Consider the following 54,201-nt stretch of genomic DNA (forward strand, 5'->3'; position numbering starts at 1 on the left):
ACCGCATGCCCCACTGAGCACTCACCGGCAGGGTAGCCCCACCCCTGGGAGGGTGTGGAAACGTCTTCCAGGTGTCGGATCCCCCGCTAGATTGGGGACTCCCCCACGACCGACCAACACCCGCAGCCGGCGACGCGCCCAGAGCCCGGGTCAGAGGCGGGCGAGCACCACGCTCGCCCCGGGGCCGGAGAGCTCGGCGGGGGCGGGCGCGCGGCCGTGGAGCAGGAGGAGCACCGCCTCCGCGCTCGTGCGGACCTCGGGGCCCGAGCCGTGGGACCACCCGGCGTCCTCGGCGACGAGGCGTACGCCCGCCACCCGGCGCCGCGCGCTGCCGCCGACCACGGCGGTCAGCGGCCACGGCGTGCGGAGGGCGAAGTCGGCCACCGGGGCCAGGGCCTCCGGCGGCACCGCGTGGGGCAGGCCGAGCGGGCGGCGCACGTCGAGGCCGTGCACGACGGCGTCGGCCAGGGCGGCGACCACCGGCATCCCCGCCGGGCGGGCGTCGTCGGCGAGGTTGCGCTCGAGCCGGTCCAGGATCGCCTTGTGCCCGCGACCGGACCACTCGACCGCCGACCGCTCGATCATCCGGTTGATCGAGAAGCCGTGGCGGGCCAGCGCGGCCGCGGCGGCGCCGGGGCCGAGGACGGGCGCCCATGCCAGGTGGGCGGCGACGTCGACCACCCGCCAGCCGGCGCAGAGGGACGGCACCTGCCACCGGGCGTCGTCCAGCGCGCGCAGCGTGTCGATCAACGCGCCTCGCTCGGTCCGGAGGAGGTCGAGAAGTGCGGAGTCGGTGGTCATGGCGCTCTCCTGCCGCGGCAGCGACGTCCGAGCCCCCGGCCCGGTCAGTCGAGTGGACGGTTCTCGTAGGGGGTCGACAGCACGATCGTGGTGCGGGTCGACACGCTCGCGGCCGCGCGGATCCGGGCCAGCAGCTCCTCGAGCGCGTACGGCGTGGCGACGCGGATCTTGAGGATGTAGGACTCCTCGCCGGCCACCGACCAGCACGACTCGATCTCCGAGATGCCCATCAGCCGCTCGGGGTAGTCGTCGGGCTGGGAGGGGTCGATCGGGGTGATCGAGATGAACGCCGTGAGCGGGCGGCCGAGCTGCTCGTGGTCGATCGTCGCGCCGTAGCCCTTGATCAGCCCGCGCTGCTCGAGCCGCTTGACGCGCTGGTGCACCGCGGAGGTCGACAGGTCGGTCGCCTTGCCGAGGTCGGTGAACGACATCCGGCCGTCGGTCGCCAGCAGCGCGAGGATCTGGCGGTCCTTGGCGTCGACCTCGGAGGAGCTCACGCTCGCCACCCTAGTCCGATCCCGACAGCGCCTGCACGAGGCGCACGGCCGACGAGCCGAGGCCCCAGCGGGCGTCGAGGGCGACCACCGCGTCATGGTCGGCGGGCGTACGCGGGCGGGTCAGGTCGGGCGAGCCGAGGTCGAGGTCGCGACGCACGGCGACCACGCGCGGCGCCACCGCCAGGTAGTCGGCGGCGGCCTTGATCTTGCCCCGCGGACCGGGTCCCATGTCGGAGTCGGGGTCGCCCGCCGCCGCGATGATCGCCTCGACCGTGCCGAACCTGCCGAGCAGCGTCGCAGCCGTCTTGTCGCCGACCCCGGCGACGCCGGGGAGGCCGTCGGAGGCGTCGCCTCGCAACGTGGCGAGGTCGGCGTACTGCCGGGCGTCGACGCCGTACTTGGCGCGCACCCAGGCGTTGTCGACCCGCTCGTGCTTGCTGACGCCGCGCGCGACGTAGAGCACCCGCACCTCGGCCTCGTCGTCGACGAGCTGGAACAGGTCACGGTCGCCGGTGACGATGTCGACCGGCATCCCCGCGCCGGTGGCCAGGGTGCCGATGACGTCGTCGGCCTCCATCTCGGCGTGTCCCACCACGGGGATGCCGTAGGCCGCGAGCACCTCGCGGATGACCGGCACCTGCGCCTCGAGCGGGTCGGGCACCTCCTCGACGTCGGGCCGCGGGCCAGGCACCTCGCGCACCACCCGGTGCGCCTTGTAGGACGGGAGCAGGTCGACGCGCCACTGCGGGCGCCAGTCGTCGTCCCAGCAGCAGGCCAGGTGCGTCGGGTCGTACTCCCCCACCAGCCGGCTGATGAAGTCCATCAGCCCACGCACCGCGTTGACCGGCGTCCCGTCGGGCGCCTTGACCGAGTCGGGCACGCCGAAGAACGCCCGGAAGTAGAGCGAGGCGGTGTCGAGCAGCAGGAGGCGGTCGCCGGTGGCCATGGCCGGAAGCCTTCCACATCCGGGCGTCGGCGACCGGCCGCACCGGTCGCCGACTCGCGGGGTCGTCAGTCGGCCAGGACGCTGTAGGCGATCACACCGCGCTTGAGCAGGCGGGCCGTCGCGCGGGCCGTCTCGCGCAGCTCACGCTCGCCCGCCGCGTCGGCCACCTGGCCGCAGAGGTCGAGGAGCTGCTTCATCCAGCGGACGAAGTCGCCGGCCGACAGCCCGGTCACCATCAGCACGTCGTCGAGGTCGTCGCCCTCGGCCCAGCGCCACGCCGCCCACGCGAACCCGAGGTCGGGCTCGCGGAGGAAGTCGAGCCGGTGGTCGCGCTCCAGCGCGTCGAGCTGGCCCCAGACGCGCACGAGCTCGGCCAGCACCGGCCGCACCTGCCCGCCGGGCATCTTCGGCGAGGAGGCGTCGTCGGCGCGGCGCGCCTCGAAGACCAGCGCCGAGAGCACCGCCGCCAGCTCCGACGGTGCGAGGTCGTCGAAGAGCCCGGCCCGGATCGCCTCGGCGGCGACGAGGTCCATGTCGGTGTAGAGGCGCCGCAGGTGCGAGCCCTTCTCGGTGACCGTGTCGCCCTCGAGGTAGTCGAGCGCCGTCAGCACGTCGCACACCCGGTCGAAGGTGCGCGCGACGGTGTTGGTGCGGTTGTCGACGCGGCGCTTGAGCGTCTCGGTGTCACGCTCGAGCTTGTACCAGCGCTCGGCCCAGCGGGCGTGGTCCTCGCGCTCGGGGCACTGGTGGCACGGGTGGGCCTTCAGCTCCGCGCGCAGCCGGCCGATCTCCCGGTCGGTGGGGGTGTCGCTGAACGAGTCGCGCTGACGGGTGCGGCGCGCGCCGGGGGCGTCGAGGCCGTGGGCCTTGGCGCGCAGCGCGGTGGCGAGGTCGCGCCGCATGGCGGGGTTGCGGCCGTTGAACGACTTGGGGATCCGCAGGCGCCCGATCGCCTCGACCGGGGTCGGGAAGTCCATCGGCGCGAGTCGCCGGGCCTGTCGGTCGGCGGTGACGACGTAGGGGCGGGGCTCGTCGCCGGAGTGGCCCGGGTCGATCACCACGGCGAGCCCGCTGAACTTGCCCGCCGGCACGTGGATCACGTCGCCGGGCCGCAGCTTGCCGAGGGACTTCATCGCCTCCTCGCGCCGGTCGAGGCGGCGCTCGCGCGCGGCGCCCTTCTCGAGGTCGGAGATGCGGCGGCGCAGGCCGGCGTACTCCATGAAGTCGCCGAGGTGGCACGTCGCCGCCTCGCGGTAGCCGTCGAGGGCCTCCTCCGCCTTGTGCACCTGCCGGGCCAGACCGACGACGGCCTTGTCGGCCTGGAACTGGGCGAACGACTGCTCGAGCAGCTCACGTGAGCGCGCGCGGCCGAACTGGTGCACCAGGTTGACGGCCATGTTGTAGGACGGGCGGAACGAGGAGCGCAGCGGGTAGGTGCGGGTGGAGGCGAGCCCGGCGACCTCGCCCGGGTTCATCCCGGGCTGGTAGAGCACGACGCCGTGTCCCTCGATGTCGAGCCCGCGACGACCGGCCCGCCCGGTCAGCTGGGTGTACTCCCCCGGGGTCAGCTCGGCGTGGGTCTCGCCGTTCCACTTCGAGAGCTTCTCGATCACGACCGTGCGCGCGGGCATGTTGATGCCGAGCGCCAGCGTCTCGGTGGCGAAGACGACCTTGACCAGGCCGTCCTGGAACAGCTCCTCGACGACCTGCTTGAACGCCGGCAGCAGCCCGGCGTGGTGGGCGGCGACGCCGCGGGTGAGGCCGTCGAGGAACTCGTGGTAGCCCAGGACGTGGAGGTCCTCCTCGGGCAGGGTGCGCGAGGCCTCCTCGACCCGCGCGAAGATCTCGTCGCGCTCGGCCGCCGTCGTGAGCCGGATGTTGGCCTGCACGAGCTGGGTGACGGCGGCGTCGCAGCCGGCCCGGCTGAAGATGAAGACGATCGCCGGGAGCAGGCCCTCGCGGTCGAGGCGCTCGACGACGTCGACGCGGCTCGGGATCCACACCCGGCGGCCGTTGCCGACGGCACGGGGGTTCTTCGACGAGCCGGGCCTGCCCTTGCGGGGCGAGCGCCGGTCGCGCATCAACCGGGAGCTGGCCCAGTCGTCGCGTGCGATGCGGGTGAGCTCGTCGTTGACCGGGGCCCCCTCCTTGACGAACCCGGCGCTCGCGTCGACGTCGGAGGAGGCGAACAGGTCGAGCAGGCGGCGCCCCACCATGACGTGCTGGAACAGCGGCACCGGCCGCTTCTCCTCCACGATGGTGGTGGTCTCGCCGCGCACGGTCTCCAGCCACTCGCCGAACTCCTCGGCGTTGGACACCGTCGCCGACAGCGACACCAGCGTCACCGACTCGGGCAGGTGGATGATCACCTCCTCCCACACCGCGCCGCGCATCCGGTCGGCGAGGTAGTGGACCTCGTCCATCACGACGAAGCCGAGGTTGAGCAGCGTGCGCGAGCCGGCGTAGAGCATGTTGCGCAGCACCTCGGTGGTCATCACGACCACGGGTGCCTCGCCGTTGACGACGTTGTCGCCGGTCAGCAGGCCGACGTTGGCGGCGCCGTAGCGCTTGACCAGGTCGTGGTACTTCTGGTTGGACAGCGCCTTGATGGGCGTGGTGTAGAACGCCTTGCGCCCGGTCTGCAGGGCGAGGTGGATGGCGAACTCGCCGACGATCGTCTTGCCCGAGCCGGTCGGGGCCGCGACGAGCACTCCGCGCCCGTCCTCGATCTCGCGGCAGGCACGCACCTGGAAGTCGTCGAGCTCGAAGCCGTAGAGGCCGGCGAAGTCCTTGAGCATCGGGTAGGGCTTGTCGCGACGGAACGCGGCGTAGCGCTCCGCCGGGGTGGACTGGTCGTCGTGCTCGCTCATGCGATCACCTCCAGGGCGCCGGGGACGCAGTCGATGGTCAGGGGCAGTGGGCCGAAGCGCTCGCCGTCGGCGTACGACACGATGCCGGGCGCCGCGACCGTCACCGAGCGCACCCGGCGGTGGACGTACTCGGCGACGCCGTGGACCTTGCCGGTGAACAGCCGCGGGTAGGAGCGCACCAGCTTGGTCTTGCTCATCCGGGTGATCACGACGACGTCGAGCAGCCCGTCGTCGAGCAGCGCGCCCTCGGTGATGCGCATCCCGCCCCCGAACGACGGACCGTTGCCCACCGCGACGAGCATCGCCTCGTGCTCGACGGTGTCGTCGTCGAGCTGCAGCACGTAGGGAATCGGCCGGAACGTGCGTAGCTCGGCGAGGGTGGCGAGGTTGTAGCGCATCTGCCCGCGCGGCCACGTCATCGCGTTGGCGCGCTCGTTGACGATCGCGTCGAACCCGGCGGCGAGCACCGTGACGAACCAGCGGTCGCCGCTGCGGGCGAGGTCGATGGTGCGTCGCCGCGAGGCGATCACCCGATCGGCGGCCGCTGCCGGGTCGGTGCGCGGGAGGCCGAGGTAGCGCGCGACGTCGTTGCCGGTGCCGCTCGGGATCAGGCCGAGGGGTACGCCGGTGCCGGCCACGGCCTGCAGGCCGAGGTGGACCAGCCCGTCACCGCCGCACAGCACGAGCGCCTCGACACCGTCGGCGACGCAGGCGCTGGCCAGGTCGGCCGCCTCGTCAGCGTCGCGGCCCTGGAGGTTGCGCACCACGAACCCGGCCTCGCGGAGCCGGGCCAGCGCGACGTCGCGGTGCCGGGCTCCGCGGCCGCCGCCGGCCGTCGGGTTGGTCAGCAGGGCGATCTCGCGCCCTCGCACCTGGTGCTCGGGAGCCGCGGGGTGGAGCATGGCGCGACCCTATCCCCCGGCACCGACTCGGGCGGGCGGGTACGTCGCCGGTGCGCGCCGCGAGCGGTCAGCCGAGCCGCAGCAGGGCGGCGTAGCGCTCCGGGCGGGCCCCCACCGCGCGGGCCAGACGCCCGAGGGCCTCCAGGACCAGCTCGGGGCCGAAGCCGGTGCCCGGGACGGCCAGGGCCAGCCGCGACCCGCGCTCACCGACCATCACCTGGCCGTGCCGCCAGGCCTGATGCACCCGCAGCCGCGTCGGGTCGTCGACCACCGGGGCGGGGTAGGCCTCGTCGACCGCCAGCAGGTCGCACACGATCTCCTGCGCCGGGTCGTCGGCGGCCGTCAACCGGCCCTCCACCAGGTGCCCGGTGCGCAGCCCGGCGTCGGCGCGCCAGACCACGTCACTGGTGCCCAGCCACTCCGGCAGGTCGAACGGGTCGATGTCGGTGAGGGCGGCGTGCTGCATGGCACCACCCTGTCAGAGCGCCCTCAGAGGGGTGACAGCTCGTCCGGCGCGAGGCCCGCGTTGGGCGCGCGCCGCTCGCGTCGCCGGTCGTTGAACCGGGCGATCGCCTCGGAGGCGAAGAACAGCAGCACCATCGGCACCGCCATCAGCGTCATGGTGAAGGGGTCGGCCGAGGGCGTCGCGACGGCGGCGAAGATGAAGGTGCCGATGACGATCCACGGTCGGTAGGCCTTGAGGGCGGAGCCCTTGACGACGCCCGCGAAGTTGAGCAGCACCACGAACACGGGGATGTTGAACGCCAGCCCGAACACGAACAGGGTGCGGGTGAAGAACTGCAGGTAGTCGTTGAAGTCGATGAGGTTGGTGACGCCCTCGGGGTTGAAGCCGATGAGCACCTCGAGCGCCACGGGCAGCGTCACGTAGCCCAGGACGATGCCGGCGAGGAAGAGGGGCCCGGCGACCGCCACGAAGATGCGGCTCATCCGCCGCTCCTGCTCGTAGAGCCCGGGAAGGACGAACGCCCAGATCTGGTAGAGCCAGTAGGGCGCGGTCACGATGGCGGCGGCGAACCCGCACAGGGTCAGCCAGAGCAGCAGGCCGGCTCCGGCGCCGCTGGTGGTCGCGGTGGTGGTGCCCTCGGGGAGCTTGGCCTGCGCGTCCTCGTAGGGGCCGTAGACGAGGTCGATCAGGAAGTGCCGGAACACCAGCGCCACGGCCAGTGCCAGCACGAAGACGAGCAGGCACCGCAGCAGCCGGGCCCGGAACTCGCGGAAGTGGTCGGCGAGCGCCATCCGGCCGTCGGGGCCCACGGCGTCCTTCGGCGGCCCCTTGAACAGGCCGACGAGACCGGCGATCCTCACGCTCCTCGGGACTCCTGGACTCAGGCGGTGGTGTCGTCGCGCCGCTCGCGGAGCACCTCACCCGACGCGTCACCCCGGGGCGCACGGTCGAGGGTCTGGTCGTGGGACTGGCCGTGGGTCTGGTCGCGGGCGGCGTCGGCGGCCTTGGCGCGCGCCTCGATCTCGCGCTGCTCGGGCGTCTTGTCGGTGTCGTCGTCGCGCAGGCCCTTGGTCTCCGTCTTGAAGATGCGGAGCGCCTGGCCGGAGCTGCGGGCGAGGTCGGGCAGCTTGGCGGCACCGAACACGAGCACCACGATCGCCAGGATCACGAGCCACTCGAGACCCTGCGGCATGCCGATCATCGGGTTGAACATGGTCTCACTCCGTCATTCGTGCGGTTGTGTGGATGTCGCTCGGGCGATCAGTCGGAGTCTACGCCGTCGTGCTCGTAGAGGCGGAGCGCCGCCCGGGCGGCCGCCGTGAACGCCTCGGCCCAGGCCGTCGGCGCGAGCAGGGTGGCGTGGGGCGCCAGCCGCAGCAGCAGCGACTTGGCCCACTCCTCGCTGGCGACCTCCAGGTCGACGTCGAGCGTGCCGTCCGGCCCGGGACGGCGCCCCGTCACCGGGTAGTACTCGGCCACCCACCGCGCGGGGGGCGCCAGGCGCAGCGTCACGGTGGTGGTCTCGGCGTCGGTGAACCAGCCGCCGGTGAGGTCGCGGGCGCGCGCCCCGGGGTCGGCGACGGGGCTGTCGAGCTCGGTGGCGGCCACGATGCGGTCGACCCGGAACGCCCGGTCGCCGCCGGCCGTGTGGCACCAGGCGTCGAGGTAGAGCAGGTCCTCGACACGGGCGAGGCCGCGCGGGTCGACGACCCGCTGGGACTCCTGGTCGCGCGACGGCACGTGGTAGGTGATCTCGACCTGGTGGCCGTGGGAGATGGCCGACTCCAGGACCGGCACCACGGCGCTGCGCTCGAGCGGGGTGGGGGCGACGTGGAGGCGCAGGAGGCCCTCGTCGTCCTGGCCCGCCGCCTCCTCCAGCTTGGCGAGGGTGCGCTCGATGAGCTCGCGGGCCTCGGCCGGGGCGGTGTCGACCATGGTGCGGAGCGCGACGACGAGCGAGGTGGCCTCGGCGGGCGAGAAGCGCACCGGACGGGCGAGGTAGTCGGCGTTGTCGACGCGGATGACCCGGTCGCCCTCGAGCGCGTCGAGGTCCACCTCGATCAGGTCGCCGGGCAGCCCCGGGGAGAGCCCGGTCATGAACAGCAGCCGCAGATCACGCTCGATCTGCTCGGCGTCGGTGCCGAAGTGCGCCGCGGCGTCCTCGAGGCGCACCTCGCCGCGGGCGAGCAGGTAGGGCACCAGCGCGAGCAGGCGCGCGACCTGGTCGGGCGCGGTGTCTCCGGCCTGCGCGGTCATCGGTCCTCCCCCGCTCCGGCCACGGCGCGCAGCCGGGCGACGACCTCGTCGCGCAGCGACTGCGGCGCCTCGGCGACCGCGTCGGCGCCGCAGGTGAGCACCTCGTCGGACAGCTCGGGCACCGTGCCCTCGACCACCACGGCGTCCCAGCCGGAACGGTCCGCGAGCGGGGTGACCGACTCCGCGCGCCGGCGCAGCCCGACACCCGTGCCCTGGCGCACCCGGATCTCCGCGCGGACCGACGGCACCGACGGCGAGAGCCGCCGCGCGACCTCACGGACGTCGGTGCCCGCGGGGACGTCGTACGCCCCGGACCGGCCGCTGGCCCGGACCGGGCCGACGATGCGCGAGAGCCGGAAGACGCGCTCGGCGCCGCGGTCGACGTCGAAGCCGACGACGTACCAGCGGCCCGACGACCGCACCAGGCCCCACGGCTGGACGCGGCGGGTGGTCGGCTCGGTCTCGTCGGCGCGCTGGTAGGGGAAGCTGACCTGTCGGCGCTTGCCGGTCGCGTCCCACAGCGGCTCGAACGCCGGCTCGTCGGCGGTGATGGCGGGAGCGACGACCTCGAGGCGCGAGGGGTCGATCTCGACGCCCTGTCCCTTCAGCTTGGCCAGGGCGCGGCCGGTCGCCTTGGCCAGCGTCGCCTGCTGCCAGACCTGCGCGGCGAGGCCCAGCACGGCGGCCTCGTCGGACTCGAAGCGGATCTCGGGGAGCGACGTCTGCTCGGTGGGGATGCGGTAGCCGATCTCGTCGTCGAAGAACGCGTCCGCGCTGCCGACCTCGATGACCGCGCCGATCTGGCGCAGCGCGTCCTTGTCGCGCTCGAAGGCCCGTTCGAACGCCTCGTCGCCGGCCGGCCCGCGGGGGTGCTCGGGATAGCACGCCTCGCGGATCGCGTCCTTGCCGATGAAGCGCTTGGCTCCGAGCAGCAGGATGTGCAGGTTCATCAGCCGCTCTGCTCGTGGCGTCGCCATGCCTGCCCCGCTCCTCCCGCCGGCCCCTCGGATCAGGAGGCGGCCAGGATGTCGACGACGAAGAACAGGGTGTCGGTGCCCTTGATGCCGGCCTGGTCGTTGCCCTTGCCACCGTAGCCCTTGGCCGGCGGGATCTCGATGATCACCCGCGAGCCGACGGTGCGCCCGACCAGTCGCTCGTCCCAGCCCGGGATGACCTGCCCGACGCCGATGGGGAACTCGGCCGGCTCGCCGCTGTAGGACTCGTCGAAGGGCGCGTCGGCCCCGTAGACCTGGCCGAGGTAGTCGACGGTCAGGGTCTGCCCCGCCTTCACCTTGGCGCCGTCGCCCTTGACGAGCGTGGTGGCGATCAGCTCGCCGCTGGGCTCGTGAGCCGTCGTGAAGTCGAGGCCGGTGATCACGCCGTCCTTCTCGACCAGGCTCGGCGCCCAGCCCGCGGGCTTCTTCTTCTCGCCCTGGGGGCCGTCGAGGGGCGGCACGGTCTCGGCCGTGCCGAGGATGTCGACGACCGCCAGCACGGCGTCGCGGTTGCCGATGCCGATGTCGGGGCGGCCGCCCTCGCCGAACGCCTTCTCGGCCGAGGTCAGCAGCACCACGCGGTCGCCCACCTGGTTGCCGATGATGGCCTCCCGCAGGAACGGCAGCACGTCGTCGGCCATCTCCACCGACTTGGTCCCGCCGCCCTTGGTCCAGGTGCTCTGCGCCTCCTCCTCGGTGAAGCCGTTGCCGATCCACCAGTTGGCCTGCACGGTGTCGCCGTCGGCGACCTCGTCGCCGTCTCCCTCGACGAGGACCTCGGTCTCGTCCTTCGAGCCGTCGAGGCGCCCGTCGAAGGTCACCTTGGGCTCCTCGCCCTGCTTGCCCTCGATGGTCACCGAGCTGAGCGGCGCGCCACCCTCGTCGGTGTCGCTGGACTCCGAGCCGCACGCGGCCAGTCCGAGCATGCTGAGGGCGAGGACACCGCTGAGGGCAGCGGAACGTACACGAGACACGGATTCACCTGTTCGATCGGTCGGCGTTGCCCGGTCACCCTATCCAGCGATCCCCACCCGGCATTCCCCGACACCGCCACGCGCGGCGTCGAGGATCCTCACATGCCGTCGATCAGCCGCTGGACGCGCTCGTCGTAGGCCTTGAACGGGTCCTTGCAGAGCACGGTGCGCTGGGCCTGGTCGTTGAGCTTGAGGTGCACCCAGTCGACGGTGAAGTCGCGGCGGCGCTCCTGCGCGCGGCGGATGAACTCGCCGCGCAGCCGGGCGCGGGTGTTCTGCGGCGGCACGCTCTTGGCCTCGAAGATCTTGAGGTCGCTGCTGACCCGGGCGACGGCCCCGCGCTTCTCCAGCAGGTAGTAGAGGCCCCGGCCTCGGTGGATGTCGTGGTAGGCGAGGTCGAGCTGCGCGATCCGGGCGTCGCCCAGCGACAGCCCGTGCTTGGCGCGGTAGCGCTCGATCAGCTTGAGCTTGATGACCCAGTCGATCTCCCGGTCCACCAGGCCCAGGTCGTCGGACTCGACGGCCTTGAGGCCGCGCTCCCACAGGTCGAGCGCCCGCTCGATCGTGGGGGTGGAGATCTGACGGCGGTCGACGAAGTCGCGGGCCTTGGACAGGTATTCGGCCTGGATCTCCAGCGCGCTCGCCTCGCGGCCGTTGGCGAGGCGGACCTTGCGGCGCCCGGTGGTGTCGTGGCTGATCTCGCGGATGGCGCGGATGGGGTTCTCCATGCTGAGGTCGCGCATCACCACCCCCTCCTCGATCATCCGGAGCACGAGGTCGCAGGAGGCGACCTTGAGCAGGGTGGTCGTCTCGCTCATGTTGGAGTCGCCGACGATCACGTGCAGGCGGCGGAACCTCTCGGCGTCGGCGTGCGGCTCGTCGCGGGTGTTGATGATCGGGCGGCTGCGCGTCGTGGCGCTGCTGACGCCCTCCCAGATGTGCTCCGCGCGCTGGCTCACGCTGTAGGACGCGCCGCGCGGGGTCATCACGACCTTGCCGGCGCCGACCACGATCTGGCGCGTCACCAGGAACGGGATCAGGATGTCGGCCAGTCGGCTGAACTCGCCGGCGCGGCCGACCAGGTAGTTCTCGTGGCAGCCGTAGGAGTTGCCGGCGGAGTCGGTGTTGTTCTTGAACAGGTAGATGTCGCCCGCGATGCCCTCCTCGTGGAGGCGCTGCTCGGCGTCGAGGAGCAGGCCCTCGAGGATCCGCTCCCCCGCCTTGTCGTGCGTGACGAGGTCGACGATGTCGTCGCACTCGGGAGTGGCGTACTCCGGGTGGCTGCCGACGTCGAGGTAGAGGCGGGCGCCGTTGCGCAGGAAGACGTTGGACGAGCGTCCCCAGCTCACGACCTTGCGGAAGAGGTAGCGGGCCACCTCGTCGGGGCTCAGCCGGCGCTGCCCCTTGAACGTGCACGTGACGCCGTACTCGTTCTCGATGCCGAAGATGCGCCGGTCCATGTCCACACCCTAGGACCGGGTGCCACGCGCGGTGGTCCGCCACGCACCGAAATCCCGGTGGGCGGTCCACGGTCTTGCCCCGACGTCTACCTTCTCGGGCATGGACGACACCCTCCTCGCCCCTGCCCACCCCCCGCGCACCAGCGCGCTCGACTCGTGGCCGGCCCACCTGGTGACCGCGGCGCTCACCGGTGTCGCGACCGCGCGCCTGCCGATGCAGCGCTGGTCACGACCGGCGCGCTGGGCGATGCACGGCGGGATGGGGGCGCTGGCCGGAGCGAGCGCCGCGCTGGTGGCCCACGACCCCGGCCGCGTCACCGTCCCGGCCTCCGGCCGGGACGGTGACGCCCGCGGGCTGGGCACGGGCACCGCGGCGGCCGTCGGCCTGGCCACGGGCCTCGTCGTCGGCGGGGTGAGCCGGGCGACCGAGTCGGTCGACGGCTGGGCCGAGGGCTGGCTGCGCCGGCGCGGCGTACGCCGCCCGCGCCTGTGGATGGGCGTCGCGGCGGCCGGTGCCTCGCTGGCGATCAGCGCGCTCGACCGCCGGGTCGCGGCGCAGCGTGAGACGAGCCGGGAGGCTCAGATCTCGCCCGGCTCGGTGGGCGGCGGAGGGGTGCCCGGGGCCGGCGGCTGACCGGGGGCCGGAGACGGCGGCGGGGTCGTCGGAGGCGCGACCGGAGGAGCGACGGGAGGCGCCACGGGCGGCTCGGCCGTGACCGGGTCCTCCAGGGGCGCGATGGCTCCCGAGACCTGGTCGGTCGGGTCGGCCGGGTCGTCCTCGCCGGACTGGCGGGGACCGGCCCCGGCGACGGCGTCCTCGGGGGCGGCCTCGTCGGCCTGCTCCGCTCCGCGTCCGCCGAGGATCTCGGTGATGCGGGAGGCTCGCACGCGCAGGAACTTGCGCGGCTGGGTGCGGGTGCGGTCGAGCGCGGCGACCTCGAGGGCGTCGGCGGGGATCACCCGGTCCTCGGTGTCGCTGTGCCCCAACGCCGCCACCGCCACGCGGAGGACGTCCTCGAGCGAGGCGCCGGCGACGTAGTGCTCGGCCAGGTGGCTCGCCACGACGTCGGCGGCACCACCCATCACGGCGTAGCCGTGCTCGTCGGCCACCTGGCCGTCGTAGGTGAGCCGGTAGAGCTGGTCGTCCTCGGGCGCGTCGCCGATCTCGGCGACGAAGATCTCGACCTCGTACGGCTTCTCGCCGCCGGAGGAGAAGATCGTGCCGAGCGTCTGGGCGTAGGCGTTGGCCAGCCCGCGGCCGGTGACGTCGCGGCGGTCGTAGGCGTAGCCACGCATGTCGGCGAGGCGTACGCCGGCGATGCGCAGGTTCTCGAACTCGTTGTAGCGCCCGACCGCGGCGAAGGCGATCCGGTCGTAGATCTCGCTGACCTTGTGCAGCGCCTGCGACGGGTTCTCCGAGACGAACAGCACGCCGTCGGCGTACTGGACCGCGATGACCGAGCGCCCGCGGGCGATGCCCTTGCGGGCGAAGTCGGCCCGGTCCTTCATCAGCTGCTCGGGCGAGACGTAGAACGGCATGCTCATGGGATGGGTGACTCCTGCGTCAGGTGAGGGGCGCGGCGGGGCCGTCGGGCCGCAGCATGCGGGCGGCGATCATCCGGTCGGCGATGACGGCGACCTCCGCGTCGGTCAGCCGGTGGCCGCCGTCGGGGGTGATCACGTGGACGACCGGGAAGATGCGCCGGGTCAGGTCGGGCCCTCCGGTCGCCGAGTCGTCGTCGGCGGCGTCGTAGAGCGCCTGGACCACGGCCGTGACCGCTCCCTCGGCGTCGAGGTCCTCGCGGTAGAGCTTCTTGAGCGACCCGCGCGCGAACAGCGAGCCCGAGCCCACGGAGTGGAAGGCCGTCTCCTCGTAGCGCCCGCCGGTCACGTCGTAGCTGAAGATCCGGCCGTGGCCGGCGGCGACGTCGTAGCCGGCGAAGAGCGGCACGACGGCCAGGCCCTGCATCGCCAGGCCGAGGTTGGCGCGGATCAGCGCGGCGAGACGGTTGGACTTGCCGTCCATCGACAGCGTGGTGCCCTCGATCTTCTCGTAGTGCTCCAGCTCGGTCTGGAACAGCCGCACCATCTCCACCGCCAGGCCCGCCGTGCCGGCGATGCCGACCACGGAGAACTCGTCGGCCGGGAAGACCTTCTCGATGTCGCGCTGGGCGATGATGTTGCCCATCGTGGCCCGGCGGTCGCCGGCCATCACGACGCCGCCGTCGAACGTGGCAGCGACGATGGTGGTGCCGTGCGGGGCGAGGTCACCGGCCTCGCCGGCGGGCACGGCACGCCGCGACGGCAGCAGGTCGGGGGCCTGCGCCCCGAGGAAGTCGGCGAAGCTGGACGTGCCGGGGGTCATGAACGCCGTGGGCAGGCGGCTCTCGCTCACTGTCCGCCCTTCTGGATGAACGACTTCACGAAGTCCTCGGCGTTGGTCTCGAGGACCTCGTCGATCTCGTCGAGGATCGCGTCGACGTCCTCGTCGATCATCTCCTTGCGCTCGGCGACGTCGGTCTCGGCGACCTCCTCGGTCGCCGTCTCCTCCTGCGAGGACTTGCGCGGCTGCTTCTGCTCCTGGGCCATGACTCGACCCTATCCACTCCCACCGACGCCACAAGGAGGTTCCACGTCGACGGGCCGGCGCGTCGGCCGGCGACTCGGCTGGCGACTTGGCTGGCGACTTGGAGGGGAAGTCCGACACCTGGAGGGGGTTGCAACGGCCTCCAGGTGTCGGAGTCCCCGCTCGAGCGGGGACTCCGACAGCGGGCCGGCGAGAGCTCGCGGACCCGGAAAACCCTCCTCGAGCCCGTCAGCGGGTGATCGCGGCGACGAGCGCCTGGGCGGTGTCGCAGCGGTCGATCAGCTCGCCGACGTGGGCGCGGGTGCCGCGGAGCGGGTCGATCGTGGGGACCCGCTGGAGCGACTCGCGGCCGGGGAGGTCGAAGATCACCGAGTCCCAGGACGCGGCGGCCACCGAGTCGGCGTACTTGTCGAGGCAGCGGCCGCGGAAGTAGGCACGGGTGTCGGTCGGCGGGTCGTGCATGGCCGCCTCGATGGTGGCGTCGTCGAGCAGCCGCTCGATGCGGCCCGCGGCGGCGAGGCGGTGGTAGAGGCCCTTGTCGGGTCGTACGTCGGCGTACTGCAGGTCGATCAGGTGCAGCTTGGCGTCGTCCCAGTCGAGGTCGTCGCGGTCGCGGTACTGGCGCAGCAGCTTCAGCTTGGCGACCCAGTCGAGCTCGGTGGCGCACTCGAAGGGATCACGCTCGAGGCGGGTCAGCACCGACTCCCATCGCGTGAGGACGTCGACCGTCTGCTCGTCGGCGTCGGCGCCGTAGCGGTCCTCGACGTACTTGCGGGCGAGCTCGAGGTACTCCAGCTGCAGCTGCACGGCGGTGAGCCGGCGCCCGTCACGCAGGGTCACCAGGTGCCGCAGCGTCGGGTCGTGCGAGACGTCGCGCAGCGCCTTGACGGCGCCGTCGACGCTGAGGTCGCGGTCGATGAAGCCGTCCTCGATCATCGCCAGCACGAGCGACGTGGTGCCGGACTTGAGGTAGATCGACACCTCGGCGAGGTTGGCGTCGCCGAGGATGACGTGCAGGCGGCGGTAGACCGCCGGGTCGGCGTGCGGCTCGTCGCGGGTGTTGATGATCGGTCGCTTGAGCGTGGTCTCGAGGCCGACCTCGACCTCGAAGTAGTCGGCGCGCTGGCTGATCTGGAAGCCGCGCTCGGCGGTGGTGTCGCGCCCGTCCTGGCCGATGCCGACGCGTCCCGCGCCCGTGACCACCTGGCGGGAGACGAAGAACGGCGTCAGGTGCCGCACGATCTCGGCGAACGGCGTCGAGCGCCGAGTCAGGTAGTTCTCGTGGGCCCCGTAGGAGGCGCCCTTGTTGTCGGTGTTGTTCTTGTAGAGCACGATCGGCGTGCTGCCGGGCACCTGAGCGGCCATCCGCGAGGCGTCGAGCATGACCTGCTCCCCCGCCTTCTCCCACCGCACGACGTCGAGCGGGGTCGTGACCTCCGGCGAGGAGTACTCCGGGTGCGCGTGGTCGACGTAGAGCCGCGCGCCGTTGGTGAGGATGACGTTGGCCAGGCCGAGGTCCTCGTCGGTGAGCTGGCTCGCGTCGGCCACCTGGCGGGCCATGTCGAAGCCGCGCGCGTCGCGCAGCGGGGACTCCTCCTCGAAGTCCCAGCGCGCCCGCCTGGCCCGCACCGTCGAGCTGGCGTAGGCGTTGACGATCTGCGACGACGCGACCATCGGGTTGGCCGACGGCAGCCCCTGCACCGAGATGCCGTACTCGACCTCCGTGCCCATCACGCGTCGTACGCTCATGAGATGAGCCTACGGGTGTGGGACGAGCGGGTGGTGCCGCGACTGACCGACCTGAGCCTGCGCGGCCACGAGGTGGGCGAGCTGCGCACGCTCGCCTGCGCGGGCCTCACCGGGCGGGTGCTCGAGGTCGGCTTCGGCAGCGGGCTCAACGTCCGCTGGTATCCCCCGGCGGTCACCTCGGTGACCGCGATCGAGCCCTCCGACCTGGGCTGGGAGCTCTCCGAGCCGCGACGGGCGCGCGGCGACGTGCCGATCGAGCGGGCCGGGCTCGACGGCCAGCGCCTCGACCTGCCGGACGGATCGCACGACAGCGCCCTGGTGACGTTCAGCCTGTGCACGATCCCCGACCCGGTCGCGGCGCTGCGCGAGGCGAGGCGGGTGGTCGGCCCGGGCGGACGGCTGCACGCGCTGGAGCACGGTGCGGCTCCCGAGGAGTCCGTACGCCGCTGGCAGCGGCGCCTCGAGCCCGTGCAGCGCGCCGTCGCCGGCGGCTGCCACCTCACCCGGGACGTCGTCGCGCTCGCGGCGGACGCCGGCTGGCGGGTGGACCAGGTCGAGCAGTCCTACCTCCCGGGTCCGGGAGTGTCCCGGCCCTGGACGTACGTCTACCGGCTCGGGGCCGGCTGACGTACGAGGTCAGCGGCCGCGGCGGAGGAACCCGACGAGGAAGAGCACGACAACGACGACGACGACGATGATCAGGATGGTTCGCATCCGCACAACCTAGTGGTCCGCGCGTCGGCGTCAACCCCTCCCAGGAGGGGTCAGGGATCGCGCCGCTGCCCGTTGACCGCGGAGGCATGGGCGGCGTTGACCCCGATGATGCCCAGCCACGCGACGACCACGGCGGGCAGGCCCCCTCCGTCGGTGGCGACGGTGGTCGCGACGGTGATCGGGATGCCCGCGCCGACGGAGACGAGGCCGAGCACGAACTGCCGGATCCGGGCGCCCTCGTTGCCCGTCGAGCGGCGATGCTCGAGCGCGCGCTCCTCGGCGACCCGCCGCTCCACGGCCCGGTGGATCCGCTCGGCGAACCCGTCGACGAGCTCGGCGTCGTAGCGGGCCCCGAGCTCGCGGCGGGTCTCGAGGGCGGCCTCGATGTCGCGGTGACCGAGGTCCTCGTCGCGCGTCACCGCCGTGGCCTCAGAGGTACTGGCCGGTGTTGGCGACCGTGTCGATGGACCGGCCCGGCTCGGTGCCCTGCTTGCCGGTGATGAGCGTGCGGATGAAGACGATCCGCTCGCCCTTCTTGCCCGAGATCCGCGCCCAGTCGTCGGGGTTGGTGGTGTTGGGCAGGTCCTCGTTCTCCTTGAACTCGTCGACGCACGCCTGGAGCATGTGCTGGACCCGCAGCCCGCGCTGGGCGGGGTTGAGGTCGCTGTCGAGGAGGTCCTTGATCGCCATCTTCTTGGCGCGGTCGACGATGTTCTGGATCATCGCACCGGAGTTGAAGTCCTTGAAGTAGAGGACCTCCTTGTCGCCGTTGGCGTAGGTGACCTCGAGGAACCGGTTCTCCTCCGACTCGGTGTACATCCGCTCGACGGTGGCGCGGATCATCGCGTCGACCGTGGCGGTGCGGTCCTGGCCGAACTCGGCGAGGTCCTCGGCGTGCAGCGGCAGGGTCGGGGTGAGGTACTTGGAGAAGATGTCGCGTGCCGACTCGGCGTCGGGGCGCTCGATCTTGATCTTCACGTCGAGTCGTCCCGGGCGCAGGATCGCCGGGTCGATCATGTCCTCGCGGTTGGAGGCGCCGATGACCAGCACGTTCTCCAGCGCCTCGACACCGTCGATCTCGCTGAGCAGCTGGGGCACGATCGTGTTCTCCACGTCGGAGGAGACGCCCGAGCCGCGGGTGCGGAAGAGCGAGTCCATCTCGTCGAAGAACACGATGACGGGCGTGCCGAGCGAGGCCTTCTCCCGCGCGCGCTGGAAGACGAGGCGGATGTGGCGCTCGGTCTCGCCGACGTACTTGTTGAGCAGCTCGGGGCCCTTGATGTTGAGGAAGTAGGACTTGCCCGAGGCGCCGGTGCGCTCGGAGACCTTCTTGGCCAGCGAGTTGGCGACCGCCTTGGCGATCAGCGTCTTGCCGCAGCCGGGGGGCCCGTAGAGCAGCACGCCCTTGGGTGGCTTGAGCTCGTGGTCGCGGAACAGCTCGGGGTGCAGGTAGGGCAGCTCGACGGCGTCGCGGATGGCGTCGATCTGGGTGGTGAGGCCGCCGATCTGCGTGTAGTCGATGTCGGGCACCTCCTCCAGGACGAGCTCCTCGACCTCCGACTTCGGCACGACCTCGTAGACGTAGCCGGCGCGGGTGTCGAGCAGCAGCGAGTCGCCGGCGCGGATGGTGACGTCCTCCGCGCACAGCGGCTCGGCGAGGCGGACGACCCGCTCCTCGTCGGCGTTGGCGATCACCAGCGCGCGCTCGCCGTCGGCGAGGATCTCCTTGAGCATCACGACCTCGCCGACCTGCTCGAAGTCGAGCGCGGCGACGACGTTGAGCGCCTCGTTGAGCATGACCTCCTGCCCGCGCACCAGGCCGTCGAGCTCGACGGCCGGGCTCACGCTGACGCGGAGCTTGCGGCCGCCGGTGAACACGTCGACCGAGTCGTCGTCGTTGCGGGCGAGGAAGGTGCCGAAGCCCGCCGGCGGCTGCGCCAGCCGGTCGACCTCCTCCTTGAGCGTGGTGATCTGGTCGCGGGCGTCGCGCAGCGTCTGCGCGAGCCGCTCGTTCTGGCTCGAGACCGCCGCGAGGGAGCGCTGCGTGTCGGCGAGGCGGCTCTCGAGGCCGCGGGACTGCGCGGGCAGGTCCTCCAGCCGGCGGCGCAGGTCGGTGACCTCCGCCTCCAGGTATCGCACCTGCGTGGCAAGCTGCTCGCGTGTCGGCTCAGACATCTCGCACCTCCTGTCCGACGACACTACCCATCGGGCCACGGGACGGAAGTGGATATCTCGCGTGTTGCCACACCGTTTCGCGACGTCGCCGCCGGAGCCGGGTCACCCGCCGTTGAGGCGGCGGATCTCGTCGAGCTCCTCGGGGGCCAGCCGACCCGACGCCTCGAGCACCTGCTGCAGCACCGCCGACTTCCCGGCGAGGTAGGAGTCGATGTCCATCCCGGGCTCCGCCGCGAGGGCGCGCTTGACGGCGGCGTACGCGTCGCGCAGGTCGTCGCGGGTGCGCAGCACGTCGCGGACCGCGAGGTGGTTGCGCACGTGCAGGGTGCCGGCGGTGCACACGTAGACGTTGCGCCGTGGCGGGCCGGGCGCGTGGAACGCCTCGCGGCCGGTGACGCCGAGGTCTCCGCGGTGGACGTGTCCGACGGACTCCAGGGCGGCGACAGCGGCGGCCACGTGCTCGGCCGCCACGATGACGTCGATGTCGAGCACCGGTTTGGCCGCCAGACCGGGCACCGACGTGGAGCCCACGTGCTCGACCCGGGCGGTCGGGACCTCGGCCAGCGCGGCGCGCAGGCCCGTGGCGACCTCCTCGAACTGCTCGGCCCAGCGGGGCGAGGGGTCGACGACCTCGATCCCGCTCATGCCTCGTCGGGCTGGGTGACCTCGGGCTGCTCGACCGGCTCGTGCGGAGGGATGTCGGCGGGGCGGGGCCCGGTGTAGTCGGGCCCGTAGGCGCCGGGTGCGGGGCGCCGGGTCTTGCGCGGCGGCTTCGCCCCCGGGGCCATGCGTCGCGCGGTGACCAGGAACGCCGTGTGTCCGATCATCTTGTGGCCCGGCCGCACAGCGAGCCCCTCGACGTGCCAGTCGCGGACCATGGACTCCCACGGCTGCGGCTCGGTGAAGCCGCCGTGGGTGCGCAGCGTCTCGACCACCCGGGACAGCTGCGTCGTGGTGGCGACGTAGGCACAGACGATCCCGCCGGGCACCAGGGCGTCGGCGACGACGTCGACGCAGTTCCAGGGGTCGAGCATGTCGAGGATGACCCGGTCCACCTGGCCGCCGAGGGCCGGCAGGCCCTCCTTGAGGTCACCGAGGCGCAGGTCCCACGCGGGGTGGGTCTGCCCGTCGGGAGCGGAGAAGAACTGGTGCACGTTGCGGCGGGCGACCTCGGCGAACTCCTCGCGCAGCTCGAACGACGTGACCCGTCCCCACGGACCCACGGCGCGCAGCAGCGAGCAGGTCAGCGCCCCCGACCCGGCCCCCGCCTCCACCACGCGGGCCCCGGGGTAGATGTCGGCCAGCGCGACGATCTGCGCCGCGTCCTTGGGGTAGACGACCGCCGCACCGCGCGGCATCGAGACCACGAACTCGTTGAGCAGCGGCCGGAAGACGAGGTACTGCCCGCCGGCCGACGAGGTGACGGTGAAGCCCTCGTCGCGACCGATCATGTCGTCGTGGTCGAGGTGGCCCTTGTTGGAGAAGAACCGCTTGCCGGCGACCAGCTCGAAGTTGTGCTTGCGGCCCTTCTGGTCGGTCAGGCGCACCCACTCGCCCACGCGCAGGGGGCCGCGGTGGACGCCGGACCATGCCTCGGCGGGGACGTCGGGAGAGGGCTCGGACGGCTCGGACATGGCCCGCACCCTAGTGTCAGGAGGCCGGATTCCCCTCAGCGGCGGGCGTTCTCGCGGAACGCCCGGTCGACGTCGGCGGTGGCCAGCACGCCGTAGATGCGGCCGTCGTCCTCGACGAGCAGGTACTCCTCGGCCGGGCGGCGGCTGATCGCCATGACGAGGTCCTCGCCGGCCACCGTGGCGGGCAGCATCAGCCCGTCCTCCATCGTGCGCGCCACCGCGGACACCGCGACCCACGGACGCCGGTCGGCGGGCATGGCCGTCACGGCCGCCTCGCTGACGATGCCCACGGGCGTGCCGTCGGCGGCGACGGTGACGATGCTGCCGGCCTGTGCCTCCTGGGCGCGGCGCACGGCCTCGGCGAGGGGGAGGTCCTCGGGGACGGTGAGCGTACGCCGGGCGAGCGGCCGGGCGACCAGGTCGGGCAGGCGGCGTCGGAGCTGGGCGTGCGCCATCGCGGCCGTCGCGCCCGTCCACAGGAACAGGCCGACGACGAAGACGAGCACGATGTCGAGGACGGTGGGCGTCGTCCCGGTCAACGGCTCCATCACGAGCGGCCACGCAAGCAGGGCCAACGCGGTGACCCGGCCGCCCCACCCCGCGACGATGGTGCCGCGGTGCGGATCGCCGCTGGCACCCCACACGGCCGCCTTGAGCACCCGGCCCCCGTCGAGCGGGAGCCCGGGCACGAGGTTGAGCACGCCGATCAGCAGGTTGGACGCGGCCAGGCCGCCCACCGCCATGCCCACGAGCCCGTCGGGGAGCACCAGCCACGCCGCACCCGCGACGAGGCCGACCCCGAGCGAGGTGAGCGGGCCGACCACGGCGATCCAGAACTCGTGGCGGGGCGTGCGGGACGTGCCGTCGATCTCGGTCATGCCGCCCAGGAAGTGGAGCGTGATCGAGTTGACGCCGTAGCCGAGGCGTTGGGCGACGACGGCGTGGGACGCCTCGTGGAGCAGCACGGAGAGGTAGAGCACGACCGCGAACACGAAGCCCGCGACGTACTTCCAGAACCCGAGGCCCGGCTCGACCGCCTCGATCCGTGGACCGAACGCGACGGAGATCAGCAGCGCGATGACGAACCACGAGGTGGTGATCAGCACGTCGATGCCGGCGATCGACCCGATCCGGAAGGTGCCCGGGGCGCGGGGCGCCGCCTGACGGCGTGCGTCGGCGGGGGCTGGTTCGGTCGGGTCGGCCACGTCTGAACCCTAACGAACCCCGCCCACAGCGACCGTCCGCCGCTGCGCGCCGGGACCTCCGGTGTCGTATGCCTCGCCTAGGGTGAGCCGAGCCATGACGAACCCGCTTGCCGCTCCCACCGATGCCGTGACCGAGTCCCCCGCCGAGCGGGTCTCGACACCGGTGGACGGTGTGGACGTGCTGGGCGCGATCTCGCCCAGCCGGGCAGGCGACTTCATGGCCTGTCCCCTGATGTACCGCTTCCGCACGATCGACCGGCTGCCCGAGGAGCCGTCGCCCGACGCCGTGCGCGGCACGGTCGTGCACAAGGTGCTGGAGGACCTCTTCGACCTCCCCGCCCCCGACCGCACCCCCGCGCGGGCCGACGACATGCTCGAGCCGGCGTGGGAGGCGCTGCTGGAGGCCGAGCCCGACCTGGGCGCGATGTTCGGCGGCGAGGGCCCCGACGTGGCGGCGTGGCTCACGTCCTGTCGCGCGGTGCTGGCGCGCTACTTCGACCTCGAGGACCCCCGGCGCCTCGAGCCGGCCGAGCGCGAGCTCTACGTGGAGACGCTTCTCGACTCGCGACTGCTGCTACGCGGCTTCGTCGACCGGGTCGACGTCGCTCCCGACGGCCGGATCAGGGTGGTCGACTACAAGACCGGTCGCAGCCCCGGCGAGGGCTACGAGGCCAAGGCCCTGTTCCAGATGCGGTTCTACGCCCTGGTCCTCTGGCGGCTGCGCGGCGTCGTGCCGTCGGTGCTCCAGCTGATCTACCTCGGCAACGGCGAGATCCTGCGCTACGAGCCCGACGAGGACGACCTCCGCGCCACCGAGCGCAAGGTCGAGGCGGTGTGGCGGGCGATCCAGGCCGCCCGCGAGTCCGGCGACTGGCGGCCGAGCCCGTCGCGGCTGTGCGACTGGTGCTCCTTCCACCAGCACTGCCCGACCAAGGGCGGCACGATCCCGCCCCTCCCCGCTCCCACCCCGCCCGTCACCGACGCCTCGGCCGACGAGTCCGCCGACTGACCTCGTCAGGGCGTGACGTACGCGTCGGGAGGCGTCGTGGGACCCGCGTCGATCGCGCCCAGCCCCTCGGTCACCAGCTCGGCGTCGACCCGGTGGGGCTGGATCGTGCCCGCGGCGATCTCCTCGGCGAAGTGGCACGCGACGCGGTGGTCGGACGAGGCGCCCTCGACCTCCACGACGCGCAGCTGGGGACGCTCGGTGTCGCAGCGCGTCTCCTGCCGCCACGGGCAGCGCGTGTGGAAGCGGCACCCGGTCGGCGGGTTGGCGGGCGAGGGCAGGTCGCCGGTGAGCAGGATCTGCTCGCGCGAGTCCTCGACCAGCGGGTCGGGCACCGGCACCGCCGACATCAGCGCGCGCGTGTAGGGGTGCAGCGGCACGTCGTAGAGCTCGGCGGCGCCGGACTCCTCGACGAGCCCGCCGAGGTACATCACGCCGATCCGGTCGCTGATGTGACGCACGACCGCGAGGTCGTGGGCGACCACCAGGTAGGTCAGGCCGAGCTCGTCCTGGAGGTCCTGGAGCAGGTTGATGACCTGCGCCTGGATCGAGACGTCGAGCGCGCTGACCGGCTCGTCGGCGACGATGAGGTCGGGTCCCACGGACAGGGCCCGGGCGATCCCGATGCGCTGGCGCTGGCCGCCGGAGAACTCGTGGGGGTACTTGCTGAGCGCCGCGGGCGGCAGTCCGACCGCCGACATCAGCTCGCGGAGGCGGGCGTGGGTCTTCGCCTTGTCGTCGGCCATGCCGTGGGCGCGCATCCCCTCGAGCACGAGCGACTCCACGGTCTGACGGGGGTCGAGGCTCGACATCGGGTCCTGGAACACCATCTGGAAGCGCTTGCGCTCGCGCCGCAGCGCCTCGCCCTTGAGCGAGGCGATGTCGGTGCCGTCGAAGACCACCGAGCCGGCCGTGGGCGGCTCGAGGTTGAGGATGGCCTTGCCGAGCGTGGACTTGCCGCACCCCGACTCGCCCACCAGGCCGTAGGTCTCGCCGCGGCGGATGACCAGGTCGACGCCGTCGACGGCGCGCACGTGGCCGACCGTGCGGTCGAACAGCAGGCCGCTCTTGATCGGGAAGTGCACCTCGAGGCCACGGACCTCGACGAGGACGTCGGACTCCCCCGTGCCTCGTGCCGGCTCCGTCATCGGACGCCTCCCTCGGGGTTGAAGCAGCGGAACCCGACCACCTGGTCGCCCTCCCACTGGGGCGTCTCCTCGGTGCAGACGTCGACCCGGTTGGCGCAGCGCGGGGCGAACGCGCACGCGGAGTCCCACGGCAGGTTGTCGGCGACCGACCCCGGGACGGGGTCGAGCTTCTCCCCGCGTGGGGCGTCGAGGCGCGGGATGGAGTGGAGCAGGCCGACCGTGTAGGGGTGGCGCGGGCGGGCGAAGAGGCCGTGGCGACCGCCACGCTCGACGACCTTGCCGCCGTAGAGCACGTTGACCTCGTCGCACAGCCCGGCGACGACGCCGAGGTCGTGGGTGATCATCACGAGCGCGGTGCCGGTGTCGACCACGAGCTCCTTGAGCAGCGCCAGGATCTGGGCCTGGATCGTCACGTCGAGGGCGGTCGTCGGCTCGTCGGCGATGAGCAGCCGCGGGTTGCAGGCCAGCGCCATCGCGATCAGCGCCCGCTGGCGCATCCCGCCGCTGAGCTGGTGGGGGTAGTTGATCAGCCGGGCCTTGGGGTCGGGGATGCCGACGCGGTCGAGCAGGTCGGCTGCCTTCGGGGTGGCCGCCTTGCGGCTGAGGCCCTGGTGGCGCTCCATCACCTCGGTGACCTGGCGACCGATCGTCACGACGGGGTTGAGCGAGGACAGCGGGTCCTGGAAGATCATCGCGATGTCGGCCCCGCGGCGGTCGCGCATCTGCGACGGCGACAGCGTGAGCAGGTCCTCACCGTCGAAGAACGCCTGTCCCTCGACGGTGTTGCCGCGGCCGGGCAGCAGGCCCATGATCGCGAGCGACGTGACCGACTTTCCGCATCCGGACTCGCCGACCAGGCCGACGGTCTGTCCGGGGCGGACGTCGAAGCTCACGCCGTCGACCGCCCGGAACGGCTGCTCGCCGTGCCGGGTGAACGTGACGCGCAGGTCGCGCACGGAGAGCAGCGGCTCGCCGGACGCCGCCGAGCGAACGGGCTGGTGCAGGGACTGGGTCATCGAGATCACCTCCTCGACTTCGGATCGAGCGCCTCGCGGAGGGACTCCCCCATGAGCGTGAAGCCCAGCGCGACGACGATGATGCACCCGGCCGGGTAGAACGCCAGGTGCGGGGCCTCGGAGATGTAGTCCTGGGCGAGGCCGAGCATCTGCCCCCACTCGGGCTGTCGCTGGTCGGGGTTGCCGAGGCCGAGGAAGGACAGCGCAGCGGCGTCGACGATCGCCACGGCCAGCGAGAGCGTGGCCTGGACGATCACCGGTCCGAGCGAGTTGGGCAGCATGTGGCGGAACACGATCGAGCTCGGTCGCACCCCCAGCGACCGCGCGGCGAGCACGTGGTCGCTGCCGCGCTGCGCGAGCATCGAGCCGCGCAGCAGGCGCGCGAAGACCGGCACCTGGATGATCGCGATGGCGATGATCAGCGTCCACTGGCTCGGCTCGCGGGCGAGCGAGGCGACCGTGAAGGCCAGGAGCAGCGACGGGATCGACAGCATCACGTCGACGATGCGCATCACGACCGCGTCGACCCAGCCGCCGATGGCACCGGCGATCGTGCCGAGCGTCAGGCCGCCGATGAGCCCGAACAGCGTGGCGAACACGCCCACGATGAGGGTCTGGCGGCTGCCGACGAGCAGGCGGGAGAGCAGGTCGCGCCCGCGGTCGTCCGCGCCGAGCAGGTGGCCGGCCTCGGGGCCCGGCACGGGGTTGGACTGCGGTCGCACCTTGTCGAGCAGCGGCCGCGCGGTGGGGTCCCACGGCGCGAGCCACGGCGAGATGATCGCGAGCACGACGAAGGCCACCGTGATCACGAGCCCGAGGATGAAGATCGGGTTGCGTCGCAGTCGCTTCCAGGCGCTGCGGATGAGGGAGACGCCGGGCTCGTCGTCGACGGTGCCCGCCGTGGCGAGGGCGTCGATGCGGTCCCTGCGCATCCGGCCGTACGACGGTCGCCGCGGCGCGCGCTCGGGCGTCGGGCTCGTGGGGGCCGGGGTGGGGGTCGGGTCGGGCACGGGGCTCACCTCGTCCTGATCCGGGGGTCGATGACCGCGTAGGCCATGTCGACCAGAAGGTTGACGAGGACGTAGATCACCGCGGCGGCCATGATCAGCACCTGCAGCACGGGATAGTCCTTCTCGCGGAAGGCGGTGGCCAGGGCCTCGCCGATGCCGCGGTAGGAGAAGACGGTCTCGGTCAGCACCGCGCCGGCGAGCAGGCCGCCGACCTGCAGGCCGATGGTGGTGACGACGGGCAGCATGGCGTTGCGGAGCACGTGCCGGGCGCGGATCACGCGGGTGGTGAGGCCCTTGGCCTCGGCCGTGCGCACGTAGTCCTCGTCGAGCACGTCGAGCACCGAGGCGCGGGTGATGCGGAAGATCACTGCGAACGGGATCGTGGCCAGCGCCAGCGCCGGCAGGATCAGGTGCTTGAGCGCGTCCCACGCGGCGTCCCACTCGCGCGTCAGGATCCCGTCGAGGACGAACATCCCGGTCACCCGGGTGGCGTCCATGCCGGTGCTCTGGCGCCCGGACACCGGCAGCAGGTTCCACTCGACGGCGAAGAAGTACTTGAGGAGGAAGGCGGTGAAGAACACCGGCACCGCCACGCCCACGAGGGAGAAGATGACCGCTCCCGTGTCGACGACGGAGCCCTTGCGCCGCGCGGCGAGGTAGCCGAGCGGGATGCCGAGGGCGATCGCCAGCGCGAGCGCGAGGAACGACAGCTCCACCGTGGCCGGCAGCCGGTCGAGGAAGATCTGGAGCGCGTCCTCACCGGGCAGCACCTTGGTGGAGACGCCGAAGTCGCCCTGCACGGCCCGCTCGAGGAACCGGAGGTACTGCACGGGCAAGGGCTGGTCGAGCCCGAGCGCCGCCTCGAGGGCGGCGCGCCGCTCGGGCGTCTGCCGCTCGCCCAGGATCGCGGACACCGGCCCGCCGGGCAGCGAGCGCAACCACGCGAAGACGAGCACGGACAGCACGAGGACCACCAGGCACATCTGCAGCAGTCGTCGTACGACGAAGCGGATCACACGTTCTCCTCACACACGCCGACACGGTCCGGGGGCCGTCGCTGGGACGGCCCCCGGACGTCGTGCACTGTCGATCGGTCAGCGGACGGGGGTCACTTCCCACCCACGACGACCGTGTCGAACTCCTCGGCGGTGAGCGGGCTCGGCGTCACGCCGTCCACGCCGGGTCCCACGACGAGCGCGGGCGGCGAGTGGCTGATCGCCAGGCCGGGGAGGTACTCCTCCATGATCTGGCGGTTGATCTCCTCGAACGCCGCGCCGCGCTCGCCCTCGTCGACGATCGCGTCGGCGGCCTGGAGGTCGTCGGCGAGCTGCTTGCCCCACGGGTAGGCGGTGGTGCCGAAGTCGTTCTCCTTGAGGTTGCCGAAGAACGTGCCGATGAAGTTGTGCGCGGAGTCGTAGTCGCCGGTCCAGCCCAGGATGTAGGCGTCGTAGCGGCCGGCGGTGACGTTGTCGAGGTAGCCGCCGTTCCACGAGGCGGTCTTGACGTTGACCTTGACGCCCACGGCCTCGAGGTCGCTGCGCAGCGCCTCGAAGATCTTCTCCGGGTCCGGCATGTAGGGCCGGCTGACCTCGGTCGGGTAGGCGAACGTGAGCTCCAGGCCCTCGGCCCCGGCCTCCTGCAGCAGGCGCTCGGCCTCGTCGGGGTCGTAGGGGTAGGCCTCGAGGCTGGTGTTGTAGCCGCTCACCGTGTCGGGCATGAACTGCGTGGCCACGGCGGCGCCCTCGGGCAGCTGCGTCTGGACCAGCTGCTCACGGTTGAGGGCGTGGTAGAGCGCCTGGCGGACCTTGAGGTCCTTGAGCTTCGGGTTGGCCTCGGGGTTGAAGCCGAGGTAGAGGATGTTGAACGGGTCGCGCACCTCGACGCTGTTGCCGTCCTCCTCCAGACCGGCCCAGTCGACCGGGTTGGGCAGGTCGTAGCCGTTGATGCTGCCGGCCTCGAGCTCCTGGCGGCGGGTGCTCTCGTCGGGGATCACCCGGAAGACCAGCTCGCTGACCTTGGCCTTGTCACCCCAGTAGTCGTCGTTGCGCTCGAGGGTGATCTCGCCGTTGGCCTCGTCGTACTCACCGAAGGTGAACGGACCGGTGCCGACCGGGTTGTCGGCGTAGGCGGGGAAGCTGAAGCCCTCGCCCTCGGCGGCGATGCCGTTGGCGTCGCCCTCCTCGAGCGCCTTGGGCGACTGCATCGAGAGCGACTCGAGGGTCAGCATCGTCGGGAAGCCGGACGTCGGACCGCTGATGGAGACCACGGCCTCGAACTCGTCGGTGGCCTCGCAGCCCCGGTAGAGCGAGTTCTTCGCGTCGTTGGCGAACGCCCCCATGACGTAGCCCCAGTACTCGCCGGCGGTCTGCCCGGCCTCGTTCTGGTCGAACATCCGCTCGAAGTTGGCGCACACGGCCTCGGCGTTGAAGGGCTCACCGTCGTGGAAGGTGACGTCGTCACGCAGCGTGAAGGTCCACTCGGTGCCGTCCTCGTTGGGCTCCCAGTCGGTGGCGAGCTCGGGCACGACCTCGGCGCTGCCCGGCTCGATGCCGAGCAGGCCCTCGAACATCTGGCGGGTGACGCGGAACGTCTCGCCGTCCGTCGCGTAGAAGGGGTCGAACATCTCCGGCGCACCGGCCGCACCGAAGACGAAGGTGCCGTCGTCCCCGCTGCCGCTGCCGCCGCTCTCGCCGTCGTTGCGCTCGCTGTCGGCGCAGCTCGCCAGGGTGGCGGCCGCCAGGACCGCCGTGGTCCAGGTCGCCACGGTGCGTCTCACAGACATCCTGAGTCCTTCCGTCCGGTATTCGATCAGGTGTGTCCCGCACCCTAGACCGGCGGACGTGGGCCGGACCACAACGACATGGTCACGGTCGGATCACAGGTGGCGGGCGCCGCGGCCCGCGTCGAGCGCCACCCCGCCGCGAGCCCCCCCGTCGTCCGCGTCGTCCGGCTCGACGAGGGCGGCCAGCCGAGCGGCGTCGAGCCCGACGAGCGTCTCGGCGAACACCCGCCGCTCCCCCGCCGGGACCGGTACGTGGTGGGGCACGCAGAGAACCGTGCAACCGGCTGCGACGGCCGACGTGGCTCCGGTGTCGGAGTCCTCGATGGCCAGGCAGTCGCCCGGCGCCAGGCCCAGGTCGGCGGCAGCGGTGAGGTAGGGCTCCGGGTGCGGCTTGCCCTGCGTGACCCGGTCGCCGACAACGATGCTGTCGAACGTGCCCGGCGGGAGCTGGGCCAGGATGGGGTCGACGAAGCGCTGCCACGACATGGTCACCAGCGCGCACGGGACGCCGCTCTCGCGCAGGTCGGCCAGCAGCTCGCGGGCGCCGGGACGCCACGGCACCTGGGTCTGCACGCGCGCCACCACGCCGTCGAGCAGCTCGTCGACGATCTGCTCGGGGGTCCGGTCGATGCCCATGTGCTCGCGGATGTAGGCGCCCGAGTCGAGCAGCGCGCGCCCGACGAGGTTGAGCGCGTGCTCCTGCGACCACGTGCCGCCGTACCTCTGCGCGAGGGCGTACTCGGTGTCGATCCAGTAGGGCTCGGTGTCGACGAGGGTCCCGTCCATGTCCCACAGGACAGCTGCCGGCATCACGGGCACATCGTCCCACGCGGCGCCGGGCCGACCCGTCGCGGGTCAGCCCTCGGTGAGCTCGGCCAGGAAGGCCCGGCCACGCTCGCTCGTGGGACGTTCGAGCACCTGCTCCGGGGTGCCCTGCTCGGCGATCCCGCGATCGGCCATCAGCACGACGCGGTCGGCGGCCCGGCGGGCGAAGCGCATCTCGTGGGTCACCACGACCATCGTCATCCCGTCGTCGGCCAGCGAGCGCATCACCTGCAGCACCTCGCCGACCAGCTCGGGGTCGAGCGCCGAGGTCGGCTCGTCGAAGAGCATCAGCTCGGGATCCATGGCGAGCGCCCGGGCGATGGCCACCCGCTGCTGCTGGCCCCCCGAGAGCCGGTCCGGGTAGGCGTCCACCTTGTCGGGCAGGCCGACCCGCTCGAGCAGCTCCACCGCCCGGGCCCGCGCCTCGGCCCGGGACCGGCCGAGCACGTCGACCTGGGCCATCGTCACGTTGTCGATGACCTTGAGGTGCGGGAAGAGGTTGAAGGACTGGAAGACCATGCCGATCCGGCTGCGGGCGCGGTTGAGCTCCTTCTCCTGGTAGGACAGCTCCTCCCCGGCGAACCGGATGGTGCCGCCCTGGATGCGCTCGAGACCGTTGATGCACCGCAGCAGGGTGCTCTTGCCGGCGCCGGACGGGCCGATGAGCACCACGACCTCGCCTCGGTGCACGTCGAGGTCGACCCCCTCGAGCACCACGGTGTCGCCGTAGGACTTGAGGATGTCGCGCATCTCGACGACGAGCTCGCCCCCCTGGGGCGCGGACGTCTCGGGGCTGGTCATGCCGCTCACCTCCGGTGGGCGCTGAGTCGGTGCTCGAGGCGGTTCACCACGAAGGTGAGCGCGAGCACGATGGCCAGGTAGTAGAGGGAGACGATGAGGTACATCGTCAGCGGCTCGTAGGTGGCCGCCGCCTCGTTGCGCGCGCTGAGGAAGAGCTCCTGCAGGCCGATGAACGCCACCAGGGAGGAGTCCTTCACCGCGATGATGAACTGGCTGCCGAGCACCGGGAGGATCGCCCGCAGCGCGAGCGGGGCGCGCACCCGGCGCAGCGTCTTGAGCCGCGACATCCCCAGCGACCTGGACGCCTCGTCGAGTCCCTTGGGGACGGACTGGAAGCCGGAGCGGATGATCTCGGCGATGTAGGCCGCGTTGTGGACCCCGAGCGCGATCGCTCCCGCCCAGAACTTGTCCAGCGTGACGATCTCGGCGATGCCGAAGTAGAGGACGAAGATCTGGGCGATCAGCGGCGTGCCGCGGATGAGCCCGATGAACCCGGTCGCGATCCAGCGCAGGACCGCGACCCCGCTCATGGACATCGCCGCCACCACGGAGCCGAGGAGCAGGGCGAACACGAGCGCCGTGGCGGTGAGCCGCAGCGTGATCCACGTGGCGTCGAGGAAGACCGGCGCCGTGTCGACGAGGTGGTCGAGGAAGCTCATGGCGTCAGGAGATGTCCTGTCCGAACCACTTCTCGCTGATCTCGGCGTAGGTGCCGTCGTCCTTGATGGCGGCCAAGGCATCGTTGAGCTCGTCGACGAGCGCGGTGTTGCCCTCGTCCACCGCGAACGCGGGCTCCTCGCTGTAGAGCGGGTCGCCGCACGCGCGCAGGTCGCGCTCGGCGCGGTCGATCTGGAAGAGCCCGACGAGCCGGTCGGTCATCGCGCCGTCGAGTCGTCCCGCGTCGACGTCCTGGAGGGCGGTGACGTCCGAGGTGAAGGTCACCACCTCGCCTGCGAGGCCCTCGTCCTCGAGGAAGGTCTGGTAGGTCGTGCCGGACGCGACCCCGACCTTGGGGGAGTCCATCTCCCGCGGATCCTCGCAGTCGCTGTCCTGGGCGACGAACATCGTCGCGCCGGAGGTGTAGTAGCTGTCGGTGAAGTCGACGGCCCGGTCGCGCTCCTCGGTCGGCGTCATCGACGCGATGAGCACGTCGTAGCGCTGGCTCTTCACGCCCTGGATGAGGGTGTCGAAGGCGCCGGTCTCCGTCTTGGGCTCGAGGCCCATCTCCTCGGCGATCGCGACGCCGATGTCGTAGTCGAAGCCGGTGAGCTCGTTGTCCTCGAAGTAGCTGAACGGCTGGAACTCGCCGCTCATGGCGATGACCAGCTCGCCGTCGTTGATCAGGCGGGGCTCGTCGGAGGCCGCGTCGCCGCCGTCGTCGCCGCACGCGGCGAGGGTCATCAGGGCAGCCGTCGCGAGGGCCGCGATGGCCCCCGTCCGCCGTCGGTCGGTCATCCTGCGCGGGAGCTTGTTCATCGTCGTCCTGCCTCCGTTCGGCCACCCCACGCGGTCGTGGGGCCGAGAGTCTCGCTTCGGTCAGGCGCACGAGGGTAGCGCCAGTCGCGAGAGCGTCGGCGACGCCCCCTGTCGGCATCCGGCCGGGATCCGGGCCTGATCCCGGCGTGCTGGGCCTCCGGACAGCCTCTGGCGAACTCCCGCCGTCAGCGGTAGACAGGGGGCACTCGGGAGCGTCTCGGGCCGCTGTCATCGGGAGAACCATGGTCGCCCTGCACACCGCCATCGCGATCGTCCTGGTCGTCGCCCTGATCATCAAGGGACGCATCGACCCGGTGATCTCGCTGATCCTCGGCTCGCTCTACCTCGGGCTCGCGGGCGGGGTCGGCTTCGCCGGCACGGTCGAGGCGATCACGACCGGCTTCGGCGGGATCATGGCCGAGGTCGGGCTGCTGATCGGCTTCGGGGTGCTCATCGGGGCGCTGCTGCACTCCACGGGCGCCTTCCGTCGCCTCGTCGCGCTGCTCGTGCAGAAGGTCGGCTCGGGACGGCTGCCCTACGCGCTGAGCTCGATGCTGGCGGTGGTCATGCCGTCGATCTACGTCGACGTGCAGGTCGTCCTCGCCGCGCCGGTGGCCCGTTCGGCGTCGCCGTTCGTCGGCAAGGTGGGCCTTCCGGTGCTCGCCTCGGCGCTGGGCTGCGGGATCTTCGCCGGCTACGTCTTCGTCATCCCCGGCCTGGCCGCGATCTCGATCGCCGGGCTCCTCGACATCCGCCTCGGTGACTGGCTCGTGTACGGGGTCGTGATCGGCCTCGTGACGGCGCTGGTGTCCACCCTGCTGATGCGCCTGTTGTTCGCCGCCGGCGGCTTCTGGAAGCCCGAGACCGACGAGGAGCTCGACGAGGCGATGGCCGAGCAGGAGGCCGCCGACCGGGCCTACCTCACCGGTGAGGCCGGCACGGCGCGGGAGGCACTGGCCCAGCGGGAGTCGGAGGCCGCTGCCGCCGAGGCGAAGGAGGGCGTACGCCGCCTGCCGCTCGCGGTGCTCATGCTGCCGATCGTGGTGCCGCTGCTGCTGATCGCGCTCGGGGCGTTCGCGGAGCTCGGCGGCTGGTCCACCACCTTCATCGCCTTCCTCGGCGACGCCAACATCGCGCTCTTCATCGGCCTGCTCGGGGCCTACGCCCTGTCCCGCGCCTCCTCGGGCGGCGAGCACACCAACGAGGCCATGGAGGACGGCTTCCACACCACCGGCGAGATCCTGCTGATCACCGGTGTCGGCGGCTCGCTCGGCGCGGTCATCGAGGCCACCGGGCTCGACAGCGTGCTGGGCGACCTGTTCCAGGCCGACGCGGGCGCGCCGGTCGTGCTGAGCATCCTGCTGGCTTGGTTCATCGCCGCGGTGCTGCACCTGGCGATCGGCTCGGTGTCGGTGGCCGCGATCACCGCCGCCGGGATCATCGCCCCCATCCTCGACTCGCTGACCGTCTCCCCCATCGTCATCGGCCTGGCGATCGCGTCGGGCGCGATGTTCGCCCTGCAGGTCAACAGCAACTTCTTCTGGATGTTCAAGTCGCTGCTCGGCCTGTCGACCAAGGGCACGCTCAAGACGCTGACGCTCGTCACGTCGGTCGCCTCGGTGGTCTCGCTCCCGCTGGTGATGCTGGCGGCTCTCGTCCTCTGAGCCGCCGCCCGCGGCTGGGTGCTGCGGGTCAGTCCTCGGGGTCGTAGCCCAGGTTGGGCGAGAGCCAGCGCTCGGCCTCGGCGAGGGTCCAGCCCTTGCGCTCGGCGTAGTCGGCGACCTGGTCGCGGGCCAGGCGGCCCACCACGAAGTACTGCGACTGCGGGTGGGAGAGGTAGAAGCCGCTGACCGAGGCGCCCGGCCACATGGCCATCGACTCGGTGAGCGTGATCCCGGTGTGCTCCTCGACGTCGAGGAGCTCCCAGAGGGTGCGCTTCTCGGTGTGCTCGGGGCAGGCGGGGTAGCCCGGGGCGGGGCGGATGCCGTCGTACTGCTCCTTGATCAGCCCGACGTTGTCGAGGTGCTCGTCGGGCGCGTAGCCCCACAGCTCCTTGCGCACGCGCTCGTGGAGGCGCTCGGCGAACGCCTCCGCCAGCCGGTCGCCGAGCGACTCGAGCAGGATCGCGTTGTAGTCGTCGAGCTCGTCGCGGAAGGCCGCAACCCGCTCCGCAAGGCCGTCGCCGGCGGTCACCGCGAAGGCGCCGACGTGGTCGCGCAGGCCGGTCTCCTTGGGCGCGACGTAGTCGGCGAGCGAGCGGTTGGGCACGCCGTCGCGGTGCCGCCCCTGCTGGCGCAGGTGGTGCAGCGTGGCGTGGACCCGGCTGCGGTCGCCGTCGAGGTAGAGCTCGACGTCGTCGCCCACCGCGTTGGCGGGGAAGAACCCGACCACGCCGTGGGCGCGGATCCACTTCTCCTCGATGAGCCGGTCGAGCATCGCCTGCGCGTCGTCGTAGAGCCTGCGCGCGGCGGGGCCGGAGCTCGGGTTGTTGAGGATGTCGGGGAAGGCGCCCTTCATCTCCCACGCGTTGAAGAACGGCTGCCAGTCGATGTAGCGGCGCAGGGTCGTGAGGTCCTGGTCGCGGATCACGCGTACGTGCTGGGTGACGGCGGTGCCGGTGAACGGCGACACGTCGTGGTCCTGCTGGAGCAGCATGTGCGGCTTGGGCGGGTGGTAGTCGGACCAGTCGAGGGGCGTGGCGTTGGCCCGGGCCTGCTCCAGCGTCACGAGCGGGCGGTCGTTCTTGGCCGCGTGGCGCGTGCGGAGGGAGTCGAAGTCGGCCTGGACGTCGGCCATCAGCTTGTCGCGGCGGGTCGGGCTGAGCAGCGCGGCGGCGGTGGGCACCGAGCGCGAGGCGTCCTTGACCCAGACCACGGGGCCGTCGTACTTCTGGTCGATCTTGACCGCGGTGTGGGCCCGCGAGGTCGTCGCGCCGCCGATGAGGAGCGGCAGGTCGAGGCCGACGCGCTGCATCTCGGAGGCGAAGCTGACCATCTCGTCGAGCGAGGGGGTGATCAGCCCGGAGAGCCCGATGATGTCGGCGTCGTGCTCCTGCGCCGCGTCGAGGATCTTCTGGGCGGGCACCATCACGCCGAGGTCGATGACCTCGTAGTTGTTGCACTGCAGCACCACGCCGACGATGTTCTTGCCGATGTCGTGGACGTCGCCCTTCACCGTCGCCATGACGATGGTGCCGTTGGTCTCCTTCTGCGCCGCCAGCGCGGGGTCCTTGACCTTCTCCTCCTCGATGTAGGGGATCAGGTAGGCCACGGCCTTCTTCATCACGCGCGCGCTCTTGACCACCTGCGGGAGGAACATCTTGCCCGCGCCGAACAGGTCGCCGACGACGTTCATGCCGTCCATCAGCGGACCCTCGATCACCTCGATCGGACGCCCGCCGGCCGCGGCGATCTCGGCCCGCAGCGCCTCGGTGTCGGCCTCGACGTGGGCGTCGATGCCCTTGACCAGGGCGTGGGTGATCCGCTCGCGCAGCGGCAGGCCGCGCCACTCGTCCTCGGTCACCTCGACGGCGCCTGCGGCGACGTTGAAGCGCTCGGCGATCTCGAGCAGGCGCTCGGCGGCGTCGGGGCGGCGGTTGAGCACGACGTCCTCGATGCGCTCGCGCAGCTCGGGGTCGACCTCGTCGTAGACGACCAGCGCACCGGCGTTGACGATGCCCATGTCGAGCCCGGCGCGGATCGCGTGGAACAGGAAGACCGCGTGGATCGCCTCGCGCACGGGGCTGTTGCCGCGGAAGGAGAACGACACGTTGGAGATGCCGCCGCTGACCTTGGCCCCGGGGAGGTGGTGCTTGATCCAGCGGGTCGCCTCGATGAAGTCCTCGCCGTAGGTGGCGTGCTCCTCGATGCCCGTGGCGACGGCGAAGACGTTGGGGTCGAAGATGATGTCCTCGGGCGGGAAGCCGACCTCGTCGACGAGGATCCGGTAGGCCCGCTCGCAGATCGCCTTGCGGCGCGCGAGGTTGTCGGCCTGGCCGTCCTCGTCGAACGCCATCACCACCACCGCCGCGCCGTACTTGCGGCACAGCCGCGCGTGGTCGCGGAACGCCTCCTCGCCCTCCTTCATGGAGATGGAGTTGACGATGGGCTTGCCCTGCACGCACTTGAGCCCGGCCTCGATGACCTCCCACTTGGAGGAGTCGACCATCACCGGGACGCGGCTGATGTCGGGCTCGGCGGCGATCAGCTTGAGGAAGCGGTCCATCGCCGCGACCCCGTCGATCATGCCCTCGTCCATGTTGACGTCGATGACCTGCGCACCGGCCTCGACCTGCTGGGCCGCCACGCTGAGCGCGGCGTCGTAGTCGCCGTCCTTGATCAGCTTGCGGAAGCGGGCCGACCCGGTGATGTTGGTGCGCTCGCCGACGTTGACGAACAGGCTCTCGTCGGTGATCGTCAACGGCTCGAGCCCGGCCAGCCGCATGACCGGCTGGTGCTCCACGGGCTCGCGGCGGGTCTTGTCGGCCACCGCGCCCGCGATGGCGGCGATGTGCTCGGGGGTGGTGCCGCAGCAGCCACCGACCAGGTTGAGGAAGCCGGCCTCGGCGAACTCGGCGAGCACCGCCGCGGTCTGGTCGGGCGTCTCGTCGTACTCGCCGAACGCGTTGGGCAGCCCGGCGTTGGGGTAGACGCTCACGAAGGAGTCGGCCAGGCGGGACAGCTCGGCGACGTAGGGGCGCATGTCGCGCGCGCCGAGCGCGCAGTTGAGGCCGACGGCCAGCGGGCGGGCGTGGCGCACGGAGTCCCAGAACGCCTCGGTGACCTGGCCCGACAGGGTGCGCCCCGAGGCGTCGGTGATGGTGCCCGAGATGATCACCGGCCAGCGGCGGCCCTGCTCCTCGAAGAGCGTCTCGACCGCGAAGATCGCGGCCTTGGCGTTGAGCGTGTCGAAGATCGTCTCGATCATCAGCAGGTCGGCGCCGCCGTCGACCAGGCCGCGGGCGGCGGTCAGATAGGCGTCGGCGAGCTGGTCGAAGGAGACGTTGCGGGCCCCCGGGTCGTTGACGTCGGGCGAGATCGACGCCGTGCGGGTGGTCGGGCCGAGCGCTCCGGCGACCCAGCGCGGCCGGTCGTCGGTCGAGACCGCGTCGGCGGCCTGGCGCGCCAGCCGGGCGGACTCGAGGTTGAGCTCGTAGGCGAGGTCCTCGAGGCCGTAGTCGGACAGCGAGATCGCGTTGGCGTTGAAGGTGTTGGTCTCGATGATGTCGGCCCCGGCGCCGAGGTAGTCCTCGTGGATCGCGCGGATCAGCTGGGGCTGCGTGAGCGTCAGCAGGTCGTTGTTGCCGACCAGGTCGCTGGGGTGGTCGGCGAAGCGCTCGCCGCGGTAGCCCGCCTCATCGGGACGGTCGCGCTGGATCGCCGTGCCCATCGCGCCGTCCAGCACCATGATCCGCTCGCTCAGGATCGCCGTCAGGGCGGCGGTGGCGTCAGGACGGTGCTGTGGCTCCACGGTGCGTGGCTCCTCTCGGGTGGCGGTGACACCAGCCTAGGAACGGCGTCCGACAGGCGGACCGGGTTCCCACATGGTGGCACCGGCGCGTCGGGCGGCGAAATCACGACGGACGCGCTGGGGACGGGCCCTAGGCTGGAGTGGTGATCGAGTTCGACGACGTGCAGGACCTGGTCTCCCCCGTGGTGATCGCCGCCTTCGAGGGCTGGAACGACGCCGCCGACGCGGCGTCCGGTCTCGTGGACCACCTCATCGAGCAGTGGAGGGCCGAGGTCATCGGGGCCATCGACCCCGAGGAGTTCTACGACTTCCAGGTCAACCGCCCGATCATCAGCACCGACCCCCACGGCCACCGCCGGCTCAGCTGGCCCACCACCCGCATCGCCGTCGCCCGCCCGGCCGAGCTCGACCGCGACGTCATCCTGGTGCGCGGCATCGAGCCCAACATGAAGTGGCGCCAGTTCTGCGCCGAGCTGCTCGCCGCGTGCGACGACCTCGGCGCCGAGCTCGTCGTGACGCTCGGCGCCCTGCTCGCCGACACGCCGCACACCCGGCCCATCCCGGTCACCGGCACCGCGAGCGAGCCCGAGCTGGTCGACCGCCTCGCGCTCGAGCAGTCGACCTACGAGGGCCCGACCGGCATCGTCGGGGTCTTCAACGACGCCTGCACCCAGCTCGACATCCCGGCCGTCTCCTACTGGGCGGCGGTCCCCCACTACGTCGCCCAGCCGCCCTGCCCCAAGGCGACCCTCGCGCTGCTCGGCCAGCTCGAGGAGCTGCTCCAGGCCCCGATGCCCATCGGCGACCTCGCCGACGACGCCAAGGCGTGGGAGCGCGGTGTCGACGAGCTCGCCGCGGAGGACGAGGACGTCGCCGACTACGTCAGGGCGCTCGAGGAGACCCGTGACACCGCCGACCTCCCCGAGGCGTCCGGCGAGGCGATCGCCCGGGAGTTCGAGCGCTACCTCAAGCGCCGCGACACCGACTGACCCGACTGACCGGGCGCCGCCCGACCCGACGGGCCCCGCGCGCGGCGTACGTCAGAGCGACAGGCCGAGCGCGGCGTCGAGGAGGCGGTGCACGGTCGCCGCGGCCTCCGGGTCGGAGGTGTCGGCGAGCCCGGTGGTGCCGAGCGTCGACTCGACCCACTCCTGCACGGCGGCGACCGCCGACGGCGCGTCGAGGTCGTCGGCCAGCGCATCGAGGACGGCGGTGACGACGGACGCCGAGGGTGCGCCGGCGCCCAGCGCCAGTGCCCGGCGCCAGGTGCCGAGGGTGTCGACGGCGTCCCACAGCTGGTCGTCGGTCCACTCCCAGTCACTGCGGTAGTGGTGGCGCAGCAGCGCGAGGCGGATCGCCATCGGGTCGACGTCACTCCTGCGGAGCGCGGAGACGAAGACGAGGTTGCCGCGCGACTTCGACATCTTCTCGCCGTCGTAGGCGACCATGCCGGCGTGGGCGTAGGCCCGGGCGAACGGCTCACCGGGGTGCGCGACCTGGGCGTGACCCGCCGACATCTCGTGGTGCGGGAAGGCCAGGTCGCTGCCGCCGCCCTGGACGTCGAACGCGGCGCCGAGGTGGTCGAGCGCGATCGCGGAGCACTCGACGTGCCAGCCCGGTCGGCCCGGACCCCACGGGCTGTCCCACGAGGGCTCGCCCGGACGCTCGGCACGCCACAGCACGCAGTCGAGCGGGTCCTTCTTGCCCTCGCGGTCGGGGTCGCCGCCGCGTTCGGGGAAGATCGCGAGCATGGCGTCGCGGTCGAGGCGCGACACCGAGCCGAACGCGTCGTCGGCGCCGACCGAGAAGTAGAGGTCGTCCTCGACGCGGTAGACCGCGCCGGCCTCGTCGAGGCGCTGGATCAGCGCGATGACCTCGGGGATCGACTCGACCGCTCCGGTGTAGTGGGCCGGCGGCAGGACCCGCAGGGCCTCCATGTCCTCGCGGAACAGCTGGGTCTCGCGCAGGGCGAGATCTGCCCAGTCGACACCGACCTTCGCGGCGCGCTCGAGCAGCGGGTCGTCGACGTCGGTGACGTTCTGGACGTAGCTCACCTCGTGCCCGGCGTTGCGCCACGCACGGTTGAGCAGGTCGAAGCCCACGTAGGTGGCGGCGTGGCCCATGTGGGTGGCGTCGTAGGGGGTGATGCCGCAGACGTACATCCGCGCCGCACCGTCGGGCCGGGTCTCGACCAGGGAGTCGCTCGCCGTGTCGTGCACCCGCACGACGGGGCCCGTCACGGGCAGGATGGGAACGTCGGGGGACGACCAGGCGCGCATGCCGCGCAGCCTATCCGCCGGTCGTGAGCGGCCCGCGGCGCGCCTCGGTCGGGGCTGCTCGGCTCAGAACGGCGGCCAGGGGATGACGGGGTACGCCGACGACGCGGGGCCGGGGAACTCGCCCGCGGCGAGGAGCCGGGCGACCCGCCGCACGGTGGTCGCCACCTCGTCGTCGACCAGGAGGCCCGAGAGGACAGCCCCGAGCGCGCCGTCGAGCGCGGCGGCGAGTCGGCGCAGGCCGTCGGCCTCGTCGGGGCTGATCGGCTCGCCGACGAAGCCCCACAGCACGGTGCGCAGCTTGTGCTCCACGTGGAAGGTCAGCCCGTGGTCGACGCCGTGGCGGTGCCCGTCGGGCATGGGGAGGACGTGTCCGCCCTTGCGGTCGGCGTTGTTGACGACCACGTCGAAGAGCGCCATGCGGCGCAGGGGGTCGCTGTCCTCGTGCACCAGCGACACGGCCCGGTCGTGGGCGTCGAGGCCGTCGAAGACGTGGCGGTAGCCGGGCGGCACCTCCCCCTCGCCGACGATGTCGACGGGCGAGGCGTCAGGCACCTCGTCGCGCCACAGCTGCACCATGCCGGGCCCGTGCGGCCCCTCGCGCAGGACCGTGGGCGGCACGACGTCCCAGCCCAGCGCGTCCGAGACGGCGTACGCAGCCACCTCGCGCGCGGCCAGCGTGCCGTCGGGGAAGTCCCAGAGAGGCCGCTCCCCCGCGATCGGCTTGTAGACCACCCGCACGCCGTCGACCTCGCCGACGAAGGTCGCGTTGGAGGCCGGCAGCACCCGTCCGTGGAGCGTCAGCTCCCCGGTGGGGAAGCCCTCGGGCAGGTCAGGGATCACGGCGCCGGAAGCCGTTGGCACGCACGCACAGGTGCCCGTCCGGGTCGACGGGCTCCCCGCAGAACGGGCAGTCGGGGCGACCGGCGCCGATCACCGACAGCGCCCTCTCCACGAACGAACGGGCGGCGGCGGCGGTGAGGCGGACCAGGAAGATCTCCTCCGGATCGGGCTCGAGCAGCTCCTCGAGGCCCTCCTGGAGCTGCTCGGGCGAGACCACCGCGGCCTCGGTGAACGGGAACACCTCGATCACCACGCGCTCGGCGGCGCCGTCCCACGACAGCGTCATCGTGCCGGCGCGGAACTCCTCCTCGATCGGCTGCTCGAGGGGCTGGGTGTCGGTCATGTCCCGCGGGGCGATCGCCGGGATGAGCACGTCTCCCCCGACGGCCCGCATCAGCTCGTCGAGCAGCTCGTCGATGCGCTCGGCGAGCGCCTGCACCTGCTGCTTCTCCAGCGAGACGCTCACCAGCCGCGCGCCGTCACGCGCCTGGAGGAAGAACGTCCGCTGGCCGGGCTCGCCAACGGTGCCGGCGACGAAGCGCTCGGGCGGGTCGAAGCGGTGCACGACGGGCATGTCACTCACCCTAGGACCCGTCCGTCTGGGGGCCTGCGCCTCCACCCACCTCGGCGTCCGCGCGTCGGCCCCGCGGGGCTCGCCGTGACTTCGGCGGCGGGGTCAGCCAGGCGAGGTCGCCGGCATGGGTGTTGGTGCCGATGACGAAGGGACGCGACTCGGTGTAGCGCACGACCGACACCGAGGCCGGGTCGACGTGGATGCGCTGGAAGAGGTCGAGGTGGGTGCCCAGCGCGTCGGCGAGGATGGACTTGATGACGTCGCCGTGGCTCACCGCGACCCACACGGCGTCCTCGCCGTGCTCGGCCGCGACCCGCGCGTCGTGGCGCCGGACTGCGGCCACCGCTCGGTCCTGCATCGCCCGCATCGACTCCCCGCCCGGGAACGTCGCCGCCGACGGCTGGGCCTGGACGGTCGTCCAGAGCCTCTCCTTGGCGAGGTCCTTGAGGGGACGCCCCTGCCAGTCGCCGTAGTCGCACTCGGACAGCTGCTTGTCGGTGCCCGCGCGCAGCGGGCTCGCCTGGCGCCGGGTGATCTCGCGACACGTCTCGCGGCACCGCTCGAGCGGGCTGGTCACCGCCGCGGCGAGGCGTACGCCCGCCAACCGCTCGCCGACCGCGACCGCCTGCCGCAGTCCGGTCTCGTCGAGGTGGACGCCGGGCTGTCGTCCGGCCAGGACGCCGGTCGCGTTGGCCGTCGACCGGCCGTGGCGCACGAGGATCACGGTGGGCATGCACCCGAGGCTAGTGGGACTAGCCTCGAGGGGTGATCGTCGACAACGCGTACTACCACCAGGGCAGGCGGGTCCCGCTCGGCGGCGAGGACCAGAGCCTGGGCATCGCCCGGGTGCCGTGCGACTCCGGCGACTTCCAGTGGATCGGCATGCACGACCCGAGCCCCGAGGAGCTCGAGCGCGTCGCCAAGGAGTTCGACCTCCACCCGCTCGCGGTCGAGGACGCCGGCGACTCCCACCAGCGGCCCAAGCTCGAGCGCTACGGCGACACGTTGTTCCTCGTGCTCAAGACGCTGTGGTACGTCGACGAGGACGACGCGGTCGAGACCGGCGAGATCAACGTCTTCGTCGGCGCGGACTTCGTGGTGACCGTCCGCCACGGCCTGGGCCTCGACCTCGCCGACGCGCGCCGCGACCTCGAGCGCCGGGCGACCGTGCTCGAGCACGGGCCGATGGCGGTGCTCTACGCCATCTGCGACCGGGTCGTCGACGAGTACGAGCGCGTGGGCGCGTCGTTGGAGGAGGACGTCGACGAGGTCGAGGCCTCGGTGTTCTCCGCCATGCGCACCGACGACTCCTCCCGCATCTACGTCCTCAAGCGCGAGATCGCCGAGGTCCGGCGCGCCGTGCTCCCGCTCCGCGAGCCGATGCGCCAGCTCGAGGCGGGTGGCGACGACCGGATCACGGTCGAGACCGCCACCTACTTCCGCGACGTCGTCGACCACCTGCAACGCGTCGCCGAGGTGGTCGACAACCTCGACGCCCTGCTGTCGACGGCCTTCGACGCGCACACCGCCCGCATCTCGGTGCAGCAGAACGACGACATGCGCAAGATCTCCGCCGGGGCCGCGGTGATCGTGGTCCCCACCCTGATCGCCGGGATCTACGGGATGAACTTCACCCACATGCCCGAGCTGCAGTGGACCTACGGCTACCCGTTCGCGCTGCTGCTCATGGTCGGCTCCGCGATCGTTCTCATCGTCTGGTTCAAGCGGTCCGGCTGGCTGTGACCCGTCCGGTGACCCGACCCGGTCAGGCGGCCAGCACCCCGGCGCCGAGCAGGATCAGCGTGCCGGCGCCCAGCAGGATGCGGTAGACCACGAACGGCGTGTAGGAGCGGGTGCTGACGTAGCGCAGCAGCCAGGCGATGGCGGCGTAGCCGACGACGAAGGAGACGACCGTCGCGGTGAGGGTCGGTCCCCAGCCGAAGTCGTTGTGCCCGTGGGGGATCTCCTTCAGCTCGAACAGCCCGGCGCCGACGACGGCGGGGATGGCGAGCAGGAAGGCGAACCGGGTCGCGGCCTCGCGCTCGAAGCCGAGGAGGCGGCCCATCGAGATGGTGGCGCCGGAGCGGGAGACCCCGGGGATCAGGGCGAGCGCCTGGGCGCCCCCCATCAGCAGCGCGTCCTTGAGCGTCAGCTTGCGCAGCGGCCGGTCGGTGCGTCCGACGCGGTCGGCGACGCCCAGCACGACACCCATCACGATCAGCGTGCAGCCGATGATCCACAGGTTGCGGAAGTCGCGCTCGATGACGTCCTTGAGCAGCACGCCGAGGACCACGATCGGCAGGGAGCCGACGATGATGAACCAGCCCATCCGCGCGTCCAAGCTGCCGCGGTACTCGGCCTTGAACAGCGAGCGCACCCAGGCGTTGCCGATCCGCCAGATGTCCTTGCGGAAGTAGATGAGCACGGCCAGCTCGGTGCCGATCTGGATGACGGCGGTGAAGGCGGCTCCCGGGTCGCCCCAACCGAAGAGCTCGGGGTAGATGCGCAGGTGGGCGCTGCTCGAGATCGGGAGGAACTCGGTCAGTCCCTGGATCACGCCGAGGACCACGGCCTTGAGGAGATCGGTCACGGGGGACGAGCCTACGGGCGAGTCAGGTGTGATCCGCGCACCACCCGTGGCTACCCTCACCCCCATGCAGCAGCGTTCCCTCGGCGCGACCGGGCTCAAGGTCTCCCGGCTCGGCCTCGGCACCATGACCTGGGGCCGTGACACCGACGAGCACGAGGCACGCGACCAGCTCGTCGCGTTCGCCGAGGCCGGCGGCACCCTGCTCGACACGGCCGCCGGCTACGGCGACGGTGCGAGCGAGGAGCTCATCGGCACGCTCGTCGGCGACGTCGTCGCCCGTGCGGACCTGGTGCTCGCCACCAAGGCCGGCATCTCGCGCCGCACCGGCGAGCGGGTGACCGACACCTCGCGCGGCCACCTGCTGACCGCACTGGACGCCTCGCTCAAGCGGCTGCGCGTCGACCACGTCGACCTGTGGCAGGTCCACGTGTGGACCGACGAGACCCCGCTCGAGGAGACCCTCAGCGCCCTCGACCTCGCCGTCAGCTCCGGCCGGGCGTCCTACGTCGGGGTCTCCAACTACACCGGCTGGCAGACGGCCCAGGCCGCCACCTGGCAGCGCGCGGTCCCCGGGCGTACGCCACTGGCCTCCACCCAGGTGGAGTACTCGCTGCTCAACCGGCACGTCGAGCACGAGGTCGTGCCCGCGGCCCGGGCGCTCGGCCTCGGCGTGCTGCCCTGGTCGCCGCTGGGCCGTGGCGTGCTCACGGGCAAGTACCGCACCGGCACCCCGTCCGACTCCCGTGCCGCCACCGAGCACTTCGGCCGGTTCGTCGGCGCCTACCTCGACGAGCGGGCCCGCGGCATCGTCGAGGCCGTCGCCCGCGCCGCCGACGGACTGGGCTGGTCGCCGCTGGAGGTCGCCCTCGTCTGGGTGCGCGACCGCCCCGGGGTCACCGCACCGATCGTCGGCGCGCGCACCGCCGCCCAGCTCGACGGCGCTCTCGGCACCGAGGAGCTGACCCTGCCACCGGAGATCGTCGAGGCCCTCGACGACGTGTCCACCGACTGACGTCTCACCCCCCGCGAGAAGGGAGAGAAGACATGGCGAGGATCCAGCGCCGCCCGCCCGGGCGTGGTGTGGAGTGGGAGTTCGAGACGCTCGTGCTCCCCAAGGACTTCTCCCGCAACGTGGTGACCCGGGTGCTCGTGGAGCGGGCCGAGCACGGCGGCTGGGAGCTCGACCGGCTCCGCATCGGCAACGACGGCAAGCGCCGCGTGGTGCTGCGCCGCAAGATCATCCGCCAGCGGCTCACCCTCTTCGCCGGCTGACCCGACAGCACCGCGGACCTCGGTCCACGTCGATGGGGTCCGGACCCCATGTACGTCCCCCGACTCGGGTGGTCGACTCGAAGGGACGGGGCCACCCCGGACCCGGTGAGGGGACGACGCAGATGGCGACACGCAAGCACAGGCCGGCACTCGGGATCGTCGAGCTCGCGGTCGACCCGGCGGACGTGGACCGCGAGACCTACCCGGTGCGGATCCGGCTGACCCGGCCGCTGACGACCTACGAGGTGGACGGGCTGGCATCCGCCGAGCCCGGACTGCGGAGTGAGGGCGACGCGATCGTGCTGCCCGCCGCGCGGCTCGACGACGTCGCCCGCGAGGTCGACTCCTGGATCACGCGGCTCGAACAGGTGCAGGCGCGCGCCGACGAGCTGGAGGGCGGGACCCTGGTGGCCGACCACCGGCGGCTGGAGGAGCAGACGCGGCACGGCTCGCACCTGCGCAGCCAGCAGGTCGACGACCGCGGCCTGCACTGACGCGCGTCGTCGGAGCCACCAGCCCGACGAGCCCGGCACGCCCTTCACCGGCCCGCCGGCCGAGCGCAGGAGCACCGCGTACGGCTCGCCCACGGCCGCGAGCTCGCTCACGACGTGAGTCATCCCCTCGAACCCGCGCGGCACCCAGTCGAGGACGAAGCCGGAGCACAGGACCCCGGCCAGGGTGCCGGTCAGCGCCAGCACGCGCGCCAGCACGCGCGCGCCGGGTGGGCCGCCTGAGCCGGCGCCTCCTCCGGCCGTGGCCTCCCGGGGCCCCAGCGCGTAGTCCCGCGCCACCTGCCCACGGCGACCCCCGCGCCCAGCGCCACCACCGGAGGGCATCGCCGCGGACTCACCGTCGGCTCCGGGTCGGGCCCGGGCGTGCCGCGCAGGTCGAGGACCGGCAGGTCCCCGTCCGTCCGGATCCGGTCCCTCCCCCGTTGCGGTGGTGGTAGCCGGAGGAGAAGTTCGTGATCACCGAGAGCCCGGCCGAGGGCACCGCACGCTGGACCGACGCGAGCACGAAGTCGCGCTCGACGTCGACGTCCGCGTCGATGCGGTGCGTGAACTGCCCCGTGAAGAGCGAGGGTCCGACCCGGCGGTCGTAGGTGGCAGCGGCCAGCCAGTCGGCCCGGAACCCGCCCGGGAGCAACCAGCCGTCGAGGACGGAGGCGGAGTGCCTCCGGTCCTCTAAAGGCCCCTCCCCGTCGATGCCCCGCATCTGGTCAGGATCCACGAGGGACCCCCGGGCGACCAGAGTCTGTCGGGCTATCGTGGCAGGGTGCTCGCGGGACTGGTCGCTGCAGCAGGGGCCGCCTGGTGCTACGGCGTGTCCTCGATCCTCCAGGCGCTCGCCAGCCGCAGCGCCGCCCCGGTCGAAGGGCTGGACCCCCGGCTGCTGGTCCGACTGCTGCGAAACTGGCGGTACGTGCTGGGCGTCTGCCTCGACGGGCTCGGCTTCCTGCTCAGCCTGGTGGCGGTGCGCAGCCTCCCGCTCTTCGTCGTCCAGTCGGTGGTGGCGAGCTTCCTGGCGATCACCGCCATCCTCGGCGCCGTCTTCCTCCGGATGCCGTTGCGCCGGCTCGACAGGATCGGCTTGGTCGTCGTGGTCGCCGGCCTCGTGCTGGTCGGGGTCTCGGCGACCGAGGACCGCAGCGTGGACGTCAGCCGCGCCGAGCAGTGGGGGACGTTGGTCGCCGCCGTGCTCCTCGGGCTGGCGGCGGTCCCGCTGGCCCGGCTCCGCGGTGCGGCGGGCGCCACCGCCCTGGGCGCTGTCGCCGGCCTCGCGTACGGCGTCACCGCGGTGGCCTCCCGGATCCTCCCGGGCGACCTCTCCCCCGAGCACCTCCTCGACGAGGTCGGACCCCTGCTGCGTAGTCCGGCCACCTATGCGTTGGCGGTCGCCGGCGGGGTGGCCATGCTCACCTACTCGATCGCCCTGCAGCGCGGCAGCGTCACCCGGGCGACCGCGCCGCTGGTGGTCGGTGAGACGGTCGGGCCGGCGCTGGTCGGGCTCTTCCTCCTCGGCGACCAGACGCGGGCCGGCTGGGGACCGGTCGCCGCCGCCGGCTTCCTGCTCTCGGTCTGCGGTGCGGTCAGCCTGGCGCGGCACGGCGAGATGGAGGCACCCAGCGAGGAGGCCGCCAGCGTGCCGTAGTCCCCTTGCCGCACGCGATTCGCAACAAGGGGCCATCCGTGCGCCCCACCGGGCTCACCGACGAGAGCCCGCCGGCTGGCCGGGCGTGCCCTGCGAACTCGTCAGCCTCGGTCATGCGGCCGATCCGCGGACCGCCCCCACCCCGACGGCCGGCTCAGGTCGCGGCGGCCTCCGCGGCCGCGCGGAGCTCGCGCACCATGGCGTCGGGGTCGTCGGCGGAGTAGACGGCCGAGCCCGCGACGAAGACGTCGGCCCCGGCCTCGGCGCAGCGCTCGATGGTCTCCAGCGACACCCCGCCGTCCACCTGGAGCCAGGTCTCCACGCCATGCTTGCGCATGAGCGCGCGGGCGGTGCGGATCTTGGGCAGGCACAGGTCGAGGAACTTCTGCCCGCCGAAGCCGGGCTCCACGGTCATCACGAGCACCATGTCGAGCTCGGGCAGCAGCGCCTCGTAGGGCTCGATCGGCGTCGCCGGATTGAGCGCCATCGCCGCGCGGGCGCCCTGCGCCCGGATCTCGCGGGCGAGCCGCACCGGCGCCCGCGTCGCCTCGACGTGGAAGGTGACCGACGCGCAGCCCGCCTCGGCGTACGCCGGCGCCCACCGGTCGGCGTCCTCGATCATCAGGTGCGCGTCGAGGGGCTGGCTCGCGTGTCGGCCGAGCGCCTCGACGACCGGCAGGCCGAGCGTGAGGTTGGGGACGAAGTGATTGTCCATCACGTCGACGTGGACCCAGTCGGCGCTGGGGATCCGGGCGACCTCGTCGGCGAGGCGCGACAGGTCGGCGTTGAGGATGCTCGGCGTGATCTGGATGCCCACGGGACGAGCCTAGTGACTACGCCGGGCCGCACGGTCCCGGGTCGTCCCCGACCCGTGGGGGCCGTGGCGATCGACTGCTCCCGGGCGGGCATCGTGGTGGCGCTGCCCGGCGACGCACCACCGCCCTGGAGGCGTGGCCAGGAGGCGAGTCCTCACGTAGGGTCGCCCGCCATGAGCTCGGCTGCCCGCGACGCCCGGGACCGCGTGTTCACGCGACGTGAGTACATGGTCTACCGCGCGGTCATGGCCGGCGCACCCGCGCTGCAGGCGACCGCGGCGGTCTCCTCCACGGCGCTCGACCACCCCGACTGGGACATGGACGAGACGATGACGTGGGCCCAGTGGGAGGCCCACGTCCGTCGCGTCAGGGCAGCGGGTCGGCGCTCGCCCACGACCCGCTGACGGACGTCAGGCCGCCGCGGTCGGTGGGGCTGGGGACTACGCGTCCTCGGGCTCGGGAGGCGCCTCCGCGCCCGCGGCCTCGTCGCGGTCGGCCCACGCCAGCAGGGGCGCGATGTCGAAGGGGTGGTCGTCGATGTCGGCGTGGAGGTCACCGATCTCGGCGAACCGCGCGGGCATCGTGAAGAGGGTGAAGTCGTCGGGCACGCAGTCGTCGACCTCGTCCCACCGGACCGGCGCGGAGACGCGCGCCTCCGGCACGCCACGCACCGAGTAGGCGGCGGCGATCGTGTGGTCGCGGGCGTTCTGGTTGTAGTCGACGAAGAGCTGCGAGGGGTCGCGATCCTTGCGCCACCACGCGGTGGTGACCTCTCCCCCGGCGCGCCGCTCGACCTCCCGCGCGAACGCCAGCGCGCCACGCCGTACGTCCTGGAAGCCGTGGTCGGGTGAAATCCGCACGTACACGTGCATCCCGGACCCGCCACTGGTCTTGGGGAAGCCGACGGCGCCGAGCTCGTCGAGCACCTCGTGGGCCACGTGGGCGACCCGTTGCACCACCTCCCAGGGGCACTCCGGGCCGGGGTCGAGGTCGATGCGCCACTCGTCGGGCTTCTCGGTGTCGGAGCGCCGGCTGTTCCACGGATGGAACTCGACGGTCGACATCTGCACCGCCCAGATCACGCTGCCCAGCTCGGTCACGCACAGCTCGTCGGCCGTGCGCTTCCAGCGCGGGAAGAACAGCTGCACCGTCTCGACCCAGTCCGGGGCGCCGGCCGGCAGCCGCTTCTGATGCACCTTGTCGCCGGCCAGGCCCTTGGGGAAGCGGTGCAGCATGCACGGGCGCTCGAGGAGTGCGTTGACGATACCGTCGCCCACGGCGAGGTAGTACTCGACGAGGTCGAGCTTGGTCGCCCCCTGGGGCGCGGCCGAGGTGGGCGGGAAGTAGACGCGGTCGGGGTTGGTGACCTTGACGACGCGGTCGTCGACCTCGATCTCGGTGAACGGCGACGGCACGTCAGGAGCCTAGCCGGGACGGGCGCCTCCGGCGCGCTACTGCGAGGTGAGGGGCTCCGACGCGGGCTCGGGCTGCTGCTCCCCCGGCTGGCCACCGCCGTTGCCCTGGCCGCCGCCCTGACCCTGGCCGCCGCCCTGACTCTGGCCGCCTGCCTGGCCCTCGGGGCCGTCCTGCGGCGCGACGCTGACCGTCACGGTGTCCGACCAGCCCTCGTCGGCGTACTGGCTCTCGGGGCGGTGCCAGCGGTAGTCGGTGGTCGCCGAGACGGGGACGACGACGCGCGAGACCGCGTCGCGGCCGGCGAGGACGGGCTTGCCGACCGGGGCCCACTGGCCGCCCGGCGAGCGGGACTCGAGCACGAGCGGGTCGCCGGTCAGGCGTCCGGAGGCGTCGGTGACGCGTCCGGTGAGCTCGACCTCCTGGCCCGCCTGCACCTGCTGCCTGCCGGCGGCCACGGTGGTCGTGAGGGAGACGCCCTCGAAGTCGAGGGTGGACCCGGAGGCGCGCACGGCGTCGAGGTTGAACGCCCGGCCGTCGCAGCCGAAGCCGGTGATCGCGAAGCCCGGGCCGTCACCGTGCTCGGCGGCGAAGCCCGCGGGCGTCGCCGTCCCGGCGCGGTCGAGCACCCTGCCGGAGGCCAGGTCGACCAGCGCCCAGTCGTAGGTGGTCGCGGAGGTCGACACGGTCGTCCACCCCCCGGGCGGCGCAGAGAGCGCGGCCCGGCCGCGCCAGGCGGTGCCCCGGGGGCTCTGCCGGGTGACGGCCATGACCCACGAGACGCCGGAGCTGCCGCCCGTCGCCGCGACCGCGACCGAGGAGTCGAGGCGGGCCAGCGACGGGAACGATGCGTAGGGCCCGGAGGCGCTGCCCCCGCCGGCCGGGACGAGACCCAGCGAGCGGCGACCGAGCGGAGCGGCGTAGGGACCGAGGTTGATGCGGGAGCCGGGCGCGGCCGCGTCGGCCATGAGGTCGTCGCAACGGACGTAGGTGAGGTAGAGATCGGGGTCGCCCGTGGCGGGACCCGACAGCGTGTGGGAGCCGCCCTCGGCGCCGGCGGGACCGGACAGGGACGTCCCCAGCGTCACCGCCACGGCGGTGGCGGCGACGGCCCCCCAGATCCTGCGCACCCGCATGTCCCCTGCTCTCGTGCCACGGCACGCCCTTGGCGGTGCGCCGAGCTTGTGTCCCATCATGCGCGTCCGTCACGCGGATGGGAACCTTCCGGGTCTCGAAGTCACCCCGATGGTGACCCGCCCCGGGCCGTTCGGCCGGAGCCCGATCGCGCTCGCTAGGTTGTCGCCATGCCACTGCGGGGAGAGGACCTTGCCCGCCATCCCGTACGCCGGATCGAGGCGCGCGGTGACCACGAGCTCGCTCCCGGCCGCTATCCCGCCTCCGTCCCCGCCGTCGCCCAGGTGATGAACGAGGGGCTCGACCTGGGGCCGGGAGTCACCTTCCTCGTCGGCGAGAACGGCTCGGGCAAGTCGACCCTGGTCGAGGCAGTGGCCGTGGCGTTCGGGCTCTCGCCTGAGGGCGGCAGCACCCACAGCCGGCACTCGACACGGCCCACCGAGTCGCCGCTCAGCGACGCGCTCCAGCTGGTGCGTGGCGCCGGGGCGAGCAGGTGGGGCTTCTTCCTGCGGGCCGAGACGATGCACGGGTGGTACTCCTACGTCGAGGACCTCGGCGGCGACATCGCGTTCCACGAGATGAGCCACGGCGAGTCGTTCCTGGCCGTGCTGGAGTCGCGGTTCACCGGGCCGGGGTTCTTCTGCCTCGACGAGCCGGAGGCCGCCCTGTCGTTCTCCTCGACGCTGGGCCTGGTCGCGGCCCTGCAGCGGGTGGTCGCGCGACGCGGTCAGGTGCTGTGCGCGACGCACTCACCCGTGCTGGCCGCCATGCCCGGGGCGCGGATCCTGGAGGCCGGGCCGTGGGGGCTGCGCGAGGCGGCCTGGGACGAGCTCGAGGTGGTGGAGCACTGGCGTCGCTACCTCGCCGACCCGTGGGCCTACCTGCGGCACCTCCAGGACGACTGAGGTCCGCGTCCGGTCAGTCCCTGTCGGACCAGGCCCGGCGCCGCAGGGTGGAGGCGAACATCGCGTCGGTGCCGTCGCGGTGCGGCCAGAGCTGGAAGCGGTCGACCTCGTCGGCGTCGGCGCGTCGGGCGAGCACCGAGCGCACCACCTCGGTGGTCTCGGCGACGACGGGCGAGCAGGTCGCGTAGACCACCACGCCGCCGGGTCGCACCGACTCCAGCGCGGCGTCGAGCAGCGCCTGCTGGAGGCCCGCCAGGTCCGCGACGTCGTCGGGCCGTCGCCGCCAGCGCGACTCGGGTCGGCGTCGGAGCGCGCCCAGCCCGGAGCAGGGGGCGTCGACGAGCACGCGGTCGAAGGTGCCCGGCACCCACGCCGGCCGGACGCCGTCGCCGGCGACCACGTGTGCGGTCCCGTCGGGCAGTGCCCGCAGGGCCGACGCGACGAGCGCCGCACGGTGGGGCTGGCGCTCGTTGGCGAGGAGCACGGCTCCGCGTCGAGCGGCGAGGGCGCCGAGCAGCGCCGACTTGCCGCCGGGGCCGGCGCACAGGTCGAGCCAGCGGGAGTCGCGGCCCTCCAGCGGAGCGTCGGCGAGGGCGATCGCGACGAGCTGGGACCCCTCGTCCTGCACGCCGGCGCGGCCCTCGGCGACGGCCGGGACGGCACCCGGGTCGCCACCGGTCATCGTGACGGCGTAGGGCGAGCGTCCGGTGCGGGTGCCGCCGGCGGCCTCGAGCTCCTCGACGCTCGCCAGGCCGGGTCGGGCGACGAGGGTGACCCGCGGGGCCGCGTTGTCGGCCTCGAGCAGCGCGTCGAGCTCGTCGTCGGAGCCGAGCGCCTCGGCCAGCGCGTCGACCACCCAGCGGGGATGGGAGCGGGCCACGGCGAGGTGGCCGTGCGGGTCGGTCGCCGCATCGGGCGCGACCTCGGCGACCCACCCGGCGAGGTCGCGGCGGCTGACGGTGCGCAGCACGGCGTTGACCAGCCCCGCCGGGCCCTGGCCCACGCTCGCCCGGACGAGGTCGACGCTGGTGGAGATCGCGGCGTGGTCGGGCACCCGCATGGAGAGCAGCTGGTGCGTGCCGAGCCGCAGCACGTCGCGCACCTCGGGCTGCAGGCGCGGACGGGTGAGGCAGGCGTCGATGACGGCGTCGTAGAGCCCGTGCATCCGGATGGCGCCCGACGCCAGCTCGGTGGCCAGGCCGGCGTCGCGGCCGTCGAGTCCGTGCTTGCGCAACACCTGGGGCAGCACGAGGTTGGCGTACGCGTCGTCCACGCGCACGGCGGTCAGGACGTCGAGCGCGGCACGGCGCGCCTTGTCGACCGGCCGGCGTCGGCTAGTCACCGAGGTGCTCCCGCACCAGCTTCCTGGGCGCCTTGGCGGCCCAGGCGTCGGTGATGATCTCCTCCAGCTCGTCGCGGTCGATCTCCCCGAGCCGCGAGAGCCGCACCAGCACGGCGCTGTGGCCGCGGAAGTGGTCGATGGTGAAGAACGGGGTCGACTCGTCCGCGACGAGCGCGTTCTTCTCGACCTCGGTCGGGGTCGTGATGACCACCAGGTCGTCCCACATCTCGCCGGTCTCGGGGTCGACCGCCGTCTTGTGCGGTGCCCGGTAGAGCACGAAGCCCTTGCCCTTCTCGCCGCGAGGGACCTTCCAGGTCGGCCGGTCGCCCCACGAGATCCCCAGCTCGGTCTCCGGCAGGCCGCCGCAGATCACGTCGACGTCCTCGGGGCAGGCCGGCCTGGTCACGACGGCACGTCCGCCTCGCCAAGCGTCGCCCCGGACTGCAGGCGTACGCCCCGGGCCCAGTCGGCCGCGGACATCTGCTTCTTGCCGAAGGCCTTGACCTGGCCCAGCTCGACCGGCGTGGTGGCGGTGCCGACGAAGACGGCGTTCTTGGTGACCTCGAGGACGCCGGGAGCCAGTGCGTCCCGATCGACCGGGCGGACGGGGCCGAGCTTGATGCGCTCGCCCTCGTACGTGCTCCACGCGCCCGGCGCGGGGTCGCACGCGCGCACCTGGCGGTCGATGGCGACGGCGGGGTGGGTCCAATCGACCCGGGCGTCCTCGACCAGGATCTTGGGCGCGAACGAGACGCCGTCCTCGGGCTGCTCACGCGCCTCGAGGGTGCCGTCCTCGATCCCGTCGAGGGTCTGCACCAGCAGTCCGGCGCCGCCCTCCGCGAGCCGGGCGAGGAGGTCGCCCGCCGTGTCGGTCGGGCGGATCCGCTCGGTCATCACCCCGAAGACGGGTCCGGCGTCGAGCGCCTTGACGATGCGGAACGTCGTGGCGCCGGTGACCTCGTCACCGGCCCAGAGCGAGTGCTGCACCGGCGGGGCGCCGCGCCCAGAAGGGAGCAAAGAGAAAGGGAGGGTGATCCCCCCCTGCGGCACCAAGTCGAGCGCCGACTTCGGAAGCAGGGAACCATCGGCCACCACAGGGGACGCGTCTGGGCGCAACGCAGC

At 72.4% G+C, this 54,201-nt stretch carries 55 protein-coding genes; 12 read left to right on the forward strand and 43 right to left on the reverse strand.

Going from position 1 to position 54,201, the window contains the following annotated elements; genetic code table 11:
- Positions 1–150: 150 nt before the first annotated feature.
- The 12 genes from AC54T2_RS19140 to pafA all read right to left on the reverse strand — a co-directional run bounded on the left by AC54T2_RS19140 (position 151) and on the right by pafA (position 12,167).
- Positions 151–801, reverse strand: a complete 651-nt coding sequence (locus AC54T2_RS19140; RefSeq protein WP_186342170.1) for a maleylpyruvate isomerase family mycothiol-dependent enzyme — start codon at positions 799–801, stop codon at positions 151–153.
- Positions 802–845: 44 nt separating this feature from the next.
- Positions 846–1,298 (reverse strand): Lrp/AsnC family transcriptional regulator, encoded by a 453-nt coding sequence (locus AC54T2_RS19145; RefSeq protein WP_496666968.1) that lies wholly within the window; start codon positions 1,296–1,298, stop codon positions 846–848.
- 10 nt (positions 1,299–1,308) lie between these two features.
- Positions 1,309–2,244: a 5'-3' exonuclease gene (locus AC54T2_RS19150; protein WP_186342168.1), complete on the reverse strand. Its 936-nt coding sequence runs from the start codon at positions 2,242–2,244 to the stop codon at positions 1,309–1,311.
- 65 nt (positions 2,245–2,309) lie between these two features.
- Positions 2,310–5,114: a DEAD/DEAH box helicase gene (locus AC54T2_RS19155; RefSeq protein ID WP_186342167.1), complete on the reverse strand. Its 2,805-nt coding sequence runs from the start codon at positions 5,112–5,114 to the stop codon at positions 2,310–2,312.
- The gene (locus AC54T2_RS19160; protein WP_496666969.1) at positions 5,111–6,016 is read right to left on the reverse strand and encodes a diacylglycerol kinase; all 906 of its coding nucleotides are present in this window, start codon (positions 6,014–6,016) and stop codon (positions 5,111–5,113) included. Before AC54T2_RS19160 ends, AC54T2_RS19155 begins: the two co-directional genes overlap by 4 nt.
- Positions 6,017–6,083: 67 nt before the next feature.
- Positions 6,084–6,482 (reverse strand): hypothetical protein, encoded by a 399-nt coding sequence (locus AC54T2_RS19165; protein ID WP_186342165.1) that lies wholly within the window; start codon positions 6,480–6,482, stop codon positions 6,084–6,086.
- Between the two features lie 23 nt (positions 6,483–6,505).
- Positions 6,506–7,342: a twin-arginine translocase subunit TatC gene (tatC, locus tag AC54T2_RS19170; RefSeq protein ID WP_186342164.1), complete on the reverse strand. Its 837-nt coding sequence runs from the start codon at positions 7,340–7,342 to the stop codon at positions 6,506–6,508.
- Positions 7,343–7,362: 20 nt separating this feature from the next.
- Positions 7,363–7,695 carry a twin-arginine translocase TatA/TatE family subunit gene (gene tatA, locus AC54T2_RS19175; RefSeq protein ID WP_186342163.1) on the reverse strand — a complete coding sequence of 111 codons (333 nt, stop codon included), beginning with the start codon at positions 7,693–7,695 and terminating at the stop codon, positions 7,363–7,365.
- Positions 7,696–7,742: 47 nt separating this feature from the next.
- A complete protein-coding gene (locus tag AC54T2_RS19180) occupies positions 7,743–8,738 on the reverse strand; it encodes a helix-turn-helix transcriptional regulator (RefSeq protein ID WP_496666970.1) in 996 nt (331 codons plus the stop codon).
- Positions 8,735–9,688 carry a helix-turn-helix transcriptional regulator gene (locus AC54T2_RS19185; protein ID WP_496666971.1) on the reverse strand — a complete coding sequence of 318 codons (954 nt, stop codon included), beginning with the start codon at positions 9,686–9,688 and terminating at the stop codon, positions 8,735–8,737. The genes AC54T2_RS19180 and AC54T2_RS19185 overlap by 4 nt, the downstream gene beginning before the upstream one ends.
- A 59-nt stretch (positions 9,689–9,747) precedes the next feature.
- Entirely contained in the window at positions 9,748–10,707 is a 960-nt protein-coding gene (locus tag AC54T2_RS19190; protein WP_186342160.1) for an FKBP-type peptidyl-prolyl cis-trans isomerase, read from the reverse strand.
- 98 nt (positions 10,708–10,805) lie between these two features.
- Complete coding sequence (gene pafA / locus AC54T2_RS19195; protein ID WP_186342159.1) at positions 10,806–12,167, reverse strand: Pup--protein ligase; 1,362 nt, start codon at positions 12,165–12,167, stop codon at positions 10,806–10,808.
- 100 nt (positions 12,168–12,267) lie between these two features.
- On the opposite strand from pafA, the gene AC54T2_RS19200 reads away from it, so the two are divergent.
- Entirely contained in the window at positions 12,268–12,801 is a 534-nt protein-coding gene (locus tag AC54T2_RS19200; RefSeq protein ID WP_496666972.1) for a hypothetical protein, read from the forward strand.
- On the opposite strand, the gene prcA is transcribed toward AC54T2_RS19200, so the two are convergent.
- From prcA to dop, 4 genes are all read right to left on the reverse strand, one after another.
- Complete coding sequence (gene prcA, locus AC54T2_RS19205; protein WP_496666973.1) at positions 12,747–13,712, reverse strand: proteasome subunit alpha; 966 nt, start codon at positions 13,710–13,712, stop codon at positions 12,747–12,749. The two genes, AC54T2_RS19200 and prcA, sit on opposite strands and share 55 nt — an antisense overlap.
- 19 nt (positions 13,713–13,731) lie before the next feature.
- Positions 13,732–14,562, reverse strand: a complete 831-nt coding sequence (prcB, locus tag AC54T2_RS19210; protein WP_241005405.1) for a proteasome subunit beta — start codon at positions 14,560–14,562, stop codon at positions 13,732–13,734.
- On the reverse strand, positions 14,559–14,756 hold the full coding sequence (locus AC54T2_RS19215) for a ubiquitin-like protein Pup (protein ID WP_186342156.1): 198 nt from the start codon (positions 14,754–14,756) through the stop codon (positions 14,559–14,561). The genes prcB and AC54T2_RS19215 overlap by 4 nt, the downstream gene beginning before the upstream one ends.
- Positions 14,757–14,982: 226 nt before the next feature.
- Complete coding sequence (dop, locus tag AC54T2_RS19220; RefSeq protein ID WP_186342155.1) at positions 14,983–16,503, reverse strand: depupylase/deamidase Dop; 1,521 nt, start codon at positions 16,501–16,503, stop codon at positions 14,983–14,985.
- Between the two features lie 3 nt (positions 16,504–16,506).
- Here dop and AC54T2_RS19225 point away from each other — a divergent pair, with 3 nt between their 5' ends.
- Entirely contained in the window at positions 16,507–17,130 is a 624-nt protein-coding gene (locus AC54T2_RS19225) for a class I SAM-dependent methyltransferase (protein WP_496666974.1), read from the forward strand.
- 137 nt (positions 17,131–17,267) lie between these two features.
- Here AC54T2_RS19225 and AC54T2_RS19230 read toward each other — a convergent pair whose 3' ends face one another.
- The 5 genes from AC54T2_RS19230 to AC54T2_RS19250 form a co-directional block, all read right to left on the reverse strand.
- Positions 17,268–17,636: a hypothetical protein gene (locus tag AC54T2_RS19230; protein ID WP_186342153.1), complete on the reverse strand. Its 369-nt coding sequence runs from the start codon at positions 17,634–17,636 to the stop codon at positions 17,268–17,270.
- A gap of 10 nt (positions 17,637–17,646) precedes the next feature.
- Positions 17,647–19,392, reverse strand: a complete 1,746-nt coding sequence (arc, locus tag AC54T2_RS19235; RefSeq protein WP_186342152.1) for a proteasome ATPase — start codon at positions 19,390–19,392, stop codon at positions 17,647–17,649.
- A gap of 102 nt (positions 19,393–19,494) precedes the next feature.
- Entirely contained in the window at positions 19,495–20,037 is a 543-nt protein-coding gene (locus tag AC54T2_RS19240; protein ID WP_186342151.1) for a GrpB family protein, read from the reverse strand.
- The gene (locus AC54T2_RS19245; RefSeq protein ID WP_496666975.1) at positions 20,034–21,026 is read right to left on the reverse strand and encodes a tRNA (adenine-N1)-methyltransferase; all 993 of its coding nucleotides are present in this window, start codon (positions 21,024–21,026) and stop codon (positions 20,034–20,036) included. Before AC54T2_RS19245 ends, AC54T2_RS19240 begins: the two co-directional genes overlap by 4 nt.
- A gap of 35 nt (positions 21,027–21,061) precedes the next feature.
- Positions 21,062–22,231: a site-2 protease family protein gene (locus tag AC54T2_RS19250; RefSeq protein WP_186342149.1), complete on the reverse strand. Its 1,170-nt coding sequence runs from the start codon at positions 22,229–22,231 to the stop codon at positions 21,062–21,064.
- Between the two features lie 94 nt (positions 22,232–22,325).
- On the opposite strand from AC54T2_RS19250, the gene AC54T2_RS19255 reads away from it, so the two are divergent.
- Positions 22,326–23,240 (forward strand): PD-(D/E)XK nuclease family protein, encoded by a 915-nt coding sequence (locus AC54T2_RS19255; protein ID WP_489976943.1) that lies wholly within the window; start codon positions 22,326–22,328, stop codon positions 23,238–23,240.
- A gap of 5 nt (positions 23,241–23,245) precedes the next feature.
- Here AC54T2_RS19255 and AC54T2_RS19260 read toward each other — a convergent pair whose 3' ends face one another.
- The 9 genes from AC54T2_RS19260 to AC54T2_RS19300 all read right to left on the reverse strand — a co-directional run bounded on the left by AC54T2_RS19260 (position 23,246) and on the right by AC54T2_RS19300 (position 32,295).
- Positions 23,246–24,385 carry an ABC transporter ATP-binding protein gene (locus AC54T2_RS19260; RefSeq protein ID WP_186342147.1) on the reverse strand — a complete coding sequence of 380 codons (1,140 nt, stop codon included), beginning with the start codon at positions 24,383–24,385 and terminating at the stop codon, positions 23,246–23,248.
- Positions 24,382–25,401 carry an ABC transporter ATP-binding protein gene (locus AC54T2_RS19265; protein WP_186342146.1) on the reverse strand — a complete coding sequence of 340 codons (1,020 nt, stop codon included), beginning with the start codon at positions 25,399–25,401 and terminating at the stop codon, positions 24,382–24,384. The genes AC54T2_RS19260 and AC54T2_RS19265 overlap by 4 nt, the downstream gene beginning before the upstream one ends.
- Positions 25,402–25,406: 5 nt before the next feature.
- The gene (locus AC54T2_RS19270) at positions 25,407–26,411 is read right to left on the reverse strand and encodes an ABC transporter permease (protein WP_241005404.1); all 1,005 of its coding nucleotides are present in this window, start codon (positions 26,409–26,411) and stop codon (positions 25,407–25,409) included.
- 5 nt (positions 26,412–26,416) lie between these two features.
- Positions 26,417–27,427, reverse strand: a complete 1,011-nt coding sequence (locus AC54T2_RS19275; RefSeq protein WP_186342145.1) for an ABC transporter permease — start codon at positions 27,425–27,427, stop codon at positions 26,417–26,419.
- Positions 27,428–27,519: 92 nt separating this feature from the next.
- On the reverse strand, positions 27,520–29,187 hold the full coding sequence (locus AC54T2_RS19280) for an ABC transporter substrate-binding protein (protein WP_206054571.1): 1,668 nt from the start codon (positions 29,185–29,187) through the stop codon (positions 27,520–27,522).
- Positions 29,188–29,286: 99 nt separating this feature from the next.
- Positions 29,287–30,003 carry an HAD family hydrolase gene (locus AC54T2_RS19285; protein ID WP_496666976.1) on the reverse strand — a complete coding sequence of 239 codons (717 nt, stop codon included), beginning with the start codon at positions 30,001–30,003 and terminating at the stop codon, positions 29,287–29,289.
- 45 nt (positions 30,004–30,048) lie between these two features.
- A complete protein-coding gene (locus tag AC54T2_RS19290; protein ID WP_489976945.1) occupies positions 30,049–30,819 on the reverse strand; it encodes an ATP-binding cassette domain-containing protein in 771 nt (256 codons plus the stop codon).
- A gap of 5 nt (positions 30,820–30,824) precedes the next feature.
- The gene (locus AC54T2_RS19295) at positions 30,825–31,478 is read right to left on the reverse strand and encodes an amino acid ABC transporter permease (protein WP_186342142.1); all 654 of its coding nucleotides are present in this window, start codon (positions 31,476–31,478) and stop codon (positions 30,825–30,827) included.
- Positions 31,479–31,482: 4 nt separating this feature from the next.
- Positions 31,483–32,295, reverse strand: a complete 813-nt coding sequence (locus tag AC54T2_RS19300; protein WP_496666977.1) for a transporter substrate-binding domain-containing protein — start codon at positions 32,293–32,295, stop codon at positions 31,483–31,485.
- Between the two features lie 242 nt (positions 32,296–32,537).
- On the opposite strand from AC54T2_RS19300, the gene AC54T2_RS19305 reads away from it, so the two are divergent.
- Positions 32,538–33,959 carry a GntP family permease gene (locus AC54T2_RS19305; protein ID WP_496666978.1) on the forward strand — a complete coding sequence of 474 codons (1,422 nt, stop codon included), beginning with the start codon at positions 32,538–32,540 and terminating at the stop codon, positions 33,957–33,959.
- A 28-nt stretch (positions 33,960–33,987) separates the two neighbouring features.
- On the opposite strand, the gene metH is transcribed toward AC54T2_RS19305, so the two are convergent.
- Positions 33,988–37,701 carry a methionine synthase gene (gene metH / locus AC54T2_RS19310; protein WP_496666985.1) on the reverse strand — a complete coding sequence of 1,238 codons (3,714 nt, stop codon included), beginning with the start codon at positions 37,699–37,701 and terminating at the stop codon, positions 33,988–33,990.
- A 206-nt stretch (positions 37,702–37,907) separates the two neighbouring features.
- Between metH and AC54T2_RS19315 the strand changes: the two genes are divergently transcribed.
- Positions 37,908–38,753, forward strand: coding sequence for a PAC2 family protein (locus AC54T2_RS19315; protein ID WP_489976948.1), 846 nt, complete (start codon positions 37,908–37,910; stop codon positions 38,751–38,753).
- A gap of 51 nt (positions 38,754–38,804) precedes the next feature.
- Here the strand turns inward: AC54T2_RS19315 and mshC are convergent, their stop codons facing one another.
- The 4 genes from mshC to AC54T2_RS19335 all read right to left on the reverse strand — a co-directional run bounded on the left by mshC (position 38,805) and on the right by AC54T2_RS19335 (position 42,190).
- Positions 38,805–40,043: a cysteine--1-D-myo-inosityl 2-amino-2-deoxy-alpha-D-glucopyranoside ligase gene (gene mshC / locus AC54T2_RS19320; protein WP_496666979.1), complete on the reverse strand. Its 1,239-nt coding sequence runs from the start codon at positions 40,041–40,043 to the stop codon at positions 38,805–38,807.
- 63 nt (positions 40,044–40,106) lie between these two features.
- A complete protein-coding gene (locus AC54T2_RS19325; RefSeq protein WP_489976950.1) occupies positions 40,107–40,883 on the reverse strand; it encodes an SCO1664 family protein in 777 nt (258 codons plus the stop codon).
- A complete protein-coding gene (locus tag AC54T2_RS19330) occupies positions 40,873–41,457 on the reverse strand; it encodes a DUF3090 domain-containing protein (RefSeq protein WP_186342137.1) in 585 nt (194 codons plus the stop codon). The genes AC54T2_RS19325 and AC54T2_RS19330 overlap by 11 nt, the downstream gene beginning before the upstream one ends.
- A gap of 10 nt (positions 41,458–41,467) precedes the next feature.
- Positions 41,468–42,190: a histidine phosphatase family protein gene (locus AC54T2_RS19335; RefSeq protein WP_186342136.1), complete on the reverse strand. Its 723-nt coding sequence runs from the start codon at positions 42,188–42,190 to the stop codon at positions 41,468–41,470.
- 32 nt (positions 42,191–42,222) lie between these two features.
- On the opposite strand from AC54T2_RS19335, the gene corA reads away from it, so the two are divergent.
- Positions 42,223–43,200 carry a magnesium/cobalt transporter CorA gene (corA, locus tag AC54T2_RS19340; protein WP_489976951.1) on the forward strand — a complete coding sequence of 326 codons (978 nt, stop codon included), beginning with the start codon at positions 42,223–42,225 and terminating at the stop codon, positions 43,198–43,200.
- 22 nt (positions 43,201–43,222) lie between these two features.
- On the opposite strand, the gene AC54T2_RS19345 is transcribed toward corA, so the two are convergent.
- Positions 43,223–44,047 (reverse strand): undecaprenyl-diphosphate phosphatase, encoded by an 825-nt coding sequence (locus tag AC54T2_RS19345; protein ID WP_241005401.1) that lies wholly within the window; start codon positions 44,045–44,047, stop codon positions 43,223–43,225.
- Positions 44,048–44,111: 64 nt separating this feature from the next.
- On the opposite strand from AC54T2_RS19345, the gene AC54T2_RS19350 reads away from it, so the two are divergent.
- The 3 genes from AC54T2_RS19350 (at position 44,112) to AC54T2_RS19360 (ending at position 45,813) form a co-directional block, all read left to right on the forward strand.
- Positions 44,112–45,059 carry an aldo/keto reductase gene (locus AC54T2_RS19350; RefSeq protein ID WP_186342133.1) on the forward strand — a complete coding sequence of 316 codons (948 nt, stop codon included), beginning with the start codon at positions 44,112–44,114 and terminating at the stop codon, positions 45,057–45,059.
- A 32-nt stretch (positions 45,060–45,091) separates the two neighbouring features.
- Positions 45,092–45,319, forward strand: coding sequence for a DUF5703 family protein (locus tag AC54T2_RS19355; protein WP_179620627.1), 228 nt, complete (start codon positions 45,092–45,094; stop codon positions 45,317–45,319).
- A 122-nt stretch (positions 45,320–45,441) separates the two neighbouring features.
- Positions 45,442–45,813 (forward strand): hypothetical protein, encoded by a 372-nt coding sequence (locus AC54T2_RS19360; RefSeq protein ID WP_186342132.1) that lies wholly within the window; start codon positions 45,442–45,444, stop codon positions 45,811–45,813.
- A 352-nt stretch (positions 45,814–46,165) separates the two neighbouring features.
- Here AC54T2_RS19360 and AC54T2_RS19365 read toward each other — a convergent pair whose 3' ends face one another.
- Positions 46,166–46,534: an LssY C-terminal domain-containing protein gene (locus tag AC54T2_RS19365; RefSeq protein ID WP_496666980.1), complete on the reverse strand. Its 369-nt coding sequence runs from the start codon at positions 46,532–46,534 to the stop codon at positions 46,166–46,168.
- 60 nt (positions 46,535–46,594) lie between these two features.
- Between AC54T2_RS19365 and AC54T2_RS19370 the strand changes: the two genes are divergently transcribed.
- Entirely contained in the window at positions 46,595–47,470 is an 876-nt protein-coding gene (locus AC54T2_RS19370; protein WP_496666981.1) for a hypothetical protein, read from the forward strand.
- A gap of 154 nt (positions 47,471–47,624) precedes the next feature.
- On the opposite strand, the gene rpe is transcribed toward AC54T2_RS19370, so the two are convergent.
- On the reverse strand, positions 47,625–48,287 hold the full coding sequence (gene rpe / locus AC54T2_RS19375; protein ID WP_186342130.1) for a ribulose-phosphate 3-epimerase: 663 nt from the start codon (positions 48,285–48,287) through the stop codon (positions 47,625–47,627).
- Positions 48,288–48,458: 171 nt separating this feature from the next.
- Between rpe and AC54T2_RS19380 the strand changes: the two genes are divergently transcribed.
- The gene (locus AC54T2_RS19380) at positions 48,459–48,689 is read left to right on the forward strand and encodes a hypothetical protein (RefSeq protein ID WP_186342129.1); all 231 of its coding nucleotides are present in this window, start codon (positions 48,459–48,461) and stop codon (positions 48,687–48,689) included.
- 36 nt (positions 48,690–48,725) lie between these two features.
- Here the strand turns inward: AC54T2_RS19380 and ligD are convergent, their stop codons facing one another.
- Both ligD and AC54T2_RS19390 read right to left on the reverse strand, forming a co-directional pair.
- Complete coding sequence (ligD, locus tag AC54T2_RS19385; RefSeq protein WP_186342128.1) at positions 48,726–49,700, reverse strand: non-homologous end-joining DNA ligase; 975 nt, start codon at positions 49,698–49,700, stop codon at positions 48,726–48,728.
- Positions 49,701–49,736: 36 nt separating this feature from the next.
- Positions 49,737–50,834, reverse strand: a complete 1,098-nt coding sequence (locus AC54T2_RS19390) for a hypothetical protein (protein ID WP_496666982.1) — start codon at positions 50,832–50,834, stop codon at positions 49,737–49,739.
- 168 nt (positions 50,835–51,002) lie between these two features.
- On the opposite strand from AC54T2_RS19390, the gene AC54T2_RS19395 reads away from it, so the two are divergent.
- Positions 51,003–51,737: an AAA family ATPase gene (locus AC54T2_RS19395; RefSeq protein WP_186342126.1), complete on the forward strand. Its 735-nt coding sequence runs from the start codon at positions 51,003–51,005 to the stop codon at positions 51,735–51,737.
- Positions 51,738–51,750: 13 nt separating this feature from the next.
- On the opposite strand, the gene AC54T2_RS19400 is transcribed toward AC54T2_RS19395, so the two are convergent.
- From AC54T2_RS19400 to AC54T2_RS19410, 3 genes are read right to left on the reverse strand one after another with little or no spacing between them, the layout of a single operon-like run.
- Entirely contained in the window at positions 51,751–53,079 is a 1,329-nt protein-coding gene (locus AC54T2_RS19400) for an RsmB/NOP family class I SAM-dependent RNA methyltransferase (RefSeq protein ID WP_496666983.1), read from the reverse strand.
- Positions 53,072–53,485 carry an MmcQ/YjbR family DNA-binding protein gene (locus tag AC54T2_RS19405; protein WP_496666984.1) on the reverse strand — a complete coding sequence of 138 codons (414 nt, stop codon included), beginning with the start codon at positions 53,483–53,485 and terminating at the stop codon, positions 53,072–53,074. Before AC54T2_RS19405 ends, AC54T2_RS19400 begins: the two co-directional genes overlap by 8 nt.
- On the reverse strand, positions 53,482–54,195 hold the full coding sequence (locus AC54T2_RS19410) for a methionyl-tRNA formyltransferase (protein WP_496666986.1): 714 nt from the start codon (positions 54,193–54,195) through the stop codon (positions 53,482–53,484). The genes AC54T2_RS19405 and AC54T2_RS19410 overlap by 4 nt, the downstream gene beginning before the upstream one ends.
- Positions 54,196–54,201: the final 6 nt, after the last annotated feature.

Source organism: Nocardioides sp. Z35_8, assembly GCF_059621125.1.

Coding starts and splice junctions, on each gene's coding strand:
- AC54T2_RS19140 (WP_186342170.1), bottom strand. CDS start 801: ATGACCACCGACTCCGCACTTCTCGACCTCCTCCGGACCGAGCGAGGC.
- AC54T2_RS19150 (WP_186342168.1), bottom strand. CDS start 2,244: ATGGCCACCGGCGACCGCCTCCTGCTGCTCGACACCGCCTCGCTCTAC.
- AC54T2_RS19155 (WP_186342167.1), bottom strand. CDS start 5,114: ATGAGCGAGCACGACGACCAGTCCACCCCGGCGGAGCGCTACGCCGCG.
- AC54T2_RS19160 (WP_496666969.1), bottom strand. CDS start 6,016: ATGCTCCACCCCGCGGCTCCCGAGCACCAGGTGCGAGGGCGCGAGATC.
- AC54T2_RS19165 (WP_186342165.1), bottom strand. CDS start 6,482: ATGCAGCACGCCGCCCTCACCGACATCGACCCGTTCGACCTGCCGGAG.
- tatA (WP_186342163.1), bottom strand. CDS start 7,695: ATGTTCAACCCGATGATCGGCATGCCGCAGGGTCTCGAGTGGCTCGTG.
- AC54T2_RS19180 (WP_496666970.1), bottom strand. CDS start 8,738: ATGACCGCGCAGGCCGGAGACACCGCGCCCGACCAGGTCGCGCGCCTG.
- AC54T2_RS19185 (WP_496666971.1), bottom strand. CDS start 9,688: ATGAACCTGCACATCCTGCTGCTCGGAGCCAAGCGCTTCATCGGCAAG.
- pafA (WP_186342159.1), bottom strand. CDS start 12,167: ATGGACCGGCGCATCTTCGGCATCGAGAACGAGTACGGCGTCACGTGC.
- AC54T2_RS19200 (WP_496666972.1), top strand. CDS start 12,268: ATGGACGACACCCTCCTCGCCCCTGCCCACCCCCCGCGCACCAGCGCG.
- prcA (WP_496666973.1), bottom strand. CDS start 13,712: ATGAGCATGCCGTTCTACGTCTCGCCCGAGCAGCTGATGAAGGACCGG.
- AC54T2_RS19215 (WP_186342156.1), bottom strand. CDS start 14,756: ATGGCCCAGGAGCAGAAGCAGCCGCGCAAGTCCTCGCAGGAGGAGACG.
- dop (WP_186342155.1), bottom strand. CDS start 16,503: ATGAGCGTACGACGCGTGATGGGCACGGAGGTCGAGTACGGCATCTCG.
- AC54T2_RS19225 (WP_496666974.1), top strand. CDS start 16,507: ATGAGCCTACGGGTGTGGGACGAGCGGGTGGTGCCGCGACTGACCGAC.
- arc (WP_186342152.1), bottom strand. CDS start 19,392: ATGTCTGAGCCGACACGCGAGCAGCTTGCCACGCAGGTGCGATACCTG.
- AC54T2_RS19240 (WP_186342151.1), bottom strand. CDS start 20,037: ATGAGCGGGATCGAGGTCGTCGACCCCTCGCCCCGCTGGGCCGAGCAG.
- AC54T2_RS19245 (WP_496666975.1), bottom strand. CDS start 21,026: ATGTCCGAGCCGTCCGAGCCCTCTCCCGACGTCCCCGCCGAGGCATGG.
- AC54T2_RS19255 (WP_489976943.1), top strand. CDS start 22,326: ATGACGAACCCGCTTGCCGCTCCCACCGATGCCGTGACCGAGTCCCCC.
- AC54T2_RS19260 (WP_186342147.1), bottom strand. CDS start 24,385: ATGACGGAGCCGGCACGAGGCACGGGGGAGTCCGACGTCCTCGTCGAG.
- AC54T2_RS19265 (WP_186342146.1), bottom strand. CDS start 25,401: ATGACCCAGTCCCTGCACCAGCCCGTTCGCTCGGCGGCGTCCGGCGAG.
- AC54T2_RS19285 (WP_496666976.1), bottom strand. CDS start 30,003: ATGCCGGCAGCTGTCCTGTGGGACATGGACGGGACCCTCGTCGACACC.
- AC54T2_RS19290 (WP_489976945.1), bottom strand. CDS start 30,819: ATGACCAGCCCCGAGACGTCCGCGCCCCAGGGGGGCGAGCTCGTCGTC.
- AC54T2_RS19295 (WP_186342142.1), bottom strand. CDS start 31,478: ATGAGCTTCCTCGACCACCTCGTCGACACGGCGCCGGTCTTCCTCGAC.
- AC54T2_RS19300 (WP_496666977.1), bottom strand. CDS start 32,295: ATGAACAAGCTCCCGCGCAGGATGACCGACCGACGGCGGACGGGGGCC.
- AC54T2_RS19305 (WP_496666978.1), top strand. CDS start 32,538: ATGGTCGCCCTGCACACCGCCATCGCGATCGTCCTGGTCGTCGCCCTG.
- metH (WP_496666985.1), bottom strand. CDS start 37,701: ATGGTGCTGGACGGCGCGATGGGCACGGCGATCCAGCGCGACCGTCCC.
- mshC (WP_496666979.1), bottom strand. CDS start 40,043: ATGCGCGCCTGGTCGTCCCCCGACGTTCCCATCCTGCCCGTGACGGGC.
- AC54T2_RS19330 (WP_186342137.1), bottom strand. CDS start 41,457: ATGCCCGTCGTGCACCGCTTCGACCCGCCCGAGCGCTTCGTCGCCGGC.
- AC54T2_RS19335 (WP_186342136.1), bottom strand. CDS start 42,190: ATGCCCACCGTGATCCTCGTGCGCCACGGCCGGTCGACGGCCAACGCG.
- AC54T2_RS19350 (WP_186342133.1), top strand. CDS start 44,112: ATGCAGCAGCGTTCCCTCGGCGCGACCGGGCTCAAGGTCTCCCGGCTC.
- AC54T2_RS19355 (WP_179620627.1), top strand. CDS start 45,092: ATGGCGAGGATCCAGCGCCGCCCGCCCGGGCGTGGTGTGGAGTGGGAG.
- AC54T2_RS19360 (WP_186342132.1), top strand. CDS start 45,442: ATGGCGACACGCAAGCACAGGCCGGCACTCGGGATCGTCGAGCTCGCG.
- AC54T2_RS19365 (WP_496666980.1), bottom strand. CDS start 46,534: ATGCGGGGCATCGACGGGGAGGGGCCTTTAGAGGACCGGAGGCACTCC.
- AC54T2_RS19380 (WP_186342129.1), top strand. CDS start 48,459: ATGAGCTCGGCTGCCCGCGACGCCCGGGACCGCGTGTTCACGCGACGT.
- AC54T2_RS19390 (WP_496666982.1), bottom strand. CDS start 50,834: ATGCGGGTGCGCAGGATCTGGGGGGCCGTCGCCGCCACCGCCGTGGCG.
- AC54T2_RS19395 (WP_186342126.1), top strand. CDS start 51,003: ATGCCACTGCGGGGAGAGGACCTTGCCCGCCATCCCGTACGCCGGATC.